56 protein-coding genes are annotated in these 51,191 nt (G+C 49.4%); 31 read left to right on the top strand and 25 right to left on the bottom strand.

Going from position 1 to position 51,191, the window contains the following annotated elements:
• Positions 1–55 precede the first annotated feature (55 nt).
• Genes BZG77_RS09990 through crr form a run of 3 tightly spaced genes read left to right on the top strand, consistent with a single transcriptional unit; the run spans position 56 to position 2,640 of the window.
• A complete protein-coding gene (locus BZG77_RS09990) occupies positions 56–313 on the top strand; it encodes an HPr family phosphocarrier protein (protein WP_077647127.1) in 258 nt (85 codons plus the stop codon).
• A gap of 50 nt (positions 314–363) precedes the next feature.
• A complete protein-coding gene (ptsI, locus tag BZG77_RS09985) occupies positions 364–2,091 on the top strand; it encodes a phosphoenolpyruvate-protein phosphotransferase PtsI (protein ID WP_077647126.1) in 1,728 nt (575 codons plus the stop codon).
• A gap of 39 nt (positions 2,092–2,130) precedes the next feature.
• Positions 2,131–2,640 carry a PTS glucose transporter subunit IIA gene (gene crr, locus BZG77_RS09980; RefSeq protein ID WP_025744475.1) on the top strand — a complete coding sequence of 170 codons (510 nt, stop codon included), beginning with the start codon at positions 2,131–2,133 and terminating at the stop codon, positions 2,638–2,640.
• 48 nt (positions 2,641–2,688) lie between these two features.
• On the opposite strand, the gene BZG77_RS09975 is transcribed toward crr, so the two are convergent.
• Positions 2,689–3,159 (bottom strand): DUF2919 family protein, encoded by a 471-nt coding sequence (locus BZG77_RS09975; protein WP_077647125.1) that lies wholly within the window; start codon positions 3,157–3,159, stop codon positions 2,689–2,691.
• A 121-nt stretch (positions 3,160–3,280) separates the two neighbouring features.
• On the opposite strand from BZG77_RS09975, the gene BZG77_RS09970 reads away from it, so the two are divergent.
• On the top strand, positions 3,281–3,646 hold the full coding sequence (locus BZG77_RS09970; protein WP_077647124.1) for a DUF2956 domain-containing protein: 366 nt from the start codon (positions 3,281–3,283) through the stop codon (positions 3,644–3,646).
• A gap of 65 nt (positions 3,647–3,711) precedes the next feature.
• A complete protein-coding gene (locus BZG77_RS09965; protein ID WP_158011434.1) occupies positions 3,712–4,080 on the top strand; it encodes a DUF1499 domain-containing protein in 369 nt (122 codons plus the stop codon).
• A gap of 8 nt (positions 4,081–4,088) precedes the next feature.
• On the opposite strand, the gene BZG77_RS09960 is transcribed toward BZG77_RS09965, so the two are convergent.
• A complete protein-coding gene (locus BZG77_RS09960) occupies positions 4,089–4,367 on the bottom strand; it encodes a winged helix-turn-helix domain-containing protein (RefSeq protein WP_077461603.1) in 279 nt (92 codons plus the stop codon).
• A gap of 224 nt (positions 4,368–4,591) precedes the next feature.
• Between BZG77_RS09960 and BZG77_RS09955 the strand changes: the two genes are divergently transcribed.
• From BZG77_RS09955 to BZG77_RS09940, 4 genes are read left to right on the top strand one after another with little or no spacing between them, the layout of a single operon-like run.
• Complete coding sequence (locus BZG77_RS09955) at positions 4,592–4,936, top strand: ArsC family reductase (protein ID WP_077647122.1); 345 nt, start codon at positions 4,592–4,594, stop codon at positions 4,934–4,936.
• A 38-nt stretch (positions 4,937–4,974) separates the two neighbouring features.
• Positions 4,975–6,108 carry a succinyl-diaminopimelate desuccinylase gene (gene dapE / locus BZG77_RS09950; protein ID WP_077647121.1) on the top strand — a complete coding sequence of 378 codons (1,134 nt, stop codon included), beginning with the start codon at positions 4,975–4,977 and terminating at the stop codon, positions 6,106–6,108.
• The gene (locus tag BZG77_RS09945) at positions 6,105–6,803 is read left to right on the top strand and encodes a M15 family metallopeptidase (protein ID WP_241844141.1); all 699 of its coding nucleotides are present in this window, start codon (positions 6,105–6,107) and stop codon (positions 6,801–6,803) included. Before dapE ends, BZG77_RS09945 begins: the two co-directional genes overlap by 4 nt.
• Positions 6,791–6,997 carry a DUF2897 family protein gene (locus BZG77_RS09940; RefSeq protein WP_077647120.1) on the top strand — a complete coding sequence of 69 codons (207 nt, stop codon included), beginning with the start codon at positions 6,791–6,793 and terminating at the stop codon, positions 6,995–6,997. The genes BZG77_RS09945 and BZG77_RS09940 overlap by 13 nt, the downstream gene beginning before the upstream one ends.
• Positions 6,998–7,080: 83 nt before the next feature.
• Here the strand turns inward: BZG77_RS09940 and purC are convergent, their stop codons facing one another.
• Genes purC through dapA form a run of 3 tightly spaced genes read right to left on the bottom strand, consistent with a single transcriptional unit; the run spans position 7,081 to position 9,780 of the window.
• A complete protein-coding gene (gene purC, locus BZG77_RS09935) occupies positions 7,081–7,794 on the bottom strand; it encodes a phosphoribosylaminoimidazolesuccinocarboxamide synthase (protein WP_077647119.1) in 714 nt (237 codons plus the stop codon).
• Positions 7,795–7,854: 60 nt separating this feature from the next.
• On the bottom strand, positions 7,855–8,886 hold the full coding sequence (gene bamC / locus BZG77_RS09930; protein WP_077647118.1) for an outer membrane protein assembly factor BamC: 1,032 nt from the start codon (positions 8,884–8,886) through the stop codon (positions 7,855–7,857).
• Between the two features lie 15 nt (positions 8,887–8,901).
• Positions 8,902–9,780 carry a 4-hydroxy-tetrahydrodipicolinate synthase gene (dapA, locus tag BZG77_RS09925; protein ID WP_025744469.1) on the bottom strand — a complete coding sequence of 293 codons (879 nt, stop codon included), beginning with the start codon at positions 9,778–9,780 and terminating at the stop codon, positions 8,902–8,904.
• Between the two features lie 267 nt (positions 9,781–10,047).
• On the opposite strand from dapA, the gene bcp reads away from it, so the two are divergent.
• The gene (bcp, locus tag BZG77_RS09920) at positions 10,048–10,518 is read left to right on the top strand and encodes a thioredoxin-dependent thiol peroxidase (RefSeq protein WP_077647117.1); all 471 of its coding nucleotides are present in this window, start codon (positions 10,048–10,050) and stop codon (positions 10,516–10,518) included.
• 80 nt (positions 10,519–10,598) lie between these two features.
• Here the strand turns inward: bcp and BZG77_RS09915 are convergent, their stop codons facing one another.
• From BZG77_RS09915 to BZG77_RS09905, 3 genes are all read right to left on the bottom strand, one after another.
• Entirely contained in the window at positions 10,599–12,053 is a 1,455-nt protein-coding gene (locus BZG77_RS09915) for an FAD-dependent oxidoreductase (protein ID WP_025744468.1), read from the bottom strand.
• A gap of 88 nt (positions 12,054–12,141) precedes the next feature.
• Entirely contained in the window at positions 12,142–13,221 is a 1,080-nt protein-coding gene (locus BZG77_RS09910) for an AI-2E family transporter (protein WP_077647116.1), read from the bottom strand.
• Positions 13,222–13,231: 10 nt separating this feature from the next.
• Positions 13,232–13,450 carry a sulfurtransferase TusA family protein gene (locus tag BZG77_RS09905; protein ID WP_025744467.1) on the bottom strand — a complete coding sequence of 73 codons (219 nt, stop codon included), beginning with the start codon at positions 13,448–13,450 and terminating at the stop codon, positions 13,232–13,234.
• 128 nt (positions 13,451–13,578) lie between these two features.
• Between BZG77_RS09905 and BZG77_RS09900 the strand changes: the two genes are divergently transcribed.
• The 4 genes from BZG77_RS09900 to BZG77_RS09885 are packed head-to-tail and all read left to right on the top strand — an operon-like array spanning position 13,579 to position 16,489.
• Positions 13,579–15,078 carry a beta-barrel assembly-enhancing protease gene (locus BZG77_RS09900; protein ID WP_077647115.1) on the top strand — a complete coding sequence of 500 codons (1,500 nt, stop codon included), beginning with the start codon at positions 13,579–13,581 and terminating at the stop codon, positions 15,076–15,078.
• Positions 15,079–15,102: 24 nt separating this feature from the next.
• Complete coding sequence (gene arsC / locus BZG77_RS09895) at positions 15,103–15,459, top strand: arsenate reductase (glutaredoxin) (protein ID WP_077647114.1); 357 nt, start codon at positions 15,103–15,105, stop codon at positions 15,457–15,459.
• Positions 15,456–16,061 carry an NAD(P)H:quinone oxidoreductase gene (gene wrbA, locus BZG77_RS09890; protein WP_077647113.1) on the top strand — a complete coding sequence of 202 codons (606 nt, stop codon included), beginning with the start codon at positions 15,456–15,458 and terminating at the stop codon, positions 16,059–16,061. The genes arsC and wrbA overlap by 4 nt, the downstream gene beginning before the upstream one ends.
• Before the next feature lie 20 nt (positions 16,062–16,081).
• Positions 16,082–16,489 (top strand): DUF2069 domain-containing protein, encoded by a 408-nt coding sequence (locus tag BZG77_RS09885; protein WP_051503281.1) that lies wholly within the window; start codon positions 16,082–16,084, stop codon positions 16,487–16,489.
• 71 nt (positions 16,490–16,560) lie between these two features.
• On the opposite strand, the gene BZG77_RS09880 is transcribed toward BZG77_RS09885, so the two are convergent.
• Positions 16,561–17,046 carry a zinc ribbon-containing protein gene (locus BZG77_RS09880; RefSeq protein ID WP_077647112.1) on the bottom strand — a complete coding sequence of 162 codons (486 nt, stop codon included), beginning with the start codon at positions 17,044–17,046 and terminating at the stop codon, positions 16,561–16,563.
• Between the two features lie 106 nt (positions 17,047–17,152).
• On the opposite strand from BZG77_RS09880, the gene leuS reads away from it, so the two are divergent.
• The 12 genes from leuS to lipA all read left to right on the top strand — a co-directional run bounded on the left by leuS (position 17,153) and on the right by lipA (position 29,437).
• Positions 17,153–19,729: a leucine--tRNA ligase gene (leuS, locus tag BZG77_RS09875; protein ID WP_077647111.1), complete on the top strand. Its 2,577-nt coding sequence runs from the start codon at positions 17,153–17,155 to the stop codon at positions 19,727–19,729.
• Positions 19,730–19,743: 14 nt separating this feature from the next.
• Positions 19,744–20,367, top strand: a complete 624-nt coding sequence (locus BZG77_RS09870; protein ID WP_077647110.1) for an LPS-assembly lipoprotein LptE — start codon at positions 19,744–19,746, stop codon at positions 20,365–20,367.
• Complete coding sequence (gene holA / locus BZG77_RS09865; RefSeq protein ID WP_077647130.1) at positions 20,367–21,389, top strand: DNA polymerase III subunit delta; 1,023 nt, start codon at positions 20,367–20,369, stop codon at positions 21,387–21,389. The genes BZG77_RS09870 and holA overlap by 1 nt, the downstream gene beginning before the upstream one ends.
• A 68-nt stretch (positions 21,390–21,457) precedes the next feature.
• A complete protein-coding gene (rsfS, locus tag BZG77_RS09860; RefSeq protein WP_077461616.1) occupies positions 21,458–21,775 on the top strand; it encodes a ribosome silencing factor in 318 nt (105 codons plus the stop codon).
• 3 nt (positions 21,776–21,778) lie between these two features.
• Positions 21,779–22,249, top strand: coding sequence for a 23S rRNA (pseudouridine(1915)-N(3))-methyltransferase RlmH (gene rlmH / locus BZG77_RS09855; RefSeq protein WP_077647109.1), 471 nt, complete (start codon positions 21,779–21,781; stop codon positions 22,247–22,249).
• A 6-nt stretch (positions 22,250–22,255) separates the two neighbouring features.
• Positions 22,256–24,133 (top strand): penicillin-binding protein 2, encoded by a 1,878-nt coding sequence (mrdA, locus tag BZG77_RS09850; protein ID WP_077647108.1) that lies wholly within the window; start codon positions 22,256–22,258, stop codon positions 24,131–24,133.
• Positions 24,133–25,251, top strand: a complete 1,119-nt coding sequence (gene rodA, locus BZG77_RS09845; protein WP_077647107.1) for a rod shape-determining protein RodA — start codon at positions 24,133–24,135, stop codon at positions 25,249–25,251. The genes mrdA and rodA overlap by 1 nt, the downstream gene beginning before the upstream one ends.
• Positions 25,252–25,253: 2 nt before the next feature.
• Positions 25,254–26,075 (top strand): septal ring lytic transglycosylase RlpA family protein, encoded by an 822-nt coding sequence (locus BZG77_RS09840; protein WP_077647106.1) that lies wholly within the window; start codon positions 25,254–25,256, stop codon positions 26,073–26,075.
• A gap of 92 nt (positions 26,076–26,167) precedes the next feature.
• Positions 26,168–27,340: a serine hydrolase gene (locus BZG77_RS09835; RefSeq protein WP_077647129.1), complete on the top strand. Its 1,173-nt coding sequence runs from the start codon at positions 26,168–26,170 to the stop codon at positions 27,338–27,340.
• Positions 27,341–27,470: 130 nt separating this feature from the next.
• Positions 27,471–27,740, top strand: a complete 270-nt coding sequence (gene ybeD / locus BZG77_RS09830; protein WP_025744456.1) for a DUF493 family protein YbeD — start codon at positions 27,471–27,473, stop codon at positions 27,738–27,740.
• 78 nt (positions 27,741–27,818) lie between these two features.
• Entirely contained in the window at positions 27,819–28,475 is a 657-nt protein-coding gene (gene lipB / locus BZG77_RS09825) for a lipoyl(octanoyl) transferase LipB (RefSeq protein ID WP_037367580.1), read from the top strand.
• Positions 28,472–29,437 (top strand): lipoyl synthase, encoded by a 966-nt coding sequence (lipA, locus tag BZG77_RS09820; protein WP_077647105.1) that lies wholly within the window; start codon positions 28,472–28,474, stop codon positions 29,435–29,437. The genes lipB and lipA overlap by 4 nt, the downstream gene beginning before the upstream one ends.
• 96 nt (positions 29,438–29,533) lie before the next feature.
• Here the strand turns inward: lipA and BZG77_RS09815 are convergent, their stop codons facing one another.
• From BZG77_RS09815 to BZG77_RS09790, 6 genes are all read right to left on the bottom strand, one after another.
• Entirely contained in the window at positions 29,534–30,787 is a 1,254-nt protein-coding gene (locus BZG77_RS09815; protein WP_077647104.1) for a glutamate-5-semialdehyde dehydrogenase, read from the bottom strand.
• A 37-nt stretch (positions 30,788–30,824) separates the two neighbouring features.
• Positions 30,825–31,979, bottom strand: a complete 1,155-nt coding sequence (gene proB / locus BZG77_RS09810; protein WP_077461622.1) for a glutamate 5-kinase — start codon at positions 31,977–31,979, stop codon at positions 30,825–30,827.
• 84 nt (positions 31,980–32,063) lie between these two features.
• Positions 32,064–32,465, bottom strand: a complete 402-nt coding sequence (gene crl / locus BZG77_RS09805; protein ID WP_077647128.1) for a sigma factor-binding protein Crl — start codon at positions 32,463–32,465, stop codon at positions 32,064–32,066.
• A 132-nt stretch (positions 32,466–32,597) separates the two neighbouring features.
• Complete coding sequence (gene frsA / locus BZG77_RS09800; RefSeq protein WP_077647103.1) at positions 32,598–33,851, bottom strand: esterase FrsA; 1,254 nt, start codon at positions 33,849–33,851, stop codon at positions 32,598–32,600.
• 156 nt (positions 33,852–34,007) lie between these two features.
• Positions 34,008–34,463 (bottom strand): xanthine phosphoribosyltransferase, encoded by a 456-nt coding sequence (gene gpt, locus BZG77_RS09795; protein WP_077647102.1) that lies wholly within the window; start codon positions 34,461–34,463, stop codon positions 34,008–34,010.
• A gap of 57 nt (positions 34,464–34,520) precedes the next feature.
• Positions 34,521–35,813, bottom strand: a complete 1,293-nt coding sequence (locus BZG77_RS09790; protein WP_077647101.1) for an NCS2 family permease — start codon at positions 35,811–35,813, stop codon at positions 34,521–34,523.
• Between the two features lie 735 nt (positions 35,814–36,548).
• Between BZG77_RS09790 and BZG77_RS09785 the strand changes: the two genes are divergently transcribed.
• Positions 36,549–38,012 carry an aminoacyl-histidine dipeptidase gene (locus tag BZG77_RS09785; protein WP_108743971.1) on the top strand — a complete coding sequence of 488 codons (1,464 nt, stop codon included), beginning with the start codon at positions 36,549–36,551 and terminating at the stop codon, positions 38,010–38,012.
• Here BZG77_RS09785 and dinB read toward each other — a convergent pair.
• From dinB to bolA, 10 genes are all read right to left on the bottom strand, one after another.
• Entirely contained in the window at positions 38,009–39,061 is a 1,053-nt protein-coding gene (gene dinB / locus BZG77_RS09780; protein WP_077461626.1) for a DNA polymerase IV, read from the bottom strand. The genes BZG77_RS09785 and dinB overlap by 4 nt on opposite strands.
• 72 nt (positions 39,062–39,133) lie before the next feature.
• The gene (gene nqrM, locus BZG77_RS09775; protein WP_021024134.1) at positions 39,134–39,355 is read right to left on the bottom strand and encodes a (Na+)-NQR maturation NqrM; all 222 of its coding nucleotides are present in this window, start codon (positions 39,353–39,355) and stop codon (positions 39,134–39,136) included.
• A 120-nt stretch (positions 39,356–39,475) separates the two neighbouring features.
• On the bottom strand, positions 39,476–40,492 hold the full coding sequence (locus tag BZG77_RS09770; protein WP_077647099.1) for an FAD:protein FMN transferase: 1,017 nt from the start codon (positions 40,490–40,492) through the stop codon (positions 39,476–39,478).
• A gap of 84 nt (positions 40,493–40,576) precedes the next feature.
• Positions 40,577–41,800 carry an NADH:ubiquinone reductase (Na(+)-transporting) subunit F gene (gene nqrF, locus BZG77_RS09765; RefSeq protein WP_077647098.1) on the bottom strand — a complete coding sequence of 408 codons (1,224 nt, stop codon included), beginning with the start codon at positions 41,798–41,800 and terminating at the stop codon, positions 40,577–40,579.
• A 31-nt stretch (positions 41,801–41,831) separates the two neighbouring features.
• On the bottom strand, positions 41,832–42,428 hold the full coding sequence (nqrE, locus tag BZG77_RS09760; protein WP_077647097.1) for an NADH:ubiquinone reductase (Na(+)-transporting) subunit E: 597 nt from the start codon (positions 42,426–42,428) through the stop codon (positions 41,832–41,834).
• A gap of 6 nt (positions 42,429–42,434) precedes the next feature.
• Positions 42,435–43,067, bottom strand: coding sequence for an NADH:ubiquinone reductase (Na(+)-transporting) subunit D (locus tag BZG77_RS09755; RefSeq protein WP_021024138.1), 633 nt, complete (start codon positions 43,065–43,067; stop codon positions 42,435–42,437).
• Positions 43,060–43,863, bottom strand: a complete 804-nt coding sequence (locus BZG77_RS09750) for a Na(+)-translocating NADH-quinone reductase subunit C (RefSeq protein ID WP_077647096.1) — start codon at positions 43,861–43,863, stop codon at positions 43,060–43,062. The genes BZG77_RS09755 and BZG77_RS09750 overlap by 8 nt, the downstream gene beginning before the upstream one ends.
• Positions 43,853–45,094, bottom strand: a complete 1,242-nt coding sequence (locus BZG77_RS09745) for an NADH:ubiquinone reductase (Na(+)-transporting) subunit B (protein WP_077647095.1) — start codon at positions 45,092–45,094, stop codon at positions 43,853–43,855. Before BZG77_RS09745 ends, BZG77_RS09750 begins: the two co-directional genes overlap by 11 nt.
• A gap of 3 nt (positions 45,095–45,097) precedes the next feature.
• Entirely contained in the window at positions 45,098–46,438 is a 1,341-nt protein-coding gene (locus tag BZG77_RS09740) for a Na(+)-translocating NADH-quinone reductase subunit A (protein ID WP_077647094.1), read from the bottom strand.
• 414 nt (positions 46,439–46,852) lie between these two features.
• Positions 46,853–47,170: a transcriptional regulator BolA gene (bolA, locus tag BZG77_RS09735; protein WP_021024142.1), complete on the bottom strand. Its 318-nt coding sequence runs from the start codon at positions 47,168–47,170 to the stop codon at positions 46,853–46,855.
• Between the two features lie 170 nt (positions 47,171–47,340).
• Here bolA and BZG77_RS09730 point away from each other — a divergent pair, with 170 nt between their 5' ends.
• From BZG77_RS09730 to BZG77_RS09715, 4 genes are read left to right on the top strand one after another with little or no spacing between them, the layout of a single operon-like run.
• On the top strand, positions 47,341–48,477 hold the full coding sequence (locus BZG77_RS09730; RefSeq protein ID WP_077647093.1) for a methyltransferase: 1,137 nt from the start codon (positions 47,341–47,343) through the stop codon (positions 48,475–48,477).
• A gap of 25 nt (positions 48,478–48,502) precedes the next feature.
• Positions 48,503–49,072, top strand: a complete 570-nt coding sequence (locus tag BZG77_RS09725) for a YajG family lipoprotein (protein ID WP_077647092.1) — start codon at positions 48,503–48,505, stop codon at positions 49,070–49,072.
• Between the two features lie 2 nt (positions 49,073–49,074).
• A complete protein-coding gene (locus BZG77_RS09720) occupies positions 49,075–49,635 on the top strand; it encodes a peptidylprolyl isomerase (protein ID WP_077647091.1) in 561 nt (186 codons plus the stop codon).
• A 20-nt stretch (positions 49,636–49,655) separates the two neighbouring features.
• Positions 49,656–51,050 (top strand): AmpG family muropeptide MFS transporter, encoded by a 1,395-nt coding sequence (locus BZG77_RS09715; protein WP_077647090.1) that lies wholly within the window; start codon positions 49,656–49,658, stop codon positions 51,048–51,050.
• Positions 51,051–51,191 lie beyond the last annotated feature (141 nt).

Genomic DNA, 51,191 nt, shown 5'->3' with positions numbered 1-51,191 from the left:
AGCTAATCTTATATTTAATACATAGATTTAAAAAAATACAGAAACGGGGTGAATCATGTATCAGAAGCAAGTTGAAATTAGTGCAGAAAACGGCCTACACACTCGTCCAGCGGCGCAGTTCGTCAAAGAAGCAAAAAGCTATGACGCTGACATCACTGTTGAGTCAAACGGTAAGAGCGCGAGCGCGAAAAGCCTATTTAAACTGCAAACCCTTGGCTTGACCAAAGGCACCAAGGTGACTATCTCTGCTGAAGGTGCGCAAGCACAACAAGCCGTTGATCACCTGGTAAAACTGATGGGCGAGCTGGAGTAATCCGGCTCTTTTTCTATCGGTTTTAAGTTGGATAAACGTAAGGTAAAGCTATGATTTCAGGCATCCTGGCATCACCTGGTATTGCTTTTGGTAAAGCACTGCTGTTGCAAGAAGAAGACGTTGTCATCAATAAAGATAAGATTGATGCGTCTCAAATTGAAAAAGAAATTCAGCGCGTATTGGATGCTCGCGAACAGTCTAAGACGCAACTCGAAGCGATCAAAGACAAAGCAAGGGAAACCTTCGGCGAAGAGAAAGAAGCGATCTTCGAAGGTCACATCATGCTGCTAGAAGATGAAGAGCTGGAAGACGAGATTGTCAGCTTCATCAAATCTAACCATGCCACTGCAGATCATGCGATTTACGCTGTGATTGAAGAGCAGGCGGTGACGCTTGAATCTCTGGATGATGATTATCTGAAAGAGCGTGCGGCAGATATCCGTGATATTGGTTCTCGTTTTGTTAAAAACGCACTCGGCATCAACATGGTGTCTCTGAGCGCGATCAACGAAGAAGTGATCCTGGTTGCGAATGATCTGACGCCTTCAGAAACAGCACAGGTTGACCTGAATTATGTGCTCGGTTTTATCACCGATATCGGTGGTCGCACCTCGCACTCGTCGATCATGGCACGCTCGTTAGAGCTTCCAGCGATTGTGGGCACTAACAATGCCACCGCCAATGTTAAAAACGGTGACATGTTGGTGCTTGATGCGATTAACAACCAAATTGTCGTTAATCCTTCTGACGACGAGCTCAACAAGTTTAAAGCGATTCGTGATCAACACATCGCGGAAAAAGCCGAGCTCGCGAAGCTCAAAGACTTGCCTGCTATCACATTAGACGGCCACCACGTCGAAGTGTGCGGCAACGTGGGCACAGTAAAAGACTGTGACGGTGTGAACCGTAACGGTGGTGAAGGTGTGGGTCTTTATCGCACTGAGTTCTTGTTCATGGACCGTGACTCGCTCCCCACTGAAGAAGAGCAATATCAAGCGTATAAGGCGGTCGCAAAAGCGATTGATGGTCACCCAGTGATCATTCGCACCATGGACATTGGCGGTGACAAAGATCTGCCTTATATGGATCTGCCTGAAGAAATGAACCCATTCTTGGGCTGGCGAGCCGTCCGTATCAGTCTTGACCGTCGCGAAATTCTCCGCGATCAGCTACGTGCGATTCTACGCGCATCGGCACACGGTAAAATTCGTGTCATGTTCCCGATGATTATTTCTGTCGAAGAAATCCGCGAGCTAAAAGAAGCGATTGAAACCTACAAAGCAGAGCTACGCCAAGAAGGCCTCGACTTTGATGCTGATCTTGAAATCGGCGTAATGGTTGAGACACCGGCCGCGGCTGCAATCGCTCACCACCTCGCGAAAGAAGTGGAATTTTTCAGCATCGGCACTAACGATTTGACCCAATACACCTTAGCGGTCGATCGTGGTAATGAGCTTATTTCGCACCTGTACAATCCACTGTCTCCTGCAGTACTAACGGTTATCAAGCAAGTGATTGATGCCTCACATGCTGAAGGAAAATGGACGGGGATGTGCGGAGAGCTTGCAGGTGATGAGAAAGCAACGTTACTATTGATGGGAATGGGTTTGGATGAGTTCAGCATGAGTGCCATTTCTATCCCTCGCATCAAGAAGATTATCCGTAATGCCAACTTTGCTGATGTGAAAGCGATGGCCGACACAGCGCTCACTTTGCCAACTGCGGCAGAAATCGAGGCCTATGTCGAAAAATTTATTGCGGAAAAAACCGCTTGCTAATATACAATCAGCAAAGAATTACTGCTTAGGAGCAACACTATGGGTCTGTTCGACAAACTGAAGAAGTTGGTGTCTGAAGACAGCAACGACGCTAGTGCTATTGAAATTATCGCCCCATTGTCGGGTGAGATCGTCAACATCGAAGACGTGCCTGACGTTGTGTTTGCTGAGAAAATCGTCGGTGATGGTGTTGCGATTAAGCCATCTGGTGACAAAATGGTAGCGCCAGTAAACGGCACTATCGGTAAGATTTTCGAAACCAACCACGCTTTCTCAATTGAGTCAGACGATGGCGTCGAGCTTTTTGTTCACTTTGGTATCGACACCGTCGAGCTGAAAGGCGAAGGCTTCAAGCGCATTGCCGAAGAAGGTCAAACGGTTAAAGCCGGTGATACCGTGATTGAATTTGATTTAGCGACACTCGAAGAGAAAGCGAAATCAACACTGACACCTGTTGTGATCTCGAATATGGATGAGATCAAAGAGTTGACCAAACTATCAGGTGCCGTCACTGTGGGTGAAACCCCAGTATTACGTGTCACCAAGTAATAAACCGTCTCTGGTTTAGACAAACGCAGCTAATTGGCTGCGTTTTTTTTAAGCCATCGCTCGGCCATCATTCGTAAACTGAAAAAAGAAGCGTTTGACGCGTCGGCTTCTTGCCCAATAAAGGCTTGCCCAAGCTAGCCAAAGGCCGTGTAAAGCAAGCAGCCAATCAAACTGCCCCCCAGTGACGATGAACGTTTGCCAGACTTGATAAGCTTCCCATAGCCATAATAGCCAAACCCACCAATAGCCAATGTGCCAGTGTTGTCTTAGCCATTCAGGCGCTCTGTCGCAGTTACCGACCAATAACAACAACCCGAGCGGCACCACGCCAATTGCCAAGCTTATATAAAACGCCGATAACTCAGGATAAACCAGCGCGAGCAACTCACTCCCCTGCTCTCGACTCACGCCAGCCATTGCCAATAGCCACCACGCGCGGCTTAATAACAGTAGACACAACACGGCAATCTGCGGTGCCTTGATATACCCTTTGTCGTCGAAGTGATGAAATGTATCCATAAGCTTATTGATTGAGAAGTCACATATTTACCATGGCGACATGCAATAAAAACTGCAAGCCTAAAAGTAAAATTTGTTATCCTTGGGTGGAGTTATTTATTAAGCGTTACATGGAGCCCTTATGGCCAAAGCCAAAGCCAACGCGACGATTTCGCCAGAAACGCAACAAGACGCCATGCGCGTTGCGAAAGCCACGCAAAAACCGGGACAAACAAAAGCGCAGACCAAACTGATTGCACAAGGGATTGAAAAAGGGATTGCCCAATATAAAAAGGAACAAAAAGCAAAAGCACGCGAGCAGGATAAAGCACGAAAAAAACAACAAAATAAACCATCAAGCGCCGCGCCTGTGAAAACATCTCAAGCCCCAGTCGATGACTCCAGCCCCGCTGAACCAGGGTTGGATAAAAGCTACAGCAGTCTCCCATGGCTTTTACTTGTGGTAAGCTGGATAGGGTTCATTGGCTATATCTTGGTGAGGGCGTAATGTGGAAGCGACTGATAACGGTTATAGGGTTCATCACTTTGGTTGGCTGCAGCAAAGGAGAAACGATGGCTAAACATCCGCCAGTGACGGCCTGTGGCGATAGTCCCAACTGTGTGTCTACGGCAGATACCCGAGAAAAATTCCAGCTGGCACCGCTTGATATCGCCAACGACAACGTGGCGTTTTCAGCCATTGTCGCGCATATCGCCGCCATGCCGCGTGCTGAGGTCGTCACCTCGCAAGATAATTACGCACACTTACGCTTTACCACTAAGGTGCTGCGCTTTGTGGATGATGTTGAAGTCTCGCTTGAGGGCAACCAGATCGCCCTTCGCTCCGCATCTCGGATTGGCTACTATGACTTTGGCGCCAACCGTCAACGTGCCGAGGTCATTCGCCAACGTTTAACCGACGCTGAGCTTATCACGCCTTAAGCGAGCAGCTAGTTGATATAAGAGCGAATATCGCGCTTTTTATCTTCGACCCAATCACGGCGGAACGGTCCCCAGTCTTTAAGCTGGTAGTAACCATCGTTATGACGCTTTCCATCTTGGATAAAAGTCATATCGATACCGAGCCCAGACAGTGATTTCAATACATCTTGGATCGTACGACGGGGCCAGCCTGTCGCCTCGATAAGGCGTGGCACATTTGGGCGTTCCATTTCTTCTACCAACACGGCAAGATAGAGACGCCGGGCGAATACCGGGTTTAGTTCCATATGAACCTCCAACAGTTACGAATGTTCCCATTATTCATGCTGCCTGCGAAGAGGCTTTGCGTTTGATCAAAAGGCCATCAAATCGACGTGCTGCAGGCTCATTTAGTGGCACATTTCACACGCTTCATCCCTTATCGCATCGCCAAACGGCCCCTTCCCCACTATTGCGTTCGATGTTGAGCGATGTCACTCTTAATTGTCCGTAAATAATGATGATAACGACCATGACAACTGTATTTGGCATTAAAAACTGCGATACCCTAAAAAAAGCCCTTAAATGGTTGGATAACCAAGGCATTAACTATCAGTATCACGATTACCGCAAGACGGGGTTAGATGCCGAGATGTTACAGACCTTTGTTGCCGAATTAGGGTGGGAGCCTTTGATTAACAAGCGTGGCACCACTTATCGCCAGCTAAGTGACGAACAAAAAGCCAGTTTAGACCAACCCCGTGCGATTGCGATCATGTTAGACAATCCAGCGATCATTAAACGCCCTTTACTCGTACACGAAGGGGAGTACTATCTTGGCTTTAAAGAGAGCCAATACGCTGAGATTTTCGCGTAATGTAAGTACTTATTTACTGTTGCTGTAAGGAAACTCCAATGACTGATACTGCTACGCTGGCTTTGGCAAAAGACTTGATCAATCGTGAGTCGGTCACACCGGAAGACGCGGGTTGCCAAGCTCAAATGATTGCTCGATTAGAAGCCCTGGGCTTTACGATTGAAACCATGGTGTTTGACGATACCACCAACCTTTGGGCGCGACGGGGCACTGATGGGCCGCTCTTTACGTTTGCGGGCCACACCGATGTCGTCCCCGCTGGCCCGCGCGATCAATGGCATACGCCGCCATTTGAAGCCACTGTCATTGACGATCACCTTCATGGACGTGGCGCCGCGGACATGAAGGGCTCACTCGCCGCCATGGTTGTGGCTGTTGAGCGCTTTATTGCCGAGCATCCAGACCACTCGGGTTCACTCGCGTTTCTGATCACGTCGGATGAAGAAGGACCCTTTATTAATGGCACCACCCGTGTCGTCGATACGCTGATGGCTCGAAATGAGAAAATCGACATGTGTATTGTCGGTGAACCCTCAAGCACGAATCACGTCGGTGATGTGGTCAAAAACGGTCGTCGCGGATCCATCACTGGCGATTTGTACGTTAAAGGAGTACAAGGCCATGTCGCCTATCCGCACCTTGCAAGTAATCCTGTCCATCAGGCCATGCCAGCGCTAACAGAGTTAGTGCAAACAGTGTGGGATAATGGCAATGCTTTTTTTCCACCGACAAGCTTTCAAATCCCAAATATTGAGGCAGGCACCGGCGCAGCCAATGTGGTCCCGGGTGAGTGTCATGCGCAATTTAACTTCCGCTTTAGTACCGAGCTAGATAGTGAAACCATCAAACAGCGAGTTTATTCTATTTTGGACGCGCACGGGCTCGACTACACCTTAGAATGGACCCACAGTGGTGACCCGTTTTTGACCGATGAAGGTACCTTGCTTGATGCAGTTGTGGCCGCGATTGAAGAGGTGAATCATCAAACGCCGCAATTACTGACAACCGGTGGCACCTCCGATGGTCGTTTTATTGCCCAGATGGGCGCTCAAGTGATTGAGCTGGGTCCGGTCAATGCCACGATTCATAAGGTCAATGAGTGTGTGAGTATTCCTGACTTGGAAAAGCTGACCGACATGTACCAAAAAGTGCTGGAAAAGGCGCTACCGTGAGCCTACGCGCAGCACAGTTGATTGGGCAAGACTCTTCAGCCCTTCAACCAATGAACGCGCAACCAGGGGCGCCCTGTTTGCATCAGGATGTGTTATCTGACGTCGCCGCCTTACAACAGGCGGCGAGTCGTGCTGGGTTCGCGTTGAGAGTCGCCAGTGGTTATCGCGCTTTTGAACGTCAGTTGGCGATCTGGAATGGTAAATTTAACGGCGATCTGCCTGTCCTTGATGCTCACAGCCAACCTATGGATATAACCCGCTTATCAGACAAGGAACGGGTGCACGCGATCTTACGCTGGTCGGCGTTACCCGGCGCCAGTCGACATCATTGGGGAACAGACATAGATGTGTACGATAAGCAGTCTCTTATCCCTGATCAGCCGCTGGCTTTAACCCCACCCGAATACGACAGTGGCCCGCAAGCGGCCTTTTCCTCTTGGCTATATGCCAATGTATCAGCATTTGGTTTCTTTCTTCCTTATGCGAGATACCAAGGCGGGGTTGCCAGAGAGCCATGGCATATCAGCCATATTGCCACCAGTGCGTCAATGTTATCCGCTTTCTCTCAGGATATGCTCGCGGCTGCGATCACCCATGCGCCGATTTGTGGGAAAGACGCTATCCTCGGCCAATTAGATTGGATATATTCAACTTACGTCACCAACTTATGCGAGGTGGAAAGATGGAATGGCTAACCAATCCTTATGTGATTATTACCATTGTGGTCGCCGTGGTCGTGAGTAACATCATGGCGCTCAAATATACCGCCAACGCCAAGTTTGGGCTTAAATACAAAGACAAGCCTGATAAGCATCAACGTTCAGCGTCTGACGATGACGCAAACGATAACACCGACCTCCCCACTGATGAGAACGACGATAAAAAATAGCGCCATATCCATGGCGCTATTTTATTTACACGGTGCTATTGTCTTCACACGCGACGCAATCGTTTGCTTTTTAAGCCAAAAAATTATAGGGCTAAGCCGATACGCTTTGCTACTTCGATATAAGCTTCTACCACACCACCTAGACCTTGGCGGAAGCGATCTTTATCCAATTTTTCTCGCGTGTTGGCATCCCACAAACGACAGCCATCTGGGCTAAACTCATCGCCAAGGACAATATTACCGTTGACGTCGACGCCAAACTCCAGCTTGTAGTCCACCAGCAATAAGTCACCCTCAGCAAACAGCGCCTTAAGCACATCGTTAACCTGACACGTCAGCGACTTCATGGTCGCTAATTGGGCTTGGCTCGCGAACCCTAAGGACTCACACAGTGATTCATTGACCATAGGATCATGCAGCGCATCGTTTTTTAAAAACAACTCAAAAGTAGGTGGAGTGAGTGCTGTGCCCTCTTCTACGCCCAGTCGGCGACAAAGTGAGCCCGCGGCAATGTTTCTTACCACACACTCAACCGGGATCATATCGAGCTTTTTCACCACGCACTCGGTATCGGACAACAGTTGGTCCATTTGGGTGGGAATACCTGCCTGCTCAAGCTTTTGCATGATAAAGTGATTGAACTTGTTATTCACTTCACCTTTTCGCTCAAGTTGCTCAACACGCTCACCATCAAACGCAGAGGTGTCATTGCGAAAGTGCAGAACAAAGCGGTTTTCATCATCGGTTGCATAAACAGATTTTGCCTTACCGCGATACAACTCAGCACGTTTTTCCATTACCTATTCTCTCCATTAGGCGCTAAAAAATAAGGGACGCTGTCTGGCGTCCCTATAAGATTACTGCGATGTAGCCTGGCGAAGCTGCGCAATGGCCGCTTTCAGCGCTGGGCTAAGCGCTTCTAACGTTGCTTTTTTAACCGGCTTTCCATCACTGTCGGTCACATTGATTGAGGTGCGGTTGCCTAAATCCCCTAACAATAGTGTGTAGCTATTGTCCGGCAGCGAGATAGGTTCAACCCCAAGGGCTTGCCAACGCTCATCATTCGGCGCAACGTGACGCGTTTTCACCGTACCTTGCGATTGGTTGCGGCTTTCTACCGTAAATCCGAGCGGTTTAATCATCTCAGGAAGTTTTTCCCATACGACATCATACGGAGCACGCGCAATAATCACTGGCAAGCCACTTCGATCAGTACCAAAACTCATCGGAATATCTGACTGACGTTGCGTAGCTAAACGGCGCGCCTCTGCACGTAATGCTGCATCATGGCTCACCGTAATCAGATTGGTCATTAAGGTGTTATAGCGTTCCTGCTCTGCCGGCGTCAAAGGTTCATCACTGGCCTTGGCGCGTGAATCAATCATATTGACGCCCAGTGCAAATCGCCGCCCTTGTTCGAGTCGTGATAGGCGGAACCGAGCCTGATGAGCACTGCCTTCTTTTTCCCAAGCGATCCAGCCGGTGTCAATTTGATCTGCGGCTTGTGTCTCAACAGGAATGGTCTTATCGTTCGCCAGACGTTCAACGGTTTCCCATAATTGGGTAAGCTGCTGCTCATTGGCAACCGCGACGGTTATTCCACGACTGTCACGCTCAATACGCGCCCCTGGCACTAAATCAAGCACTTGACGCGGCGGACGAATGTCGACATTTTTGCCGATTTCGCCCTTAAAGTCTTGCTCAGGGATCTGATAATTGGTGGAAAAGTAAGGCGCTTGATCCGGCAAGGTTTGCCACTGCGACAGCGGGGTCGTTTGCAAGTAGCTAAAATCATCTTTGGCTTGACGGCGTTGCTCGGCGCCACCACTACAGGCCACCAGTCCGGTGACCATGATGGCACAAAGGCCGAGCTTAAATACTGGTTTCATTGACACTCCAACGGCTTAAACAACACCCGCAACCTGCATGGCCTCTCGGACATCGGGACGCAAATGCTCGCTTAATTCGGTTAATGGCAGACGAAGATGGCCATCCGCAATCAATCCCATTTCTCGGACTGCCCACTTCACAGGGATCGGATTGGCTTCGTCAAAAAGGTGACGATGTAAAGGGATCAGCGTCTCGTTGATTGCATGCGCTTGGTCTGCTTCACCGGCGCGCGCCAATTGAATCATTTTGGCCATTGCCGCAGCGGCAACATTGTTAGTGACCGAAATCACGCCATGTCCACCAGCAAGGACAAAATCTAGCCCTGTTAAATCATCACCACTAAATAAGAGGAAGTCATCGCCACAAAGTTCCCGATGAATGGCGACACGACTGACATCGGCAGTGGCATCTTTTAGGCCGATAATATTGTCAAAGGTCGCTAAGCGCGCCACCGTTTCAGGCTGAATATCTACGGCAGTACGACCGGGGACATTATAGAGAATCTGAGGTAAGTCGGTCGCTTCGGCAATGGCTTTATAATGCTGGAATAAGCCTTCTTGCGTCGGCTTGTTATAATAAGGGGTCACACTCAAACAAGCGGCTACGCCCGACCCGGCAAACATTTTACTGAAAGTGATCGCTTCGTGGGTGGCATTTGCTCCCGTACCTGCAATGACGGGAATCCGCCCATCCGCGAACTCCAAGGTCTTTAGGACCACTTTAATGTGCTCATCCACGGTTACTGTCGACGACTCACCCGTTGTGCCAACTGCGACAATCGCATCTGTGCCCGCTTGGATATGAAACTCGACCAGTTTTTTCAGGCTAACGTAATCCACCTCGCCATGTGCATCCATTGGTGTGACGAGCGCCACTATGCTTCCAGAAACCATGTTCGTCTCCCTTATTGGTGATGCTTGCAATGTTACTTTTGGCGCTGGGTAAACACAAGAATAACCCTGCGCGCTGGCGTGTCTTATTCGACATTTCTTACCGCTACATTCAAGTTTGAGATTTTATCATTGAATCAGCGTCTCGTTAGCGTCAATAAAAGGTCAAACACTGTCAAGAGCGTGATCGTAATATCAAAAACTTGCGTAATCTCGAACACCCTCTATCATCGTGAATTCGGTTTACCGACAAAAAAGGAAACGCAGCGCATGCAAACATTAACGGAAGGCGCTCAAGCGCCTGATTTTTCATTGCAAGATCAAAATGGCGACACCGTCACGCTTAGCCAGTTTCAAGGCGAAAAACGCGTCCTCGTGTATTTTTACCCCAAAGCAATGACACCAGGCTGCACCACACAAGCCTGCTCTTTGCGTGATACTAAGGCCGAGCTCGACGCGCTGGATACCGTGGTGTTAGGTATCAGCCCGGATCCCGTCAAAAAGATCGCCCGCTTTGTCGCGCGCGATGAACTCAATTTCACCCTACTGAGCGACGAAGATCATGCGGTTGCGGATGCATTTGGCGTCTGGGGACCCAAGAAGTTCATGGGGAAAGAATATGACGGCATTCATCGCCTCAGCTTTTTGGTCGGCAAAGATGGCAAAATTGAACATGTGTTCAATAAGTTTAAGACCAAAGATCATCACCAAGTGGTATTGGACTTCCTGAACCAAGCCTAGGACGGCGCCTTATCCTGCCTGTTAACAAAAAAGCGCACGATGAATCGTGCGCTTTTTTCAAACGATGACCATGGGTTCACTTAGCCCACAGGCTTTGCCAATGCTTCTGGATAACCACGCTGTACCGCAAATTCACACGCAGCGCTGACAATCTTAGCGGTCGACGGGCGCGTCATGACGTAATGAGAGGTTGGCGAAATCCAGCCGGCATCTTCAAATTGCGTCAGGACTTTGTTTATCGCCGTCAGCGCCGAGGAGGCTTTCACGATTTCCATCCGCGCGTAGCGCTCACCATCGAAAGATACATCCGACGCCCGCAGCGACGGGTCCTCACCGGGAATTTGTTGCGCGCCACACAAGGGTTTTCCTCCGACTTCGGCCTGCTTAAATTCAGGCAGCCATTGAGCAAAATGTTCGATGGCACGGTCCGTGCGCTGGCACACTTGATCCCAGTCCCAACCTTGATCGATGTTTTTAACATAGCGCGCGTCGACATTCGGTTGCGCCGATTGCACTGAACTTTTCACCAAGCCACGCTCAAAGAGGGTCACGTCTTGCGTCATGCCGTGCAGTTGAAAGAAACCATCAGGATAAGGCGTCAGTTGTGCCATACCTTGTGGCGTGCCTCGCTGGCCATGAACAATAATTTCTGGCCATTGGTACGCCGTCGACGTCCAGTGGGCGACGTACGCTGCCTTGTACTCAACCAGACGCTGACGCCCGAAGCCCGCCATATCATCAATGGTCCCGGTGCGAAACCCCGCCGCATTAATCAGATAGTCAACCTCGGTGGTGTGCGATTGGCCTGCCTTATCTTGATATGTCACTTGCCAACCCGACGCTGTCTGCTGCGTATCCACGACCTTATGATTAAAGTTGAGTTGGCAATGCGGTACGTCGGCAAGCGTCAATTGCGCTTCAGCGGCGAGGCGAAATACACTCAGCCCGTATTCTTGCACCAATACCAACGGATACTTCATCGCACTGAGATCCAGTGACTGCGCAACCGGCCACATCCACTGATCAGCCGAATCGGTTATACTGCGATAATCTTTTGCTTTCAGCGCTTCAAGGTCTGATTGCTGATACAGGCGGAAATAATCAGCAGGTTCGCCCATCACTTTGTTGGCGCTATCAAGCTCGACCAATTGCGCATAACGCTCGCGCAAGGTTTCTAATCGAGCAATCACACTATCTAACGATCCTGGGTCTTGCTCTGGCACCGCCAACACCGTTGGGCGGCGATTTACAGAGTGCGGATACATGCGTACGGTCGCAACGGACTGGTCCAGTAAGGTTAAGCACTGATCGAGCGAGATTTCTCGATACAAATTGCCGCCCGCATGAAGATGACAGATAGGTGGGCCACTGACTAGCCCGGTTCCCGCTTCAAACACCTGGGTATCAATACCACGTTCAGCCAGTCGCATGGCCGCTGTCGTGCCCGCCACGCCGCCACCGATCACAGCGACGCGGAACCCCTCTAAATGCGTATGTTCTTGCCTGTTTTGTACCATGCCAACCCTGTTTTTCATTACTACTTCTGTGGGCCAAACTGATCACGGTAAAGCCTGTGCTCGTGCCGCTCAGCTCCTTTACTTAGGAGCCTGAAAACAAGATGGATCACTCTACGTCTTTTTTTGGATCATCATCGAGCTCAATTTCAGGCAATGCTTGCCATACCGCTTTCACTAACGTCGCCAATGGAATGGCAAAAAATACCCCCCAAAAGCCCCAGAGTCCACCGAAAACCAGTACGGCTATGATGAGTGCCACCGGGTGTAAATTGACCGCTTCCGAGAAAAGCACCGGCACAAGGACGTTACCGTCAAGGGTTTGAATCACGCCGTAAGCAATCATCACATACCAAAACCCGGGCTCAAGTCCCCATTGGAAAAGGGCCACGATCGCTATCGGCACCGTAACAATGGCCGCCCCGATATAGGGAACAAGGACAGAAAAGCCGGTGGCGACACTTAGCAACACGGCATAGCGGAGATCAAGTAACATGAAAGTCAGATAGCTGGTGATACCGACAATAATAATCTCGGTCACTTTCCCGCGAATGTAATTCGATATCTGTTGGTTCATCTCATGACCAACCCGAGAGGCAAGGCGGCGGTTACGCGGCAATAATCCTTTAAACATCGCCAACATTTGCGTTTTATCTTTCAGTAAGAAGAAAACCAAGAGCGGGACCAAAATCAAATAGACCGCTAGCGCCACGATGTTCACCAGCGATGATAACGATCCCCTCACCAAAGTTTCCCCGATACTGAGGACTTTAAACTGCAAGGTATCGACCAGTGTGTTCACCATATGCGGATTAATTAATCCTGGATACCGCTCGGGTAAGCTCATCATCAGCATCTGCATGTTATTAAACATGTTCGGCACATCGGCGACTAGGCTTACCCCTTGATTCCAAATCGTCGGTACCAAGCCAAACAACGCCATGAATGTGAAGCTGGCAAATAAGGCGATCACCACCAAAACCGATAATGTGCGAGGCAGCCCCAGTCGACTAAGACGATTGACCGGCCAATCGAGTAGATACGCCATGACAATGGCCACGAGTAAGGGCGCCAATAAGTTACCGAAAAAATAGATGGTGACAAAACCGACCAAAAGAATCAGCACTAGGCTGACCGCGTGTGGGTCGGAAAAGCGTCGCCGATACCAGCGATGTAACAATTCAAACATATCAGGCTCGTTATTGTTTTGTGACGTGTAAACGCGAGGCTGGCGTATCTAACCAAGCAATGGTAAATCCTTCACGAGTAAAATAGGTTGGAATATCGTTTTTCGCGCCTTGATCGCCCAGTAAAATCACTAACTGCTCGCCGGCACGCAACGACGCTGCTGCACGCTTGGCGAGTAGCAGGGCCATTGGGCAAACATGTGCTCGTAAATCAAGAGTTTGACATTCCATTCTGTCTCACCGGTCGGTATTATCGTTGGTATTGTAATGGACATTAGATAGAACGCCAACGAAACCCAGACAGGTTTTATCGGTCTGTACTTAAGTACACTTGCGTATTTTAAAAGGTAATGACACTTATGCCGCCACGTGCATCTTGCTTTTGGAGAGGAAAAACGGCTCGCCGCCTCGTCGCCTATGCGCTTGCAGGGACACTGGTCAGTGCGCCTGTGTCAGCAAACGTCGAGTCATATCAAAGTGACTTGCCTAACATTGGCACCGCTGCCGCGAGTACGCTGTCGGTGGCAAAAGAAAAAGAGTTTGGTGATGCTTATATGCGAATGCTACGAGCCAGCAAACCCATTATTGATGATCCTTTACTCAGTGAATATGTTAACGCCCTCGGGCATCGGTTAGTGGCGAACGCCAACGATGTCCGCACGCCCTTCCAGTTTATTTTGATTGATAATCAAGCGATCAATGCGTTTGCCTTTTTTGGCGGGTATATAGCCATGCATTCTGGGCTTTTCCTGCATGCCAAGACAGAAAGCGAACTGGCATCTGTGATGGCGCACGAAATCGCGCACGTAACCCAACGCCACCTTGCGCGCAGCATGGAAGCGCAGGCACAAACCTCGCCTCTGACGGTTGCCGCTTTAGTTGGCTCTTTAATGCTCGCGATTGCAGCGCCTGAAGCAGGCATTGCCGCAGCTCATGCAGCAACGGCGGGGAGTATGCAAAGCCAAATAAACTTTACCCGCCGTAACGAAGAAGAGGCCGACCGCATCGGAATTGAAACCCTCGCTCGCGCGGATTTCGATGTTGAGGCGATGCCACGCTTTTTCTCTCGGTTAGCCGATGAGTACCGCTACGCTAGTCAAATGCCGGAGTATTTCAGCACTCACCCATTACCCGCGTCTCGGATCACAGACTCACGCGCGCGTGCGCGCGAGTATCCTCAAAAAAGCGTGCCCGACTCTCCCGATTACCAACTCGCACGAGCGCGGATCGTTGCACGATATAGCGGTATCGCTGATCGTTCCGCCATGGACTGGTTTGAACGGCGTCACAAAGCAGCATCGCCAGCGGAAAAACATAGCCTTGATTACGGCATGGCACTGTTGGATATTGATGCAAAGCGCTATCAACAAGCGCGTGAGAAGCTGGCGCCCCTCATTAAAGCTCAACCCAATAATCGTTTTTATATTGACGCGATGACCGACTTAGAGATTGGCGAAAAGCAGTATGACAGCGCCTTATCCCGCCTGAACCAAGCCTTGAACCAGCAGCCTAACAATCGCGTATTGTTGCTTAATCACGCTTACACCTTGGTAAAAGCCAAGCGTGGCGGTGAAGCGATCAAGGCATTAGAGCGCTACACTCACCAGCATGCCGATGACAGCAACGGATGGTTTTTGTTACAACAAGCGTACGAAAGCACTGGCACACACCGTGACGGCGAATTAGCTGCTCAAGGAGAGCGCTACGCGCTGCGCGGTCAATGGAGCAAAGCCATTCGTAACTATACCCAAGCCGCTCAACTGGCTGAGTTAGGCAGCTTGGTACAAGCACGTTATGATGCACGTATCGATCAATTACGCCATCAGCAGGCACGCTTTAAAGCGCTCAGTGATCGTTAACTCAACTTAAAAAGGATAGATGTTGTGAGCCCCATTACTCTGTACCACAATCCACGTTGCTCAAAAAGTCGAGAAACCCTCAAGCTGCTTGAGTCAGAGGGCGTCACGCCGACAATCGTTAAATATTTAGAGACGCCATTATCTGCCGCTACGCTCCGTGAGTTAAAGCGACAGCTGGGCATGGCATCATTTCGCGACATGATGCGCACCAAAGAAGCGGATTACAAAGCGGCCAATTTGGGCGATGCTTCGGTAGAAGAAGCGCAATTGTTGGAGGCAATGGTTAATCACCCAAAACTGATTGAACGTCCCATTGCCGTTCAAGGCGACAAAGCGGTCATCGGCCGCCCACCCGAAAATGTATTGGTATTCGTTCAATGACACAAGTTCTCGTGCTTTATTACAGCCGTTCAGGTAATACACGTAAGCTTGCTCAACAAGTCGCACGCGGTATTGAAGCGCAAGGCGTTGAGGCGGTGTTGCGAACTGTGCCCGAGCTGCCTGCTTATGCCGATGGCAAAATACCGGACGTCTCGCCAAACGATCCCTTTGTCACCCGTCAGGATCTATTAGATTGCCATGGCCTCGCGCTCGGCAGTCCGGTACGTTTTGGCAATATGGCCGCGCCATTGAAGCAATTTATCGATAGTACCAGTGGCGAATGGTTATCGGGTGCCTTAATTGATAAACCTGCCGCGGTCTTTGGCGCCGGATCAATGCTTCATGGTGGCCAAGAAACCACGCTGCTCACGATGACCATCCCCTTACTTCATCATGGCATGATGTTAGTCGGTGTTCCACACAGCGAGCGTGCGCTTCATACAACGGAAGGCGGCGGTTCCCCTTACGGTGCATCCAGTATTGCGGAGCCACATCACCCTTTAATGGCCGACGAAAAGCAAATCGCAAAAACATTAGGCCAACGCTTGGCGCGTTTTGCCCACACTTTTCACCACCATCTAAGTAAAAGGATAGAATCGTGACAGATCATCGGCTCGCCTTCATGCGCAAATTGTCTTTGCTGAGTAACCTTGGCCTCATTGCTTGGGTGGTCGCGTGGCATGCTTACTTATCGCCCCATCCTCACTTGAATGCATGGGCGGTGACCATCGGCTGGACAATCCCTTTGCTGCTCCCTTTACCAGGGATCATCAAAGGTAAAGCGTTTACCCATGCATGGGCCAATTTTATTTTGATGTTCTATTTTTTACACGCCCTTACCATTCTCTATGTCGATGAAGGCGAACGGTGGATGGCTGCTGCAGAGCTCGTCTTCGTCACCGCGGCATTTGCTTGTAATATTGTCTTTGCCCGTTGGATGGGGCAATCACAAGGTCTAAAGCTGCCACGGCTTTCTCAAGTAGAAAAAGAGGAACGCCAGCGCTTTGAAGGTCGCGACGACGCCTCTTAGGCACCTTTGGTCACGGATAGACCGACCCGCGCTGTAAAACCAAACGCAAAAGCCAAGCGCTAGCACTTGGCTTACACCGGATAAGGGCGGCGGGAAAAGTAGCGATGATCACATTGCGTACACGGTGCAATCACATCGACCCGGCTGTGCCGCGTTTGATGATGGCACTGTTCACATTGCAACACGCCCAGTCCGACGATTTCACCTGCTTCATAAACGCCATGATGTTGAAGATCATCGAACATTTCACGCCACTCTAGCTGCGTACGGTCGGTGATCTCTGCCAATTGCTCCCAAATCGAGTTAGCAATCAGATCGTTAAACACCTGACTATCAATCTCTTCGGTTTGAGATTTATCGTACTGTTCACCGAACGCTTTCACATCACGTTTAAAGTATGCCTCGATCAAGGCCCATTCATCTTTGGTCAGATCGGCCGCGGCTTTGAGGTATTGATCAGACAAGGTCACCCAATGAGACAGTGCCTCGGGGCTGTTTTCTAACGCCTCTTTTACCCGCTCGATGATACTTTGTTGGGGTTCTTTCTCTTTATTCATGGTCCTGTCCTGATTCAAGTGTTGTTGCGGTCTCTGCCTTTCGTTATTCTATGCTGATATTTCTCTTTCAGGTTTTACCTTTCTCACAGAATCTCGGAAGCCATCGATGCAAGAACAATATAGCCCGCAAGATATTGAACAAAAAGTTCAAGCCCATTGGGATGACAATAAAACCTTTGTGGTTCATGAAGACCCTAACAAAGAAAAATTCTACTGTCTTTCTATGTTTCCTTACCCAAGTGGCCGACTGCACATGGGGCATGTCCGTAACTACACCATCGGTGATGTCATTTCCCGTTATCAGCGACTGCAAGGCAAGAATGTGATGCAGCCGATTGGTTGGGATGCGTTTGGCCTTCCTGCCGAAGGCGCTGCGATCAAAAACAAAACCGCGCCCGCGCCTTGGACTTACGAAAACATTGATTACATGAAAGGCCAGCTAAAAATACTGGGCTTTGGCTACGACTGGAGCCGTGAAGTCGCCACCTGTAGTCCCGATTACTACCGCTGGGAGCAAGACTTCTTTACCACGCTCTACAACAAGGGGCTGGTTTATAAAAAGACCTCATCAGTGAACTGGTGTCCCAACGATCAGACCGTGCTCGCCAATGAGCAAGTTCACGAAGGTTGCTGCTGGCGCTGCGATACGCCGGTTGAGCAAAAAGAAATCCCGCAGTGGTTTATTAAAATCACCGATTACGCAGAAGAGTTGCTGCAAGACATCGACAAACTGGACGGCTGGCCAGACATGGTAAAAACCATGCAGCGTAACTGGATTGGTCGCTCAGAAGGTGTTGAGCTGACGTTTGATGTTGAAGGCGATCACCCCGCACTCGACGTCTACACCACGCGTCCAGATACGCTGATGGGCGTCACTTACGTGGGGATTGCCGCCGGTCACCCCCTCGCGGAGGCGGCGGCCAAAGACAACCCTGCCCTCGCTGAATTCGTACAAGAGTGCCGTAACACCAAAGTTGCCGAAGCCGAGCTGGCGACCATGGAGAAAAAAGGCATGGCGACCGGTTTGTATGCCACGCACCCATTGAACGGGCGTCGTGTCCCTATCTTTGTCGCTAACTTTGTATTGATGGATTACGGCACTGGCGCCGTGATGGCGGTGCCTGCTCACGACCAACGCGACTTCGAATTTGCTCATAAGTACGCGCTGGATATCGAGCCGGTGATCCTCGATGAAAACGGCCATGCGCCCGATTTGTCAGAACAAGCGTATACCGAAAAAGGTAAGCTGTTTAACTCGGGTGAGTTTGACGGGTTAGATTTTAACGCGGCCTTCGATGCGATTGCGAGCAAGCTTGAATCGCTAGGTAAAGGCAAGAAAACGGTTAATTTCCGTTTACGTGATTGGGGCGTCTCTCGTCAGCGTTATTGGGGTGCGCCAATTCCGATGCTGAATACCGAAGACGGTGAGGTCGTGCCCGTCCCAGCTGAGCAGCTGCCCGTCATCCTGCCAGAAGATGTGGTGATGGACGGTGTACAAAGCCCTATCAAAGCTGACAAGCAATGGGCACAAACGCAATATCAAGGTAAGCCAGCGCTGCGTGAAACCGACACTTTCGATACCTTTATGGAGTCGTCGTGGTACTACGCACGTTATTGCTCACCGCAAGCGGATCAAATGCTCGACCCAAGCGCCGCCAATTATTGGCTACCGGTCGATCAGTATATCGGTGGCATTGAGCACGCTTGTATGCACCTGTTGTATTCGCGCTTTTTCCATAAACTATTGCGCGATGAAAATATGGTCGATAGCGACGAGCCATTCAAGCAGTTACTCTGTCAGGGTATGGTGCTCGCTGATGCATTTTATTACACCGACGAAAAAGGGGTACGTGTTTGGGTCTCGCCGACTGATGTGACCGTTGAACGGGACACCAAAGGGCAAATTATTCATGCGGTCGATAGCGAAGGCAATGTGGTTTCTCACGCTGGCATGACTAAGATGTCAAAGTCGAAGAACAACGGCATTGATCCCCAATTAATGGTGGAAAAATACGGTGCCGATACCATGCGTCTCTTTATGATGTTTGCCGCACCGGCGGATATGACGTTGGAATGGCAAGAGTCTGGCGTGGAAGGTTCACACCGTTTCTTACGCCGTGTTTGGAAACTGGTCTATGAGCATACCCACAAAGGCGACGTTACTGCGCTGGCAGTCGATACGCTCAATAATGATCAAAAAGCCTTGCGCCGTGATGTGCACAAAGCCATCGCCAAAGTCAGTGATGACATGGGCCGTCGTCAGACGTTCAACACCGCCATTGCCGCGATCATGGAGCTGATGAATCGCTTGGTTAAAGCGCCACAGGACAATGAACAAGACCGTGCTGTGTTAGACGAAGCACTCAAAGCCGTGGTATTGATGCTATATCCCATCACCCCGCACATCTGCTTTACGCTTTGGCAGGCCCTGGGCGAAACCGATATCGACAGTGCCGATTGGCCGCAAGCCGATAAAGCGGCCTTGGTCGAGGAGGAAAAGCTAATCATTGTGCAAGTGAACGGTAAGCTACGTGCCAAGATCACCGTGGCCGCCGACGCCGAGAAAGAAGCCGTTGAAGCACAAGCCATGTCAGACGAAAACGTGGTCAAATTTACCGACGGTAAAACGGTTCGCAAAGTCATTTATGTACCAGGGAAACTGGTTAATATTGTTGCTAACTAACAAGGAGCGATGGAGTGGATCTGTTTAACACTGTGCTTCGCTCCCTGCTCGTCGCGATGGTCTCACTGACCATCGCGTCTTGCGGGTTTGCCTTGCGTGGCAGCTATAATTTGCCCGATGAGGTAGACAAAGTGTCATTGACGAGTTTTGATCCCTATGGGGAGCTGACTCGCCAAATGCGCAACGCTTTGCGTCAACATAACGTTCAGATGGTGTCACCCTCTGACGACGTGGCGAATATCGAGTTGCTTAGCGAAAGTGATAGTGCACAAACTTTGTCACTCTATCAAAACAGCCGAGTAGCAGAGAAAGAGTTTCGCTATGTTGCACGTTATCGTGTCACCGTGCCGGAGAAAGGTAGCTACACCTACAATACAACCTTGAGCCGTAACTTTCTCGATAACCCACTGACCGCGTTAGCCAAGTCAGTCGAGCAAAATAAGTTAGTCGCAGAAATGCGTACCGAGGCGACCCGTCAAATTATGCGTCAACTGTCTCAACTCAAAGGGGATATCGCCGCATTTGAGCGTCAGCAAGCGGAACAAGCGGCATTAGAACAACTCGAGCAGGGAGAGACGCCCACTGAGCCCAATGTGATCATCGAAACGCGTCAAACTGAAACACAGCCCGCGCAATGATGAGAGCCTATCCAGAACAATTGGCGCAGCAGCTTAATCAGCCACTGCGTCAAACTTACTTAGTCTTTGGCACCGATCCTTTGTTAAAGCTCGAGTCTCGTGATGCCATTTGCCACACGGCACGCTCACAAGGCTTTGAAGAGCATCATAAGTTTATGATTGATGCCCAATTAGATTGGCAAGAGGTGTTTGACTGCTGCCAAGCCCTCAGTTTGTTTTCTTCTCGGCAGATTATTGAATTGACCTGTCCTGAAAATGGCCTGAGCAGCGCCCAAGCCAAGCAACTGACCGAGCTTGCCAGCTACCTCCATCCTGATATTCTCTTGCTCGTTCAAGGCGAGCGGCTCAATAAAAAGCAAGAAAGTGCCAAGTGGTTTACCACGTTGGCAAAGCAAGCCTTGTATGTAGTTTGCCAAACCCCAGATGCACGTCACTTGCCCCGTTTTATTGAACAGCGCTGCCGCCATCTCGGGCTACAACCCGATCAACCCGCGCTGCAGTTGCTTGCCCAATGGCATGAAGGCAACTTACTCGCGCTGGTGCAAAGTTTACAAATCCTCCACTTACTTTATCCCGATGGTGCCCTTACCTTACCTCGGATTGAGAGTGCGTTGTCGCGGCATCATCACTTCACCCCTTTCCAACTGACCGATGCGCTACTTGCCGGTAAGGCTAATCGCGCGCAGCGTATTATCGAACAACTGCATGCCGAAGGCGAAGAGCCCACCTTGTTACTACGTTTGATCCAAAAAGAACTCAAACAACTCTATACAATCCAAGAGCAAGGGCAACAAGGGCGACCACTCAACGTGCTATTCGATCAGTTGCGTGTTTGGCAAGCGCGCAGACCCATGATCACCGCAGCACTCAATCGGCTAAACAAAGTGCGTCTCGCCTCATTACTGCGCCAGCTCGCTGAGTTAGAGATACAGTTAAAAACCGATTTTGGCAGTGACCCTTGGCCTAACCTGCACTATTTTTGTGCACTTATGTGCCAACCCGCCGAACCTCTGGCGCCCTAGCGTGTCCAAAGGGCTGCCAAGTGATATACTGCCACTGAATATAATCAGCACATACATCGAGGTTCTCTTTGCAAGCTACCGAATTAAAACAGTTTGTCGCCGACAAAGTCGATGAGTTAAAAGCCAGCGATATCGTGACGCTAGACGTGCGAGATAAATCCTGTATTACTGACTTTTTGGTGCTTTGTACAGGCAACTCGCGCCGCCATGTGGCTTCAATTGCCGAGCACGTTTGTGAGCAAGCTCAAGCGGCTGATATTGGTGCCATGGGGACAGAAGGCAAAGATGACAGTGAGTGGGTCGTTGTCGATTTAGGCGACGTCATGGTTCACGTCATGCAAGAAGAACAACGCCAACTTTATCAACTGGAAAAACTCTGGAATTAATCCATGAAAATCCAGTTGATTGCAGTCGGCAATAAAATGCCCAAGTGGGTACAACAAGGCTTTGATGAGTATCAGCGCCGCTTTCCAAAAGACATGCCGCTTGAGCTGGTTGAAGTGCCTGCCGGTAAACGCGGTAAAAATGCAGACATTACCCGCATTTTACAAAAAGAAGGCGAAGCCATGCTCGCTGCGGTGAATCGAGGCAGTCGTATCGTTACCTTAGATATTCCCGGCAAGCCTTGGAATACGCCGCAATTAGCCAGTCAACTCGAGAAGTGGAAACTAGATGGGCGCGATGTCGCCATTTTAATTGGTGGCCCAGAAGGATTGGCCCCCGACTGTAAAGCAGCCGCTGAGCAAAGCTGGTCACTTTCGCCTCTGACCCTGCCACACCCACTGGTTCGCGTCATCATGGCGGAGAGCCTGTATCGCGCTTGGAGTCTCACCACCAACCATCCTTATCATCGAGAATAACGACAGATGAAGCGCCAACGAGTTGAAATCCGAGACCACAGTACCGAGGCTGCGTTATTTGTGCGCCGCGCTATTGTCTCTTTTGTCGGCATTATGGCGCTTGTTGGAGCGTTGCTCACCAACCTTTATCATATTCAAGTAACCGAGCATCAAGACTACCAAACTCGCTCGAATGATAATCGTATTAAAGTGGTCCCTGTCGCGCCTAACCGTGGCCTCATTTATGACCGCCATGGAAAACTGCTGGCTGAAAACCGCCCGGTTTATCATTTAGAAGTGACTCCCGAGCAAGTCGATGATATGTCGGCAACCTTGGCCAAGCTTAAACGCTTGTTGTCGCTGGATGACAAAGATATTGCACGTTTTCAACAAGAACGTCGCCGCTCTCGCCGTTTTAATGCCGTGGCACTCAAAACACAACTGACTGACAAAGAGGTCGCGATTTTTTCCGCCCACCAGCATCAATTTACCGGGGTTGAAATCAAAGCCTATCTAAAACGTCATTACCCATATGGCGATGCGTTGACACACGTGCTGGGTTATGTCGCAAGAATTAATGATCGCGATATTGCCAAGTTGCGACAAAAAGACGTGCTCAATAACTACCGAGCGACGCGTGACATTGGCAAACTCGGGATAGAAAAATATTATGAGCCCGAGTTACACGGAAAAGCCGGCTATCAGGAAGTCGAGGTGAATAGCCGAGGTCGTGTGATCCGGACACTTAAATACGTTCCCCCTGAGCCCGGTAAAGACTTGATCCTCAACCTCGATATTGATTTGCAGCTGTACGTGCGCGATATTCTTGGCGAGCGCCGTGGTGCAGTGGTGGTGGTTGATCCTGATACCTCCGGGGTATTGGCCATGGTATCGACCCCAAGCTATGATCCGAACTTATTCGTCCACGGCATTTCGAGTAAACAGTATCAGCAATTACTCAATAATAAAGATCGCCCACTGGTGAATCGGGCGACCCTAGGCATTTATCCCCCCGCCTCAACGGTGAAGCCTTTTATCGCTGTCTCTGCGTTGGAAGAAGGCGTGATCACGACCCAGACCACCCGCAATGACCCTGGTTATTGGCGCATCCCTAATTCAGACACCCGTCCATTCCGTGACTGGCGCCCCTGGGGCCATGGCCGCGTTAATATTGTTCAATCGATTGAAGAATCGGTTGATACGTTTTTCTATCAAATCGCCTACGACATGGGGATTGATAAATTATCATCATGGATGGGTCGATTCGGGTTTGGTCAATACACAGGCATTGATATTCAAGAAGAGAGCAGTGCCAATATGCCTAACCGAGAATGGAAAATGAGCCGCTATCGGCAACCTTGGTACAAGGGTGACACCATTCCGGTTGGTATTGGACAAGGCTACTGGACGGCGACCCCCATGCAGATTGTTAAAGCACTTACGGTGTTGCTTAACCGTGGCGAAGTGAGAGCCCCAAAACTATTAATGAAAACCCGCGATGAAATGGGTGAACACAAACCGAAGGCTGAGCCATTTCCACCGATAAAAGGGGTAGAGGACAAGTATTGGGATGTGGGACTAAAAGGCATGCAATTGGTTAATCATGGGCGTAAAGGGACAGCGCGTCGTGCTTTCCGCTCCGCGGAGTATCTATCGGGAGGAAAATCGGGCACCGCTCAGGTCTTTGGCCTAGGCGAAAACGAAGAGTATAACGCCGATGAAATCGCCGAACATCTGCGCGATCATGCGCTATTTATGGGGTTCGCGCCTTTTGAAAATCCCGAAGTCGCGGTATCTATGGTGTTAGAAAATGCCGGTGGCGGGTCAAGCAATGGTGCGCCGATCGCGCGCCGTATCTTCGATCATATTCTCGTGGAAGACAAAGAGACGGAGGAGGAAAAATAATGAGTTCGTTAGCTCAAGCCAGCACCAAACGCTCTTTGTTTGACCGCTTACATCTCGATTTGCCCATGCTGATTGGTATTTTGTTACTAATGGGCTTCGGGCTGGTGGTCATGTATAGCGCAAGCGGGCAAAGCCTGGCGATGATGGAACGCCAAGCCATTCGCATGACGCTGGCACTTGCCGTCATGTTTGCACTCGCCCAAGTTCCTCCTCGCCACTATGAGTTTTGGTCACCCTATTTATATGCCGTAGGCGTGGTGTTATTGGCGGCGGTATTATTCGTCGGAGAAACCGCCAAAGGGGCACAACGCTGGCTTGATCTGGGTTTTGTTACCTTCCAGCCTTCAGAAATCATTAAATTGGCGGTGCCTTTAATGCTGGCTCGCTTTATTGGTAAAGATCCCCTCCCCCCAAAAATATCTTCTTTGCTGATCGCGCTATTCTTGTTGTTGGTCCCTACACTCATGATTGCCAAACAACCCGATTTAGGGACCTCTATATTGATCGCCGCATCCGGTATATTCGTGTTGTTCCTAGCCGGTATCAGTTGGAAAATCATCACCGCTGCTGTCGTCGCGCTTGCCAGCTTTATACCAATACTTTGGTTTTTCCTGATGCACGATTACCAACGAACACGGGTGCTTACCTTGTTTAATCCTGAATCGGATCCGCTCGGTGCCGGCTATCACATTATACAATCTAAGATCGCGATAGGCTCGGGCGGTTTAACCGGTAAAGGCTGGCTCCATGGAACACAATCGCAGCTCGATTTTCTCCCTGAACGCCATACTGATTTTATTTTTGCCGTCATCGCCGAAGAATGGGGGTTAGTAGGTGTTTGCGTGCTACTGGCTTTATATGTGTTTTTGATTGGGCGAGGGTTAATGTTGGCAAGTCGAGCACAAACCGCCTTTGGCCGTATGATGGCGGGCAGTATTGTGTTGAGCTTTTTTGTTTATGTTTTTGTCAACATTGGCATGGTCAGCGGTATTTTACCTGTGGTTGGGGTACCCTTACCTTTAATCAGCTATGGTGGCACCTCAATGGTCACGCTCATGGCCGGTTTTGGTATTCTCATGTCCATTCATACTCACCGTAAAATGTTATCCAGGGCATAAACATGCGAGCTATTCTTGTTGTTATTACTTCCCTTTTATTCAGCGCCTGTAGCAATCAGCAAGGGCGCTACGATATGCATAATGACAAAGCCCCAGATCGGGTCCCACAAACCATTCACGTTGAGGACGCACACCCTAAATATGAGCCTTATAGCCTCGCAGGTAATAAGGATTACACGTTAAACGGGCAGTCATACAAGATTTTACGTAAGCCAAAAGGGTATCAAGAAGCAGGAATTGCCTCCTGGTATGGAGAGAAGTTTCACGGCCATCGCACCTCTAATGGCGAGGTCTACGACATGTACTCCATGTCTGCGGCGCACAAAACCTTGCCCTTGCCGAGCTATGTCGAAGTCACTAACCAAAACAATGGCAAAAAAGCGGTCGTACGTGTCAATGACCGCGGCCCTTTTCACAATCAACGCGTGATTGATCTTAGCTATGCCGCCGCGAAGAAGTTGGGCGTGTTAAAAACAGGGACTGCGCCTGTCTCACTGCGGCTTATCTCCCCTGGAAAACCCAAGGAAGATGAGTGGCACTCCGCCCGGCACCATGCCTATTATGTTCAACTGGCGGCGCTTTCAGATGGTTTAAAAGCTAATCAAACCGCGGAACAATTAGCAAAAAGCCATGGTCTACCTACCCATATCGCGCGCCGTGACCAAGTTTATCGCGTACGTTTTGGTCCGTTTTACGACCGTGGCCAAGCACAACAAGCGATGCGCACAGCAAAACAGCACCAATTGCCGGGCGCCTTTATCGTGACCGAGGCACTTGTGAGTACTGACTCATCGGTAACAAGTGCCAAAATAGATAATCAATAAGTTAAAGAAATCGAGCCTGTCGCTCTCTACGCAATTTGGTATAGTGACAAATACAGTATCGACATCGATAACCGACAAAAGTACTAACAATGATGAATAAAACCGTTTTTCGCATACGCGCGCTGCTTTCCGCGGTTGTGCTCACCACAGCGACTGTCCAAGCCGCGCCCGCTGTCGTCCCTGATGCACCGCAAATTGCGGCTAAAGGATATGTGCTCATGGATTACCACTCTGGCAAAGTGTTGGCAGAATATAATGCTCATGAGCGCCTCAATCCAGCCAGCTTAACCAAAATGATGACCAGCTACGTCATCGGCCAAGAAGTCGAGCGTGGTAACATTTCAATGGATGATGATGTTGTCATTAGCGAAAACGCTTGGGCAAAAAATTACCCTGAATCGTCAAAAATGTTTATCGAGGTCGGCACCACGGTCAAAGCGGCCGATCTAAACCGCGGTATCATCATCCAATCCGGTAATGATGCCTGTGTGGCGATGGCAGAACATGTTGCGGGCTCGGAAGACGCCTTTGTCGATTTGATGAACCGCTGGGGCGAAAGCTTGGGCATGAACAGCTCGCATTTTTCTAATGTGCATGGTTTAGACTCTCAAAATTTGTATACCACTCCCTATGATATGGCGTTACTCAGCCAAGCGCTGATTCGTGATGTGCCAGAAGAGTATCGGATATACAAAGAAAAAGCCTTTACCTACAACGGCATTACTCAATACAACCGTAATGGCTTGCTCTGGGATAAAAGCCTGAATGTCGATGGCATTAAAACGGGCCACACTGATGGGGCCGGTTACAACCTCGTCACGTCAGCGACTGAGGGCGACATGCGTCTTATTTCAGTTGTCATGGGGACGAAGAGTGCAAATGCCCGTAAGGCTGAGAGTAAAAAGCTGCTGAACTATGGTTTCCGTTTCTTTGAAACAGTTGCACCGCATAAGGCCAATGAAACCTTTGTCACTGAGAAAGTATGGATGGGTGATACAGACGAAGTCGCGCTTGGCGTCACCGAAGATACCTTTGTCACTCTTCCTCGCGGTAAAGCACGCGATTTGAAAGCGAGCTTTGTTTTAGAACAAACCCTCGAAGCGCCTATCAGTCAGGGCGATGTGGTCGGTAAGTTGTTCTATCAAGTTGATGATGAAGACATCGCTGAATATCCTCTGGTTGCCCTCAACGATGTCGAAAAAGGCGGTATCTTTAGCCGTTTCATTGACTACATCGTGATGATGTTCAAAAACTTACTTGGATAACCTCCACTTTACGCCGCCCTCCAACCTCGTGGGCGGCTTGTTTTCTGACTCTTAGCCGATTAGTATTTCGCGTTAATCGTGATCAATCGCACAAACGTGTGTCTTAACAGACATACTGTTAGGAGTTTACATGCAAGAGCAACCAAAATTAAAAGACCTGCTGGAGTTTCCTTGCCAATTTACCTACAAGGTCGTGGGCCAAGCGAAACCTGAGCTACCGGATCAAGTGTTAAGCGTTATTCAACGCCATGCGCCGGGAGACTATAGCCCCGCCGTCAAACCGAGTGCAAAAGGCAACTATCACTCTGTGTCTATTACCATTAAAGCGACCTCCATTGAGCAAGTTGAGACGCTTTATAAAGAACTCAGCGATATTGATATCGTCCGTATGGTTCTTTAATTCAAATACCCACACGACTGGCGGCTTTTAATCACGCCGCCAGGCTCTATAATATCGCCACTGACAACAATATGGGAAATGGGTTTGCAGCACCAACTCGTTGTGAGACACCTCGGCCGTCAACCTTATTCACGTGTTTGGGAACAGATGCGTGACTTCACCGACACACGTGATGAACAGACCCAAGATGAGGTCTGGTTGGTTGAACATGACCCCGTTTTTACCCAAGGGCAAGCGGGAAAAACGGAACATATTTTGGTCCCGGGAGACATTCCAGTCGTACAATCAGACCGTGGGGGGCAAGTCACCTATCATGGTCCCGGTCAGCTGATTGCCTATTTCCTGATTAATCTTAAAAGAAAAAAAGTCGGTGTGCGGGCACTGGTCAGTCATATTGAAAATCTAGTCGTTGACACGCTGGCACACTTCCACGTCGACGCTTACGCGCGACCCGATGCACCTGGCGTTTACGTTAACGATGCAAAAATATGTTCTCTTGGGCTCCGCATCCGTCGCGGGTGCTCATTCCACGGATTGGCACTAAACATCAATATGGATTTATCACCATTCCAGCGCATCAACCCATGTGGGTATGCCGGTATGGCCATGACGCAACTGAGCGATCAGGTTGATCACGTCACACTCGCTGACGTCCAACCTGTGCTGGTAGACACTTTAACTCAACAGTTAGGTTACTCTCAGGTTGAGTTTACAACGGAAAGCAGCGATTTATGAGCAAACCGATTCAGATGGAACGCGGCGTTAAATACCGCGATGCCGATAAAATGGCGCTTATCCCGGTCAAAAATATGCAGACCGAGCAAAAAGAAGTGCTGCGCAAGCCTGATTGGATGAAAATCAAGCTCCCGGCTGAAACTGCGCGTATAAAAGAAATTAAAGACGCGATGCGTAAAAATAACCTCCACTCGGTGTGTGAGGAAGCGTCGTGTCCTAACTTGGCTGAGTGCTTTAGCCACGGTACGGCAACCTTTATGATTCTGGGTGCCATCTGTACACGTCGTTGCCCTTTCTGTGATGTGGCCCATGGCCGCCCTGTGGCCCCTGACAGTGAAGAGCCAAAGCATTTAGCACAAACTATCAAGGACATGAAGCTACGTTATGTGGTGATCACCTCGGTGGATCGTGACGATCTCCGCGACGGCGGCGCTCAGCATTTTGTCGATTGCACCCGTGAGATCCGTGCGCTTAACCCTGATATTCAAATAGAGACACTGGTCCCTGACTTCCGTGGTCGTATGGATAAAGCCCTCGATATTTTGCGTGACAATCCACCCGATGTGTTCAACCACAACCTTGAAACGGCACCGCGTTTGTACCGAAAAGCGCGCCCCGGTGCTAATTATCAGTGGTCACTGGATCTGTTGCAAAAGTTTGGCGAAATGCATCCAAACGTACCAACCAAGTCAGGCTTGATGATGGGTCTCGGTGAGACCAAAGAAGAAATTGTTGAGGTGCTCAAAGACTTACGTGCGCATGGTGTCACAATGCTAACGCTAGGACAGTACCTCGCCCCAAGCCGTCACCACTTGCCGGTTGAGCGCTATGTGCCACCAGAAGAATTCGATGAATTAAAAGAAATCGCGTTAGAGCTTGGCTTTACACATGCAGCCTGTGGCCCGTTTGTTCGCTCCTCTTATCATGCAGACTTGCAAGCAAAAGGCGTTGAAGTGAAATAGCCTTATTGTGTGGGTACATGGTAAATAAGAAAAAGCCGCAAGTGCTGAATGCACTTGCGGATTTTCTAGTCGGTTATGACTGACTAACTTTCGCCATTATACGCGCGATAAGTAATCAGCCTTACCAACCCATTTATAGGTCGTTAGCTCTTCGAGTCCCATCGGACCGCGGGCATGGAGCTTTTGAGTGGATACCGCCACTTCAGCGCCAAGACCAAACTGCGCACCATCGGTAAAACGCGTTGATGCATTGACATACACAGCCGCCGATCCGGCACCGTTGATAAAGGCTTCAGCCGATTGTAAATCATTAGTCAGTATGGCATCGGAGTGACTCGCGTTATGGATCCTCATGTGCGCAAGCGCCTGATCCACGTCATCAACAACAGCCACACCCAGTGTCGGCCCTAGCCACTCAGTATCAAAGTCACCCGTTTGTGCTTCACGTAACTGCTCAACACCATCCAGATAGGGTAATGCACTTGATGCGGCAACAACATTCAGCTTATGTTGATTAAACAGCGTGACTAAACGCGAGAACAACTGCGCAGCTACGTCCTTATGCACTAACAAGGTGTCTAATGCATTGCACGCTGATGGGCGATCTGTTTTTGCATTGAGGATCACCTCTGGCGCTCTATCAAGATCAGCACTGTGATCAACATACAGATGACTAATACCAAAACCACCGATAATGACAGGAATGGTACTGTTTTGCTTGCACATCTTATGCAGCCCTGCCCCACCACGGGGAATAATCATATCGACGTAATCATCAAGGGTCAGCAGTTCAGAGACGAGGGCGCGATCAGGCTTATCAATATACTGAACGGACGCGAGCGGAAGGCCCGCTTTTTCTAACCCAGTTTGGATCACATTCACCAGTACCTGGTTGGTTGCGAACGTTTCTTTGCCACCGCGTAAAATACTGGCATTGCCGGTTTTCAAGCATAACGCGGCAATATCGATGGTGACATTTGGACGCGCTTCATAAATCACACCAATCACGCCCAGAGGCTCACGTCGCTTGGATAATGACAGGCCATTTTCGAGCAGTTTATGATCGAACTGTTGACCGACAGGATCGGCTAATGCGATGACTTGCCTAACGTCTTTTGCCATATTGGTGAGACGTTCTGGGGTCAGTGTGAGTCTATCCAACATCGCGGCATCCATCTGTGCCTCGCGAGCGGCGGCAAGATCGATTTGGTTTGCGGCTAAAATGGCCGCCTGCTGTGCATCAAGTTCATCGGCAATGATCGCTAACGCCTGGTTTTTCGTCGCGGTCGATGTGATTGCCAGTTGGTAAGCGGCGTCTTTTGCCGACTTACCCATCGTTTGTAAGCTCATCTGTTATTCGTCTCTTCTATTCTTCTCTGCTTGGATGTTATTCGTCGATGACCACAAGATCGTCGCGATGCATCGCAACCGGTCCATACTCATAGCCTAAAATATCTGCAATCTGTTGGCTATGTGCGCCGGCAATACGGCGCAAATCACGTGCGGCATAACGACAGATCCCCCGGGCCAGACACTTACCATCAACCGATTCAATACGTGCCACTTCGCCACGGACAAACTCGCCTTTCACAGCGACAATCCCTTTGCTCAACAAACTGCTTCCGTTTTGCGTCACTGCTGTGGCGGCACCGGCATCTACCACGATCTCGCCTGCTGGAGGAGGACCCGCCAAAATCCAACGCTTGCGGCTTTCTAACGGACTGTCTAAGGGTAAAAAGCGTGTCCCCGCATTATCACCGGCGGCAGCTTTTTGGATCACCTCCGGCTTACTGCCTGCTGCAATGGTGACTTCGACACCGGCTCGACGACCAATATCCGCCGCTTGCAGTTTGGTCGCCATACCTCCCGTGCCCAAGCCACCGACACTGCCTCCGGCTAATTTGCGTAAGGTTTCATCAATCGTGTGCACTTCACGAATTAATTCAGCGTCAGGATTCGCGCGAGGATCGGCGGTAAAGAGGCCAGGTTGATCCGTTAAGAGCAAAAGCTTGTCAGCATCAGCTAAAATCGCGACCAGTGCCGACAAGTTATCATTATCTCCAACTTTTATTTCAGCGGTGGCCACCGCATCGTTTTCGTTCACAATCGGGATGATACCGTTATCTAGTAACGCATGAAGCATGTCACGGGCATTGAGAAAACGTTCTCGGTGTTCTAAATCGGCGCGAGTTAATAACATTTGCCCAACCTGAAAGCCGTATAAACTAAACAGGTGTTCCCACGTTTGAATCAAACGACACTGGCCAACGGCAGCAAGCATTTGCTTATTTGCAACCGTATCGGCTAATACCGGATAACCAAGATGCTCTCGCCCTGCTGCAATGGCTGCAGATGAGACGATAATGACCTGATGGCCTTGTTGCCTTAACCTTGCACATTGGCGGACTAACTCAACCATATGTGCTTGATCCAGGCGCGTCGAGCCACCCGTAAGCACACTGGTGCCCAATTTAACCACGAGAGTTTGCGAGGGAATGTTGGCTGCTAGGCCACCATCTTGAAATGCGTCTTGAATAGTCATGCTTGCCTGATCCACAAAAGCTTAGGTGTCTCTTTTATCAATCCCTTGCTCATTTAACAAGAGCTGGGATCAGGCAATTCACGGTTACTTGGCGCCCGTCAGTTTAGGCTCGGTGAGCGCGGCGCTGGGTGACAAGGATAGATCGAGCTCTTGGTCTAGCAAGGTATACAGCTTGGTATAAAAGTTAGTTAGCGTTTTGTCTACCGCTTCCCTCGCCTCTTGAGGAATTGACTCATTTACCCAATCCCCTTTGTGGTCATAAAGACCAACCCCATAGCGATAATTGAACCCGTCTTCGGTGGGGGCTAACTCAAACCACCATCCCCAGAATTCTCGCGCATCAGGATCTTTTTCCGCATCCACACATACGGACAGGCTATCAAAAAAGTAACGTTCTGGTGCCGATATCTCCTCTCGAAAATAGGGGCCCAAAGCCGTAAATCGCGTTTTTAATCGTCCATGTGAAAGCGTCGTTTTATCGCTCATCGTGTCCTCCAGTGGCACTTTAACGTCTTTGTACATGGTATATCATGCGGTTAACGTGCAGGTGAATGTCAATCGGTCGCTTTCGGCGATAGATCACACCTTCGATTCGAGCTACCACCTCTTGTTATAGGTTTAAAGCATGTCCGTAAACCATTTGACGGTTTCTGTGAGTGCACGATGATAGCCATCGTGTAATGGCGTGTTTGGGAGGGTAACGGCTTTCCCTCCGCGACTGTATCGTGCGATTAACTGGTTATCTGACTCGGGACACACAGGATCATCTTTTAAGCTTAGCGCGAGAATCGGTACGTCTGTGCGGCGGCCAGTGAGCAGACCTTGATTTTTTAATGACCACGCTTGTAAGCGCGTTTTCAAAGTATCGATAGGCAGCCGGCGTCCTATGCGAGAGCCTAAAGTATCTAGATACATGGGTGGCATTTTCTTCATTCTTGTCGCATCGGTGAGTAATGCATGCACAATCCCCCCCAGTGACGCACTGGCCTTGATACGATGAGGTTCTAAAAATGCCATCCGTACTGCTGGGTTAGCCCCAAAACGGATACCCATGGTGCCGACGCGGTGGTGATCCGCCCATGGCACATCAGCGAGCTTATCAAGCATCGCCGCATGCAAGCGGCTGGTGTCTTCGTTTAAATGCCAGTGGCTGCTGTGGCCCACCGATGGCATATCAAGCGTCAGTACCGCGATATCGGCGGGAGCAAAGTAATCGACAAATAAGCGCCAGAGATCGGTTTGTAAACTATCAAGGCTGCCACTCAAGATCACAACCGGTAAGGTAGCGTCTGTACGTGGTAAATAGAGATACCCTTTTAACGTCTTACCGTCTAATTGCGTTTCGACAGTCTTCACCGTAAAAGGCAGTTGTGACATTGCTTTTTCAAAGGCTTTAAATGCCAAGGTTTCGGCCTGTAAGGCAAGGTTGTCCCCTTTAAGATGAGGGTAAGCCGCGATACCAAAGTAAGTACACGCCTGAAGCCACTGTTCACTCGCCTGCTTAGCCTTTCCTTCATCTGCCAACACTTTGGCTTTTTTTTGGTGTTGCATCCCTACTGCGGTCCACTCATAGTTCCAATTACCCGCTCGGTAACCTTCAACCGTATCCAATAACGCATCAACAGAACGGGTATTGTCAGAAGAGGCAATACGAGAAAAGATCGCTTCCATTTCGACCGGATCGACCCCTTGCCAAGTCCACTGACCGCGACGACGCATACGGTACCAACTCGATTCGCTGTCGCCATCAAATGCCGAGTAATTGGCTTGCTGGCTTTGTTGAACCGCACCAAATAGTGTTGATGTTTCGGTAGCATGTTTGTGTTTAGCAAAAAGCGTCACCGATAGGTTTTGTGATTCTTTCTTGGACACACCCACTCCTAGGCTTTTTTGTAACGTGATGTTAGTTTAAACCATACACATAGCAAGACCATGATTTTCCGCACTTAATCACAGGAATAAAAAACGCCGCGTGAAAACGCGGCGTTTTGGCTCAATCCGGTACGCTATTTACGTTGCCAACGGCATTTATTTTGCAATCGGATCAACATAGCTGACCGCCATATCCCAAGGCTGCTCAATCCAAGTATCTTGGGGAATATCAACGACGTAGTCATCAACAAGAGACTTGCCCGCTGGCTTCGCACTTACGGTCACAAAACGTGCTTTGGGGTAGAGTTGACGCACCATTTCAGCCGTCCCACCCGTGTCAACGAGATCGTCAACCACAATAAAACCGTCACCATCACCGGGCGCTTGCTTGACGACACGCATATCGCGTTGATGGTCGTGGTCATAACTGGAAATACAGACTGTGTCGACATGGCGAATACCCAACTCACGGGCAAGAATGGCAGCAGGGACCAAACCACCGCGGGTAACGGCGATAATCCCCTTCCATTGCTCTGCGGGAAGCAACTTTTCTGCCAATTGCCGGGTGTACATCTGCATATTGTCCCAGGTAATAATAAACTTTGTGCTCATGGTGAAAACCTCGTGGCGTCTCTCGCCTTATTTTAATGTCAATATGGGCAAGTTGCTTTACACTAAGAAGACAAACTTGAGTAAGAACAACCCCGCCAAAATCCAGATACTGACAGGAACTTCTCGCCCTTTGCCCGCAAAGGTTTTTACGGCACAAAACGCAATAAAGCCAAGCCCAATACCGCTTGCTATTGAATAAGTCAGCGGCATCAGCAAACACACCACCACAACAGGCGCAGCCTCAGTCAGATCACGCCAATTAATGCTCACCAAACCTGACATCATCAAGATGGCCACATAAAATAAGGCGCCAGCAGTCGCATAGGCAGGCACCATACCTGCTAACGGTGCAAAAAAGAGCGCCAGTAAAAACAGCATACCAACAACCACAGCGGTCAATCCCGTGCGACCACCAGCGGCAACCCCTGATACGCTCTCAATGTAAGACGTTGTGTTTGACGTGCCTAAAAGCGCCCCGACTGATGTCGCGGTACTATCTGCCAGTAATGCACGATTTAAGCGCGGTAGTTTACCATCTTTATCCAAAAGTTCCGCGCGCTGTGCCACACCCACTAAGGTTCCTGCTGTATCAAAAAGATCGACAAATAAAAATGCGAACACAATCGACACTAATCCCACTTCAAACGCGCCAGAAAAATCGAGTTGCATAAAGGTCGGCGCTAAACTCGGCGGCGCGGACATCACACCACCGTATGCCACATCACCGGCAATGACACCGATGATCGTGACCGCCAAAATGGCAATCATTACCGCCCCTTTCATTCCTCGGTGCACCAAACCGATGGTCAGAAAGAAACCAAGTGCCGCCATGGCGGGAGCAAAGGCTGTCACATCACCGAGCGCAACCAATGTTGCTGAGTGGTCAACGACAATCCCGGCGTTTTGCAACGCAATGAGCGCCAAAAAAAGTCCGATACCGGCTGATATACCGGTTCGTAGTGCCATTGGAATCGAATTAATGATCCATTCACGCACGCGCAAGACACTTAACAAAATGAAACATAACCCGGAGATAAATACGGCGGCTAACGCAACCTGCCAAGAGTGTCCCATTTGTAAAACCACGGTGTAGGTAAAAAAGGCATTCAGTCCCATCCCCGGCGCCTGTGCGACTGGATAGTTTGCCACAATCCCCATCACTAGACAGCCAACCGCTGCCGCTAGACAGGTCGCGACAAAGACAGCGCCTTTATCCATGCCTGCCTCAGCCAAAATAGAGGGATTGACGAAAATGATATACGCCATGGTTAAAAAAGTGGTGAACCCGGCGATGACTTCAGTACGAAGATCGGTGCCGTGGGCTTTAAGTTGAAATAAACGCTCTAACATCGGTTTTGTCCCAAACTAAAAATGATGTATCGCTAGATACTAAAAGGAAAACGTTTGCGTATTTAAAATTGGCGCAAATCTTACCGATCGATCGCTAAAATTTCCAGCGCTAAAATCATTTAGTAGTGACGAGGAGGTAGAGGAAGAGAACATTCTGTGGCAGCACGTCGATATAACTAGACAAGTACGATTTATAGACAAAAAACTTATAAAAAAAACGCCACACATTGTGTGGCGCCAGAATAAAAGCTTTTGCTTTCTGGATCAGAAATCTCTCTGTAAGAGCGGGGGAATCATAAAACTTACTTGCGGTAGCCGAACGAAGCCGGATACGTAAAACCTTTGGTGTAGACTGACTGCTGATTCCAGTAGTAGCTCGATACCATGCCTTCCATTTTTTACCTCTCTCAAGTTTAAACCAATGTTGTTCACATTTATCTCGGTTCCTTGGAGGCGAATGCTCGGGTTCACTCCATGAACAACTGGCAAGCGATGTTGCCAATGTCTAGATAATATACCAAAGGTAATTTATTTACAAGCTTTAAAGTGACAGGAGTCACAAAAAGTTCATATATGTAATTTAATTACAATAATAACGCCTAGTTTGATTGGCATAGCGGGTTTTTATCCATGTCTGTTGCCGTGATAGCGACAGTGATATGCTTGGGTTTGTTTTTCCATTTCAGTGAGACCTGCTGCATAAAAGGTCAACCATAAAATATAATGGAGTTTATCGTGTCTGACATTAGCCAATTATCACCGCGCCCTGTTTGGGCGTTTTTCGACCAAATCTGTGCTATCCCTCATCCTTCTTATCATGAGTCACAGTTAGCCCAGTTTATTATCGATTGGGCAAAGGGACGTGGTTTAGCGGTTCGTCAAGATAACGCCGGTAACCTATTCATTCGTAAACCAGCCACTCCCGGCATGGAGAATCGCAAGGGCGTAGTCTTACAAGCCCACCTCGATATGGTGCCTCAGAAGAATGAAAATACCGATCACGATTTTACCCGCGATCCTATTCGTCCCTATGTGGATGGGGAGTGGGTCACTGCCGATGGCACCACGTTAGGTGCGGATAACGGTATGGGGATGGCATCCTGCCTTGCTGTTCTCGATGCCGATGACATCGAGCACGGTCCACTTGAAGTATTACTCACCACCAACGAAGAAGCAGGTATGGATGGCGCGTTTGGGCTTGAAGCAGGCTGGCTAACAGGTGACATACTGCTCAATACCGACTCAGAGCAAGAAGGGGAAGTGTACATGGGCTGCGCGGGTGGCGTGGATGCCAGTATGCATTTTCCACTCGAGCGACAAGCGATAGAGGGAGATCTGGCACGCTTTACGATTGGCATTAAAGGATTAAAAGGGGGTCACTCGGGCGTGGATATTCACACGGGCCGAGCGAATGCCAATAAATTATTGGCCCGTTTCCTGAGCCATCATCTTGATGACGTCGACATGAGCCTACTCGCGATACGTGGTGGTACATTACGCAATGCCATTCCTCGTGAAGCGTTTGCTGATATTGCCGTGCCTGCATCGCAAAAAGACGCACTGGCTGGCGCTGTTGACCGGTTCGCGACGCTGCTACAAGACGAGTTAGGCCGCTTGGAAGAGCAAGTGACCTTGGTAATGGAATCCACTGACAATGCAACTGTTCCCCTCACACGCGCCGTCCAATCACGTTTATTAGCGGCCTTAAATGCTGCGCCTAACGGGGTAGTGAGAATGAGTGATGATGTCCCTGGCGTGGTCGAAACATCACTTAACCTCGGCGTGATTAATACTGAGGAAGATAAAATTACCGCCTTATTTCTGATCCGTTCATTGATCGACTCAGGCCGTGAAAACGTGCAAAGCATGCTGCAATCACTGGCAAGCTTAGCGAATGTTAATGTCGAGTTTTCAGGCGCCTACCCAGGTTGGAAACCGGATCCCGATTCAGAGATTATGCATATTTTCCGCGATACCTATGAAGGAATCTATCAGCGTAAACCTGACATCATGGTCATTCATGCGGGGCTAGAGTGTGGCCTATTTAAACAGCCCTATCCCAACATGGATATGATCTCATTTGGTCCGACTATCAAGTTTCCGCATTCTCCCGATGAGAAAGTAAATATCGATAGTGTTGGGCACTATTGGCAACAAATGCAGGCGATTTTAAAAGCGATTCCAGTTAAAACGGCCTAGCCGAGTAGACTCAGTTGGGGGGCGGTATCGTCTCCCAACCCAACCGACAAACCAATCAGGCGAATACCTCGCCCTTCCCCTCGATAAAAGGCTTCGTGTAACAAGGTATCAAACAAGGCGCGGTCCAAGGACTCACATCGGTGTGCGACCGTGGTGGTTTGAAAGTCATTAAACTTCATTTTGATCCCTTGCCGGCAAATTCGTCCCCCTGCATCGGCTTTTTCTAATCGCGTCAGCAATTCATCGTATAAACGATCAATCCACGGCAAACAGGCATCAAGCAAGTTTAGATCCTCAGACAAGGTTTTTTCGACTCCGACGGATTTCCGTATACGCTCAACTTGTACCTCACGTCGGTCAATGCCATGAGCACGCTGCCAAAGCACGGAACCAAATTTACCAAAGCGCTGGACAAGCATTGATGGATCCGCGGTTTGAATATCATGGCAGGTAAACAGATTCCATTCATGCAACTTGGTCAAGGTGACCCGTCCCACACCAGGAATAGACTGTAAAGGGAGATCGCGAACAAAGTGTTCAACTTGGTCGGGTGACACCACGCAAATACCATCGGGTTTGTTTTTATCCGACGCCACTTTGGCGATAAATTTAATCGGCGCCACGCCCGCTGAGGCCGTTAGTCCTAACTCATGACGAATGTCGCGCCGAATTGCTTCGGCTATTAAGGTCGCAGAATTTTGATAGCATTGAGTCTCAGAGACATCGAGGTAGGCTTCGTCAAGGGAAAGCGGTTCTATAGTATCGGTATAGCGATGAAAAATAGCATGCAACTGTTGAGAGATGCGACGATATTTCGCCATGTTGCCACGCATCACTGTCAAGCCGGGACACAGCTTTAATGCTTGAGCGGTGGCCATCGCAGAACGTATGCCAAACCGCCGCGCGGGATAATTACAGGTGGCAATGACACCGCGTCCATCGGCAGAGCCACCAATGGCTAAAGGAATAGACTGTAAGGCCGGATTATCGCGCATTTCTACTGCGGCATAAAAACAATCCATATCAATATGAATGATTTTTCTGCTCATGCTCCGGCCTTTTCATCAGAGTTCAGACGGGTTAGCCACGCGCTTTATAAAATGACGCGTTGGCAAAACACGTTAGATGATTTGATTTTTTTTCCACTCACGCGTTTTCTCCGCCCGCGCTTCGCGTTTTTTTCGTGCATCGCACGGCTCTGGGCAGTCACACTCTTTTTCAATACCGATCGCCCCCAAGCCACCACAGCTGCCGCTGATGGTTTTCTGCTGAACGATATAACCGATCGCCATACCCGCAATGACAAGGAGAAAGACTGCGAAGGTGATAAGAAAGACTGACATAATTGCTCACCTATTATTGGTCGTGATGCTCAGCGCCATGTGATGCGCTGAGCGAGTAACACGCATTACGCGTGCTTTAATCGTACTGCCTCAACGGCACTGACGCTGTCCATAAAGACACTAACGCTGCAAATAAGGTTTAAACGCCTCTGACGCGGTTTCTTCAAACCCATCGTCTGTTTTTACTACCATAAATACAGGAATATTCGCTTTGTTGGCTAATTCCATCGCTTTATCTGGCCCGAGTACCATAAAGCCCGTGGCTAAGCCATCAGCCGTCATACAAGACGGATCAAGTACGGTTACTGAGACCAAGTGATGATTGATCGGACGTCCTGTCGTAGGATCGATAATGTGCGAATAACGCATACCATCACTTTCAAAGTAGTTGCGATAGTCGCCAGATGTGGCAACCGCCATATCGCCTGGCTCGACGATCTCTTGTACTGACTGCGCTCCCGCACTCGGCTTCTCAATCGCGATACGCCAAGGCACTTGATCTTGGTTCACACCTTTTAATTGTAACTCACCACCAATCTCAACCAAATAGTTATCGAGTCCTAAATCGCCAAGGTAGTTTGCCACAACATCCACCCCGTACCCTTTCGCAATGGTTGATAAGTCAACATACAAGTCAGGGTTGGTTTTTGTGAGTCGACGCCCATCTACACTAAGGTGTTCTAAGCCCGTCATCGCCATCCGTGACGCTATCTCTTCATCACTGGGAATAGTCTCCGGCCGCTTTTCTGGCCCAAAACTCCAAAGGTTAACCAATGGCCCCACTGTGACATCAAGCGCGCCTTGGGTAAATTGATTCAGCCGAATTGCCTCGTTAATCACGGTGATTGTCGCTGGAGAGACAGAAACAGGTGAGTTCGCTTGATGCTGGTTGAATTGACTCAGTTCGGAGTCTGTTCGGTAAGTCGACATCTGATCGTTGACTGTTTCTAAACGCTGATCGATTGCTGCTTGAACGACATCCTGCGAGGGAGTAGCGTCCGTCGCGATATATTTGATCGAATAATAGGTCCCCATCGTCTCGCCCGTAAGATGCACAAGCTCAGGGGCGCGCTCACAACCGATAAGACCTGCAACCACGGCAACGACTGTTGCACAGCGTAACCAAAACTTCTTCATAGTGGTGTCCTTCGACATCAGGTTTATACGTAAAATGGCTGGCCCTTGGGCCAGCCATTACAAGGTCAGACGAACAATCAGTGCCTATCCGCCGAAATCATCCAACATGATGTTTTCGTCTTCTACACCAAGATCTTTAAGCAAGCCAATCACGGCAGCGTTCATCATTGGTGGTCCACACATGTAATACTCGCAGTCTTCCGGTGCCTCATGATCTTTCAGATAGTTTTCATAAAGCACATTATGGATAAAGCCAGTATCACCCTCCCAGTTATCTTCTGGTAACGGGTCGGACAGTGCGCAATACCAGTTGAAGTTCTCATTTTGCTCTTGGAGCATATCGAAATCTTCAACGTAGAACATTTCACGTTTAGACCGCGCGCCATACCAGAACGTCATCTTACGATCCGTGTTAAGACGTTTGAGCTGGTCAAAGATATGTGAGCGCATTGGCGCCATACCTGCACCACCGCCGATAAATACCATCTCTGCGTCGGTGTCTTTGGCGAAAAACTCCCCAAATGGACCCGAGATAGTGCACTTGTCACCCGGCTTTAATGACCAAATGTAAGAGGACATCTGGCCCGGTGGCACGTCTGGGTTACGCGGTGGTGGCGTCGCCACACGTACGTTAAGCATGATAATACCCTCTTCTTCAGGGTAGTTAGCCATGGAGTACGCACGGATGATATCTTCATCTACCTTAGACTCATAACGGAAGAGATTGAACTTATCCCAGTCCTCGCGATATTCCTCAGGAATATCAAAGTCTGCGTATTTGATATGGTGTGGTGGCGCCTCAATTTGAATATAACCACCGGCACGGAAAGGTACCGATTCGCCATCTGGAATACGTAATTTGAGCTCTTTGATAAATGTGGCTTCGTTGTTATTAGAAATAACTTCGCAATCCCACTTCTTGACGCCAAAGATCTCTTCTGGCAATTCAATCTTCATGTCTTGTTTAATAGCAACCTGACACGACAGACGCTCACCTTCACGCGCTTCACCTTTAGTAATGTGGTCAAGCTCGGTCGGTAGAATGTCACCACCGCCTTCTTTGATCTTCACACGACATTGACCGCATGAACCACCGCCACCGCAGGCAGAAGACACAAATACACCAGCACCAGCCAGTGCGCCAAGCAGTTTTCCGCCTGGCTGAGTGACGATCGCTTTTTCAGGATCGTCATTAATATCGATTGTGATGTCTCCGGTTGGTACCAGCTTCGATTTGGCGAATAAAATCACCATCACCAACGCCAGTACAATCAGAGTAAACATCACTACACCAAGAATAATGTCCATTGACTATTCCTTTCCTCGCAGTTTACCCGGCTTACAGTTGCACACCAGAGAAAGACATAAAGCCCAATGCCATCAGACCTACAGAGATAAAGGTAATACCTAATCCTCGTAGTGCAGGTGGCACATCTGAATACTTCATTTTCTCGCGGATCCCCGCCAGCGCGACGATGGCTAACATCCAGCCTACGCCCGAACCAAAGCCATAAACGACCGACTCGGCGAAGTTGTAATCACGTTGTACCATAAATGATACGCCACCAAAGATGGCACAGTTCACTGTAATCAACGGTAGGAAAATACCGAGTGCGTTGTAGAGCGGTGGGAAGAACCGATCCAATACCATTTCTAAGATTTGTACCAAAGCAGCAATAACACCGATAAAGGTCACAAAGTTCAGAAAGCTCAGATCCACCCCTTCAACCAACGCATCTTCACGTAGGATAAGGTTGTAAACCAGGTTGTTAACCGGTACCGAAATAGTCAGTACCACCACAACAGCGACACCGAGGCCGAACGCCGTTTTCACTTTCTTAGACACCGCCAAGAAAGTACACATGCCGAGGAAGAATGCCAACGCCATGTTCTCAATAAAGATTGAGCGCACCAGCAGGCTTAGATAGTGTTCCATGTGCTGTTACTCCTTCGCTTCAACTTGTTCTGGTTTGAAGGTACGCACAATCCAAATCAAAAAGCCGATGAGGAAGAATGCAGAGGGGGCTAACAGCATCATGCCGTTAGGCTGATACCAACCACCTTCGCTGACAACCGGCAGGATTGATACGCCAAAGACAGAGCCAGAGCCCAGAAGCTCGCGGAAGAAAGCCACTGTCATCAGAACAAAACCATAACCCAACGCGTTACCAATACCATCCATGAATGACGGTAATGGTGATGACTTCATTGCATAGGCTTCTGCGCGTCCCATCACGATACAGTTAGTGATGATCAGCCCCACGAAGACCGAAAGCTGCTTAGAGATGTCATAAACAAACGCTTTCAGCGTTTCGTCAACCACAATAACTAATGAAGCGATGATCGCCATTTGAACGATGATACGTACACTGTTAGGAATGTGGTTACGAATCAGCGACACGAAAAAGTTAGACATTGCGGTGACGAACATCACCGCCAGTGTCATGACAAAGGCTGTCTGCATCTGCGTAGTCACCGCTAGTGCCGAACACACCCCGAGAACCTGTAAGGCAATCGGGTTGTTGTCTAGCACCGGCGATAGCAGATTCTTCTTCAGTTCTTTCGCTTCAGCCATTGGTCAGGCCTCCCTCACGAACTTTTGCTAAGAACGGGCCAAAACCCTGCTCACCTAGCCAGAAATTAAATTGATTCTGAACACCGTTACTGGTCAGCGTTGCACCAGAAAGCGCGTCAATGCCGTGCTCGCTTCCTTCAGGTGCGCCGCCTTTGACGATTCGAATAGCTGGCTCGCCTTGCTCGTTGAACAGTTTTTTACCATCCCACTTCGCGCGCCATTTCGGGTTTTCGACCTCGCCACCTAAGCCAGGGGTTTCACCTTGCTCATAGTAAACGATATCAGCAACCGTGTTACCATCCGGCTCAACCGCGACAAACGCGTACATCATACTCCATAGGCCTGAGCCTTTTACGGGGAGAATGAGGCGCTGTATATCACCCGAATCATTTTTCACGACGTAGACTTTAGCGACATCAGCACGACGGCCAATGTCTGCTACATTCTCTTCGCTACTTAGCTTTTTCGAGAGGCTAGGATCATTCGCGGCCGCGCGCTGATCATAATCAGCTGCATCAGCAACATTGACGGCATCCGGACTGACATAGTCGCCCTTTTCAAGGCTGACTAAGCGCGTTTCAATATACTTGTTGTAAGCATCGTTAATCGCGCTCTTACCACCCGCCACATCGACACCTGCGACCGAAAGGATGTTCTTTTGTACGTCTAATTTTGCGTTCATTTGTTGCAAAGGACGTAACGCCACCGCTGCACCAGACACCACGATTGAGCACACCAAGCTCAACGCGATAACAACGATCAGCGTCTTTTTAGTACTATCGTTACTACTTGCCATTACGAGCCAGTCTCCGTTTGATGTTGCCCTGAATCACCAGGTTATCGAACAGTGGTGCAAACAGGTTAGCGAACAAGATCGCCAGCATCATACCTTCTGGATATGCTGGGTTTACCACACGAATGATCACTGCCATGACACCGATCAATGCGCCATACCACCATTTCGCTTTATTGGTAAACGCAGCAGATACCGGGTCTGTTGCCATGAACATCATACCGAATGCAAAACCACCTAGCACCAAGTGCCAGTAGAACGGCATGCTGAACATCGGGTTGGTATCTGAACCAATCAGATTAAACAAGGTCGCCGCAACGGCCATGCCCAAAAAGGTACCCAAGATGATGCGCCATGACGCGATCCGCATGTATACCAAGGCTGCACCGCCAATTAAGATGGCAATGGTGGAGACTTCACCAATTGAACCTGGGATATTACCAATAAAGGCGTCCATCCAAGTCATGGTTTGACCACTAACATTGTGCATCAGCGCTGATTGACCACCGGTGTACCATTGGCTTAGCGCGGTTGCACCTGAATAACCATCGGCTGCAGTCCATACCAAATCACCCGAGATCTGTGCTGGGTAGGCAAAGAACAAGAACGCACGACCTGCCAATGCTGGGTTCAAAAAGTTACGACCCGTTCCACCAAAGATCTCTTTTGCAACGACCACACCAAAGGTGATACCGAGCGCGGCTTGCCATAATGGCAATGTCGGCGGCACGATGAGGGCAAACAAAATGGATGTAACAAAGAAACCTTCGTTCACTTCGTGTTTACGCACGATACAGAAAAGTACTTCCCAGAAACCACCCACAATAAAGACGGTGGCATAAATAGGCAGGAAGTAGGTGGCACCGAGAATGGTTTTGGTCCCCCAGCTTGCAGCCGCTAGCGGCCCAGCGATGGACTCGGTTAACCAATAATGCCAGTTTCCGCTGATGACTTGCGCAAGCTGATCGCCTGAATACAAGTCCATCAAGCCCATAACCGCTTGGTTACCTGTGTTGTACATCCCCCAGAACATCGCTGGGAACACCGCAAGCCAAACCATGATCATGATGCGTTTCAAATCGATACTGTCACGAACATGCGCGCCGGCTTTGGTCACCATACCTGGCGTGTATAAAATGGTCGCAACCGCTTCATACAAGGCAAACCACTTTTCGTGTTTACCGCCTGGCTCAAAGTGTGGCTCGATTTGCTCTAAAAAGTTTTTCAGGCTCATCTGTTACCCTTCCTTCTCAATTTTTTCCAGGCTCTCGCGGAGCATTGGACCAAATTCGTACTTGCCTGGGCAGACAAAGGTACAAAGGGCCAAATCTTCAGGATCTAACTCCAGCGCGCCTAGCTGTTGCATGCTATCTGTATCGCCGGCACAGATATCACGCAGCAACATGGTTGGCTCGATATCTAGCGGCATCACTCGCTCATAATTACCGATCGGCACCATGGAACGATCACTGCCATTGGTGGAAGTGGTTAAATTGAAAAGCTGACCTTTAAACAAATGGCCAAGATAAGCGCGCGTCACTGAGAAGCGATTTTTACCGGGTGCTAGCCAACCAAACAGTTCTTTCTCGTTACCTTCGCGAAGCACCGAGACCTGCATATGGAAACGACCTAGATAGGCATGTGGACCAGTAGCTTTGATACCAGAGAGTACAGAGCCAGAGATCACACGGCTTTCGCCTGCCATTAGCTCGCCATCTACCAGCTCATCGAGATTAGCGCCAAGCTGGGTACGAATGAGGCGTGGCTGACTGACCATAGGACCCGCAATAGACACAACACGATCGGTTTGAAGCTCACCTGTCAGGAATAGGTGCCCAAAGGCAATCACATCTTGGTAATTAAGATGCCACACCTGCTTTTCCATGTTCACAGAACGCAAATGATGGATATGGGTACCAACCAGTCCTGCTGGGTGAGGACCAGCAAAAACGTGTTGTTCAACATTAGATTGCTTGCTGGTTGGAAGCTCAACGTCCGCTTTGCACACAAAGACAGATTTGTCCGTGAGGCGCGACACGACGTCTAAACCAGCCACAAAGGCCTCTTTTTGTTCATCAATGATCACTTTAGGATCTGCGGCGAGCGGATTGGTGTCCATTGCATTAACAAAAACAGCTTCGGGTTCAGCATCAATCGCTGGAGAACGGCTGAACGGTCGGGTGCGGAGCGCGGTCCACATCCCAGACTCAACCAGTTGTTCAACAACGGCTTGACGGTCTAGCGAGGCTAATTGCGACGCTTCGTACTTATTGAAGGTAACTTGCTCATTTCCATCGACTTCAATGACGACAGACTGAAGAACACGCTTGGCACCGCGATTGACTTCAACCACTTTACCAGCTGCGGGCGCAGTAAATTTGACACCAGGGTTTTTCTTATCTTCGAAAACCACTTGGCCTTTCTTCACTACATCACCCACTCGCGCATGCATAGTGGGGCGCATTCCAACGTACTCTTCGCCAAGCAAGGCGACTTTCTTGATGGCTGGACCATCACTTATCACCTGAGTAGGAGTCCCTGCGATGGGGATATCCAAACCCTTTTTTATTGTAATCATACGCACTTGCACTACATTAACGGGAAAAAGAATTCTGTTATTGCGCAGTTAAAGACACGACTTTCGACTGAATGGCGGCCTAAAGGCACACCGTCGCAACATCCTGCTAACCACGCAATCACACAAAGGCAACCTAGGTTAGTCTTTAAGCACGATATTCTATCACTAACCACAGCACTGATTCTATGGCTATTGTCACTAGGGCGTGGCAATTATCCATACCTGCACAAACAATGCGCGTTGTAACTTCACAGTTTTACTGTTGTTTTTTTACGCGTTGCAGACAGCTGTTGACCGAGACAGTCACGGATTAACACTTGTCTGGCCGTAATCAATACCAAGCAGACACCAGGCCTTTATGTAAGAAATTGTTGCCATGAGGTAAAAGATAAAATCATGCCCACTCTCACTCGCCTAAGACGCATTCACGCCACCCCCTCGACATGCCGGAGAGTCAGGCGCTTGGGTCTGCGCTTGCCATTCTTGCGGTGAATAGGTGTGAATCGCAAGCGCGTGAACCTCACCCGCCAATTCATCCGCGAGTGTACTATTCACCGCTCTATGGCGCTGAATAAGCCGCTGGTCGCTGAATAGCTCCGAGACAACCACCACCTTAAAATGACTTTCCGCGCCTTCAGGCACATTGTGCATATAACTTTCGTTGTGTACCTCAAGGTGGGCCGGCGTGAAAGCCCGCGTCAGTTTTTCTGTTATTTCTGTTTCAATTTTCATGACGTCCCCAAAATCTCCGGGCGACCTGCCCAGAGTTCAGCCGTTATTGATAAAATTGCGAATCGAGTGATGAATCGAACAACGACAGGCAATTTGCCCTCGTTTACATTGCAGTTATCGCGTGAGTGCGACAATATACGCAGTCCGTAACCCCCGATGCAAACGCGCCAATGAAAACACTACTTCCGATTCCAGATAGCGAATCAACCTTGACGCTACACCGTTACCCGCAGCGAAAAAATGAGACGCTACAAGCCTTCGATGCCGCCGATGAGTATATGATTGCGCACGCGAGTACATGGTCACTACGTAAAAATGCGCGAATATTGATCATTAATGATCAATTTGGCGCACTCAGTTGCTGGGCCAGCCAGCAAGGATTTGATGTTTTTCAAGTCAGCGATTCGGTTATTTCGCAGCAAGCGACGATTGAGAATTTGGCACACAATGATCTCGCGGGTATCACTCAGCTTACCAGCTTAGATACCTTACCGGCGGATATCGATGCGGTGATGTTTCGCGTACCGAAAAGCAGTAAAATGCTCACCTGGCAACTTCAGCAACTCGCCAGTGTCACTGATGCGCATACGCTTGTGCTAGCGAGTGCTAAAGCAAAAGAGATCCATACCTCGACCCTTAATCAGTTTGAGCATTGGCTGGGGGCAACAACCACCTCGCTGGCGAAGAAAAAAGCGCGTTTGATTTTTACCACACCGACCAAGCAACCGGGACCGCAGCCGGATCCGGTCAACGATGTCGACGTACCAGAATTCTCGATGCGACTGGCTAACTGGCCCAATGTTTTCTCGGCCAAGAAACTCGACATTGCCGCGTATTTAATGCTGCCGCACATTCCGAGTCAGGCGCATTTAAAACGCATTGTCGATTTAGGCTGCGGTAACGGCGTATTGGCATTACAAGCGGCACGAAATAATCCAGCAGCGTTCATTTATGCGGTCGATGAAAGCCATATGGCCGTCGCCAGCGCAAAACACAATCTGAATCGCCATGATATCGACTCACGCCGTTTTCTCTGTGAGGCCAGAGATTGCCTCACCGGTTTTGAGCATTCAGATATCGATCTTGTGCTCTGTAACCCCCCCTTCCACCAGCAGCAAACTATTACCGACCATATTGCTTGGCAAATGTTTTGTGACGCAAAACGTGTTCTGACCACGAATGGCGAGCTTTTAGTCATTGGCAATCGTCATCTCGGCTATCATACTAAGCTTAAACGTCTTTTTGGTCATGTCACTGTCGTTGCGTCGAATAAAAAATTCGTTATTCTCAAGGCAGTCAATGCCTAATATTAAGAAAAGGAAGCCGAGCCCCATGAAAAAACTGATTATTGCTATCGCTGTATTAGTCCTTGCTGGCTGTTCGACACCCCGTGAGCCACAGCTGACTATCGCCCCCTCTCCGGCGTCATCCAATCAGCAACAAGTCAACAATCTTCCGGTGGTGGTGAAGAGTAAAGACTTACGTACCGCGCAATTCGTTGCGGTTATCGATAGCGGTCGTTCCAATGTCAAACCGCTGCACGCCAGCCAAAACTTGCGTGTGGTATTAGAAGACACGCTGTCTCGTCAACTGTCATCACAAGGGTTTCGAGTGGTTGCCAATGGCCCGGGAGTGTTGCGCCTCGACATTCTCGATGCCTTAGTCCGAGTCAAACACACCGTGTTTAAACATGATATGGAAGCATCGGTCCAATTACAGCTCGTTGCTGAATCCCCAGAGGGTCGCTTTGTTAAACGTTATACCGGGAAATCGACGCAAAGCGGTGTAAGCAGTGCATCACCTGATGATATCGAACTGGCGCTGAATAACTTGCTTGAAGCGGTGTTACAAGACATTGCCAACGACGAGCAATTTCTTGACCATATGAAAGCACACTTTTAAGCATGGTATGTCGTTCGCTTCTCTGGATTCTTGTGCTGGTTATCACGCCAGTGCAAGCCAGTGTCATGGTTAAAGTCGAAACCACCTTGGGTGATTTTGCGGTAAAACTAAACCCGCAAAAAGCGCCTAAAACCGTGGCCAACTTTTTGCGTTATGTTGACGATGGCAGTTATGTCGGGACGCAGTTTCATCGCGTGATCCCACGATTTGTCGTGCAAGGCGGCGGGTTTGATAAAGCCCTGAATCGCCGACCAAGCTACGAGCCGGTAGACAATGAATCATCTAACGGTTTGAAGAATCGGCGAGCGACAATCGCCATGGCACGTACGCAAGAGCCCGACTCCGCCACCCGGCAGTTTTATATCAACATCCGTGATAATGGCTTTTTAGACGCCACGCCCAATAAAGTGGGATATACGGTTTTTGGTCGAGTCGTGGAGGGCTTTAATACGCTCCAAACGATGACCGAGCAACCCACAGTGACCGTCCCGAGCAAACGCATGCAAGATGTACCGCAACAGCCGATTGTTATCACCAATATCTACCGGATGTCCTCTCAATAGCGACAAGTAGGCTAACCACTATGCTGTCATCCAATTTCAAAACGACATTGGCGCCCTACGCCGATCGCCGTTTACTTTTTATTTTCTTAATGGGTTGCTGTAGTGGCTTTCCCTGGGTGTTGATTGGCTCCAACTTAAATGGTTGGTTGGCTGACGAAGGCCTATCACGCACCGCGATTGGTCTATTTGGTTCGGTTTTCGTCCTGTATGCGGTCAACTTTTTATGGGCGCCATTACTCGACCGCATTAAGATCCCTTTTCTATCTCAGCGCTTGGGTCAGCGCCGCAGTTGGATTTTTTCGACTCAAGCTATTATGTTGATTGCCACCTTGGCGTTGTCACAACTTGACTTACAAGGACTTAAAGCGGTCGATCCTTGGCTTACTACCGTGGTGTTATCCTCACTCATCTTTGCGATTGCATTGGCCTCTTCCACCCAGGACATTGCCATTGACGCCTTTCGGATTGATAACTTTGCTGAACATGAGACTGACAAGTTCCCGCTAGCATCCGCGATGTCTGTGATTGGTTGGTGGACCGGCTATTCGGTGCCAGGTTATGTTGGCTTTGTTAACGCCGATGCCATCGGTTGGAATCATGTTTATGTGATCATGGCAGGCTTTATCGGCTTAATGGCATTGGCGACGCTGTATGTGAAAGAACCTGAAAGTGACCGCGAACAGCGCCAAGATGCCGCCACTCGCCACTATTTGGCGCAAGGATACAGTGGCTTGCGTGCGTGGCTGGCGGTCACCGTGGTCGAGCCCTTTGCCGAGTTTTTCCGTCGCAATGGGGTGAAAGTAGCATTAACCCTGTTGCTGTTTGTATTTTTATTCAAACTGGGTGAAGCCTTCCTCGGACGGATGTCGATCGTGTTTTATAAAGATGTCGGCTTTACCAATGAACAAATTGGTTACTACTCCAAACTTGTCGGTTGGGGCCTCACCGTGGTCTACACCCTGATTGGTAGTTATATCAATTTGCGTTTCGGCGTGATTAAAGGGCTGTTTATTGGTGGCGTGGCCATGGCCTCCAGCAACCTGATGTTTGCCTGGCTGGCGATGGTTGGGCCCAACGAGCACCTGCTGCTGGGCGCAATCTTAGTCGATAACTTTACATCAGCGTTTGCAACCATTGCGTTCGTGTCATTCTTAACCTTCTTAACGGGTCGTGCGTTTTCAGCCACTCAGTACGCCCTCTTAGCGTCGTTGGGGAATCTAGGCCGCACCACGGTCGCCTCCTTTAGTGGCATGATGGTGGACTGGTTGGATAGCTGGTCAACATTTTTCGTAATAACCGCTCTGATGGTGATTCCTGGACTGGTCATGCTGATCTATATTGGCAGGCAATTCCGCCAATCCCCGTCACAAAACGATCAAACACCTGAACACTGCCCAGATTCACGTCGCAATTGACCCCACGTATTACAGTGGAGTGCAAATTTTTGCTCTCCACTGTCGTCTAATTATTGACAAAGATCACATAAAAAAACCATGTAAACGATTACAACTTGTCAAAGATCACAATCCATTTGTGTGTCTATATATATTACATTC

This window comes from Salinivibrio sp. IB643 (assembly GCF_001996105.1).
GTDB classification, from domain to species: Bacteria; Pseudomonadota; Gammaproteobacteria; order Enterobacterales; family Vibrionaceae; genus Salinivibrio; species Salinivibrio costicola.
Note: the sequence above shows the minus strand (reverse complement) of the source record. Positions and strands in the feature narration are given on the sequence as shown.

What these genes read in the sequence shown, in the direction of transcription:
- BZG77_RS09990 (WP_077647127.1), top strand. Translation starts at nt 56, where the DNA reads ATGTATCAGAAGCAAGTTGAAATTAGTGCAGAAAACGGCCTACACACT.
- ptsI (WP_077647126.1), top strand. Translation starts at nt 364, where the DNA reads ATGATTTCAGGCATCCTGGCATCACCTGGTATTGCTTTTGGTAAAGCA.
- crr (WP_025744475.1), top strand. Translation starts at nt 2,131, where the DNA reads ATGGGTCTGTTCGACAAACTGAAGAAGTTGGTGTCTGAAGACAGCAAC.
- BZG77_RS09975 (WP_077647125.1), bottom strand. Translation starts at nt 3,159, where the DNA reads ATGGATACATTTCATCACTTCGACGACAAAGGGTATATCAAGGCACCG.
- BZG77_RS09970 (WP_077647124.1), top strand. Translation starts at nt 3,281, where the DNA reads ATGGCCAAAGCCAAAGCCAACGCGACGATTTCGCCAGAAACGCAACAA.
- BZG77_RS09965 (WP_158011434.1), top strand. Translation starts at nt 3,712, where the DNA reads ATGGCTAAACATCCGCCAGTGACGGCCTGTGGCGATAGTCCCAACTGT.
- BZG77_RS09960 (WP_077461603.1), bottom strand. Translation starts at nt 4,367, where the DNA reads ATGGAACTAAACCCGGTATTCGCCCGGCGTCTCTATCTTGCCGTGTTG.
- BZG77_RS09955 (WP_077647122.1), top strand. Translation starts at nt 4,592, where the DNA reads ATGACAACTGTATTTGGCATTAAAAACTGCGATACCCTAAAAAAAGCC.
- dapE (WP_077647121.1), top strand. Translation starts at nt 4,975, where the DNA reads ATGACTGATACTGCTACGCTGGCTTTGGCAAAAGACTTGATCAATCGT.
- BZG77_RS09940 (WP_077647120.1), top strand. Translation starts at nt 6,791, where the DNA reads ATGGAATGGCTAACCAATCCTTATGTGATTATTACCATTGTGGTCGCC.
- purC (WP_077647119.1), bottom strand. Translation starts at nt 7,794, where the DNA reads ATGGAAAAACGTGCTGAGTTGTATCGCGGTAAGGCAAAATCTGTTTAT.
- bamC (WP_077647118.1), bottom strand. Translation starts at nt 8,886, where the DNA reads ATGAAACCAGTATTTAAGCTCGGCCTTTGTGCCATCATGGTCACCGGA.
- dapA (WP_025744469.1), bottom strand. Translation starts at nt 9,780, where the DNA reads ATGGTTTCTGGAAGCATAGTGGCGCTCGTCACACCAATGGATGCACAT.
- bcp (WP_077647117.1), top strand. Translation starts at nt 10,048, where the DNA reads ATGCAAACATTAACGGAAGGCGCTCAAGCGCCTGATTTTTCATTGCAA.
- BZG77_RS09915 (WP_025744468.1), bottom strand. Translation starts at nt 12,053, where the DNA reads ATGAAAAACAGGGTTGGCATGGTACAAAACAGGCAAGAACATACGCAT.
- BZG77_RS09910 (WP_077647116.1), bottom strand. Translation starts at nt 13,221, where the DNA reads ATGTTTGAATTGTTACATCGCTGGTATCGGCGACGCTTTTCCGACCCA.
- BZG77_RS09905 (WP_025744467.1), bottom strand. Translation starts at nt 13,450, where the DNA reads ATGGAATGTCAAACTCTTGATTTACGAGCACATGTTTGCCCAATGGCC.
- BZG77_RS09900 (WP_077647115.1), top strand. Translation starts at nt 13,579, where the DNA reads ATGCCGCCACGTGCATCTTGCTTTTGGAGAGGAAAAACGGCTCGCCGC.
- wrbA (WP_077647113.1), top strand. Translation starts at nt 15,456, where the DNA reads ATGACACAAGTTCTCGTGCTTTATTACAGCCGTTCAGGTAATACACGT.
- BZG77_RS09885 (WP_051503281.1), top strand. Translation starts at nt 16,082, where the DNA reads ATGCGCAAATTGTCTTTGCTGAGTAACCTTGGCCTCATTGCTTGGGTG.
- BZG77_RS09880 (WP_077647112.1), bottom strand. Translation starts at nt 17,046, where the DNA reads ATGAATAAAGAGAAAGAACCCCAACAAAGTATCATCGAGCGGGTAAAA.
- leuS (WP_077647111.1), top strand. Translation starts at nt 17,153, where the DNA reads ATGCAAGAACAATATAGCCCGCAAGATATTGAACAAAAAGTTCAAGCC.
- holA (WP_077647130.1), top strand. Translation starts at nt 20,367, where the DNA reads ATGAGAGCCTATCCAGAACAATTGGCGCAGCAGCTTAATCAGCCACTG.
- rlmH (WP_077647109.1), top strand. Translation starts at nt 21,779, where the DNA reads ATGAAAATCCAGTTGATTGCAGTCGGCAATAAAATGCCCAAGTGGGTA.
- mrdA (WP_077647108.1), top strand. Translation starts at nt 22,256, where the DNA reads ATGAAGCGCCAACGAGTTGAAATCCGAGACCACAGTACCGAGGCTGCG.
- rodA (WP_077647107.1), top strand. Translation starts at nt 24,133, where the DNA reads ATGAGTTCGTTAGCTCAAGCCAGCACCAAACGCTCTTTGTTTGACCGC.
- BZG77_RS09840 (WP_077647106.1), top strand. Translation starts at nt 25,254, where the DNA reads ATGCGAGCTATTCTTGTTGTTATTACTTCCCTTTTATTCAGCGCCTGT.
- BZG77_RS09835 (WP_077647129.1), top strand. Translation starts at nt 26,168, where the DNA reads ATGAATAAAACCGTTTTTCGCATACGCGCGCTGCTTTCCGCGGTTGTG.
- ybeD (WP_025744456.1), top strand. Translation starts at nt 27,471, where the DNA reads ATGCAAGAGCAACCAAAATTAAAAGACCTGCTGGAGTTTCCTTGCCAA.
- lipB (WP_037367580.1), top strand. Translation starts at nt 27,819, where the DNA reads ATGGGTTTGCAGCACCAACTCGTTGTGAGACACCTCGGCCGTCAACCT.
- lipA (WP_077647105.1), top strand. Translation starts at nt 28,472, where the DNA reads ATGAGCAAACCGATTCAGATGGAACGCGGCGTTAAATACCGCGATGCC.
- BZG77_RS09815 (WP_077647104.1), bottom strand. Translation starts at nt 30,787, where the DNA reads ATGAGCTTACAAACGATGGGTAAGTCGGCAAAAGACGCCGCTTACCAA.
- proB (WP_077461622.1), bottom strand. Translation starts at nt 31,979, where the DNA reads ATGACTATTCAAGACGCATTTCAAGATGGTGGCCTAGCAGCCAACATT.
- crl (WP_077647128.1), bottom strand. Translation starts at nt 32,465, where the DNA reads ATGAGCGATAAAACGACGCTTTCACATGGACGATTAAAAACGCGATTT.
- gpt (WP_077647102.1), bottom strand. Translation starts at nt 34,463, where the DNA reads ATGAGCACAAAGTTTATTATTACCTGGGACAATATGCAGATGTACACC.
- BZG77_RS09790 (WP_077647101.1), bottom strand. Translation starts at nt 35,813, where the DNA reads ATGTTAGAGCGTTTATTTCAACTTAAAGCCCACGGCACCGATCTTCGT.
- dinB (WP_077461626.1), bottom strand. Translation starts at nt 39,061, where the DNA reads ATGAGCAGAAAAATCATTCATATTGATATGGATTGTTTTTATGCCGCA.
- nqrM (WP_021024134.1), bottom strand. Translation starts at nt 39,355, where the DNA reads ATGTCAGTCTTTCTTATCACCTTCGCAGTCTTTCTCCTTGTCATTGCG.
- BZG77_RS09770 (WP_077647099.1), bottom strand. Translation starts at nt 40,492, where the DNA reads ATGAAGAAGTTTTGGTTACGCTGTGCAACAGTCGTTGCCGTGGTTGCA.
- nqrF (WP_077647098.1), bottom strand. Translation starts at nt 41,800, where the DNA reads ATGGACATTATTCTTGGTGTAGTGATGTTTACTCTGATTGTACTGGCG.
- nqrE (WP_077647097.1), bottom strand. Translation starts at nt 42,428, where the DNA reads ATGGAACACTATCTAAGCCTGCTGGTGCGCTCAATCTTTATTGAGAAC.
- BZG77_RS09755 (WP_021024138.1), bottom strand. Translation starts at nt 43,067, where the DNA reads ATGGCTGAAGCGAAAGAACTGAAGAAGAATCTGCTATCGCCGGTGCTA.
- BZG77_RS09750 (WP_077647096.1), bottom strand. Translation starts at nt 43,863, where the DNA reads ATGGCAAGTAGTAACGATAGTACTAAAAAGACGCTGATCGTTGTTATC.
- BZG77_RS09745 (WP_077647095.1), bottom strand. Translation starts at nt 45,094, where the DNA reads ATGAGCCTGAAAAACTTTTTAGAGCAAATCGAGCCACACTTTGAGCCA.
- BZG77_RS09740 (WP_077647094.1), bottom strand. Translation starts at nt 46,438, where the DNA reads ATGATTACAATAAAAAAGGGTTTGGATATCCCCATCGCAGGGACTCCT.
- bolA (WP_021024142.1), bottom strand. Translation starts at nt 47,170, where the DNA reads ATGAAAATTGAAACAGAAATAACAGAAAAACTGACGCGGGCTTTCACG.
- BZG77_RS09730 (WP_077647093.1), top strand. Translation starts at nt 47,341, where the DNA reads ATGAAAACACTACTTCCGATTCCAGATAGCGAATCAACCTTGACGCTA.
- BZG77_RS09725 (WP_077647092.1), top strand. Translation starts at nt 48,503, where the DNA reads ATGAAAAAACTGATTATTGCTATCGCTGTATTAGTCCTTGCTGGCTGT.
- BZG77_RS09720 (WP_077647091.1), top strand. Translation starts at nt 49,075, where the DNA reads ATGGTATGTCGTTCGCTTCTCTGGATTCTTGTGCTGGTTATCACGCCA.
- BZG77_RS09715 (WP_077647090.1), top strand. Translation starts at nt 49,656, where the DNA reads ATGCTGTCATCCAATTTCAAAACGACATTGGCGCCCTACGCCGATCGC.